The organism is Microbispora sp. KK1-11, from assembly GCF_006874435.1.
Taxonomy (GTDB): Bacteria; Actinomycetota; Actinomycetes; order Streptosporangiales; family Streptosporangiaceae; genus Microbispora; species Microbispora catharanthi.
This window is the reverse complement of sequence record NZ_VIRJ01000021.1, coordinates 1-57,671: the sequence shown is the minus strand read 5'-3', so window position 1 is coordinate 57,671 and position 57,671 is coordinate 1. Positions and strand designations below refer to the sequence as shown.

Here is a 57,671-nt window from a genome sequence, read left to right as displayed (position 1 = left end):
GAGACGAACACCACGTCGCCCTCCCCGACCGCGGCGACGTCGGCCATCCCGTAGTAGGCCGTCACGCCCTGACCGAGGTGATAGGAGGGGTCGGGGAACAACCCACGGTCGAGCTTGACGTACTGCGCGGCCGGGCCCGCGGAGTATTCGCTCCAGCCGGTCATCGACTGCACCAGGTCGCCCACGGCCAGCTCCGGGCTGCCGGACCGGATCACGGTGCCCACGACGGCGGCGCCCACCCGATCGCCGGGCTGCCAGGCGGGCACCGGGATCCGGCAGTCGGCCCGCATGAGCTCCAGGTAGGTCGCGGCCAGGCCCACGTAGTCGGTCCTGACGACGACCTCGCCGTCCACCTCGGTCTCGGCGAGGGTGAAGTTGCCGGGGCCGGGCTCACCGGTGACGGACGCGGCCAAACGGATCTCACGACTGATCATTACTGGTTCCTTCCGGGTGGGGCTTCGAGATCCACGCTAGGGAGGCTTCCGGCCACTTCCTGACCGGAAGTGCCGACAGACTGGAACCATGGCGAACACGAGCTCGCGCACCCTCCGGCTGCTGTCCCTCCTGCAGACCCACCGCCGCTGGGCGGGCGGGGAACTGGCCGACCGGCTCGGCGTCTCCGAACGGACACTGCGCCGTGACGTCGATCGGCTGCGCGAGCTGGGATATCCGGTGCACACCTCGCGCGGGACCGACGGCGGCTATCAGCTCGCGCCCGGCGCCGTACTGCCGCCGCTGCTGCTCGACGAGGAGGAGGCGGTCGCGCTCGCCGTCGGCATGGGCGAGGCCGCGCGGAGCGCGATCACGGGAATGGAGGCGTCCGCGATCCGCGCCCTCACCAAGGTCGTCCAGGTCATGCCACCCCGGCTGCGCCGTCGCGTGGACGTCCTGAGCGAGGCGATGGTCGCCGCGACCTCGGCGGAACCGGTCGTCGCCGTGGACGTGCTGACCGTCGTCGCCCAGGCCTGCCGTGACGAGGAGCGGCTGCGCTTCTCCTACGCCGCGCGGGGCCGCGAGCCCTCCTCACGCGAGGTCGAGCCGCACCGGCTGGTCACCCTCGGCCGCCGCTGGTATCTGGTCGCCTACGACCTGACCAGGCACGACTGGCGCAGCTTCCGGCTCGACCGCCTGACAGAGGCGCGGCCGACGGGAGCCCGCTTCCGCCCGCGCGACCTGCCCGCCCGGGACGCGGCGGCGCTCGTCAGGGCGGCCGCCGGCGTGCCCGAGCCGTACACGGTCGAGGCCCTCGTGCGCGCCCCCGCCGCACGGGTGCGTACGGCGGTCGGGCAGTGGGGGACGGTCCAAGAGGTCGACGACGATAGTTGCCTGCTCACGATGACCTCGACCTCGCTGGACTGGCCGACCCAGGCGCTGGGCAACGTGGGCGCGGAGTTCGACGTGCTGGGTCCGCCGGAGTTCGTCGCGTACGTCCGCGAATGGGGCGAGCGCTTCGTCCGGGCCACAGCACCAAGACCGGCCTCACGCTCCAGCCTTCCGTAGCCGCCACCCCGAACGTCGGGCTCAGTCGTAGAGCATGGGCAGGTCGACCAGGAGGACCCGGGGGTCGCGGGCGGCGGCGTCGGTGAGTGCGCCGTCGAAACCGGCGCCGCTGTAGAGGGCGAGCACGGTGTCGCGAGTGTCGAGCCCGCGCGTGTGCAGTTGGTCTCTGGCCTGCTCCAGGCGCTTCAGGTGGCCTACGTTCATGATTTCCGACCACTTCGCCTCGCCGACGGACAAGAGCCTGCGCGTGTGGTTGTCCTGAGGCGCGAGGGCGATCACGTCGACCTCGATGTTCTGCCCCCTGCCGCCGCCGGGTGCGATCCCCGCAGCGACCTCGGCGGCGAACTCGCCACCCCAGTCATGGGCGAGCGCGAACTCCCGGCACACATGCTCGAAGTGCGGGCCCACCACCTGAGACGTGAATCTCGGCCTGGCCGCCTGCCACACCCGGTCGGCCCATCCCCTTTCCAGCAGGCTCCAGGACGGCCGCATGATCGCCTCGTAGAACGTCACGAGCGGCTCCGCGATCTCGATCGAAGACGTGAGCAGGCTTCATGGAACCCTCATATAAGTACACTTCTAAGAAGCCGACTTCATAGAAGCGTACTTATAAACGTCGGCGTCCTACTGCTGCGGCGCGAAATGGGTGAGGACGTCGGGGTTGGCCATGGCGTCGGGGTTGGCCGCCTTCTCGACCGGGGTGCCGAGCAGGATCTTCCGCACGGGGACCTCCAGCTTCTTGCCCGACAGCGTCCGCGGGATGCCGGGGACCACGTGGATCTCATCGGGCACGTGCCGGGGCGACAGCTCGGTGCGCAGGGCCGTACGCAGGCGAGACGTCAGCTCGTCGGAGAGAGACGCGCCGTCGGCCAGGGTGACGAACAGCAGCAGCCTGCCCTCCTGGCCGAGCTGCCCGGTGTCGATGACGAGGCTGTCGGCGATCTCCTCGAAGCGCTCCACGACACGGTAGAACTCACTGGTGCCCATCCGTACGCCGCCGCGGTTCAGGGTGGAGTCCGAACGGCCGTAGATGACGCAGCCGCCGTCGGGAAGGATCTTGATCCAGTCGCCGTGCCGCCAGACGCCCGGGTAGTCGGCGAAGTACGACTCCCGGTAGCGGTCGCCCGAGGGGTCGTTCCAGAACATGACCGGCATCGACGGCATGGGCCGGGTGATGACGAGCTCCCCCACCTCGCCCACGACCGAGGCGCCCGCGGGGTCGAAGGACTCGACGGACGCGCCGAGGCAGCGGCACGGGATGACGCCGGCCCGGATCGGCAGCAGCGGCACCGCCCCCACGAACCCGGTGCACACGTCGGTGCCGCCGGAGAACGAGCCGAGCTGCACGTCGGGCTTCACGTCGGCGTATACCCAGGCGAACCCCTCGGGCGGCAGCGGCGAGCCGGTCGAGCCGATTCCCCGCAGCCGGTCGAGCCCCTGCGGCTTCACCCCCGCCTTCATCGACGCCATGATGTACGGCGCGCCGGTGCCGAAGTAGGTCACGCCCTCCTCGGCGGCGAGCCGCCACAGGGCCCCGGTGTCGGGGTGGGCCGCGCTGCCGTCGTACAGCAGGACGGTGGACCCCACCAGCAGGCCGCCGATGAGGTAGTTCCACATCATCCAGCCGGTGGTGGTGTACCAGAAGAACACATCGCCCTCGCCGAGGTCCTGGTGGAAGGACAACGACTTGAGGTGCTCCAGCACGATCCCGCCGTGACCGTGGACGATGGGCTTGGGCAGGCCGGTGGTGCCGGACGAGTACAGCACCCACAGGGGATGGTCGAACGGCACCCGCTCGAACTCCAGCGGTGCGGACTCGGCGCGCAGGTCGTCCCAGCTCAGCGCAGTATCGGGGACGTCGGCTCCGAGCACCGGGATCCAGACGGTGGCCTGCAGCGTCGGCAGCTTCCCGGCGATCTCACGCACCACCTCCGACCGGTCGTACGCCTTGCCGCCGTAGCGGTAGCCGTCCACCGCGACCAGCACCTTCGGCTCGATCTGGGCGAACCGGTCGGTCACGCTGGGCGCGCCGAAGTCGGGCGAGCAGGAGGACCAGATCGCCCCGAGCGAGGCGGTGGCCAGGAAGGCGATGAGGGCCTCGGGGATGTTCGGGACGTAGGCGGCGACCCGGTCACCGCGCCCGACGCCCAGCCGCGCGAGGCCCGCCCGGACCCGGGCGACCTCCTCGCGGAGCTCGCCGAGCGAGTACTGCCAGCGGCTGCCCGATTCGTTGCGGAAAATCACCGCCGTCCGGCCGGGGTGGCCGCGCAGCGCGTTCTCGGCGTAATTCAGGGCCGATCCCGCGAACCATTCGGCGTCCGGCATCGTTCCCTGGATGACGGGCCCGTCGCCACGCGTACCGACCACGCCGAAGTAGTCCCATATAGACGTCCAGAAGTCGGCCGGAGACTCGACCGACCACTTCCAGACGTCCTCGTAATCCCCCGTACGGCCCAGTCGTTCCATGTAACGGGTGATCCGGGCCGCACGTACGACGTCGGGCGTGGGTTCCCAGAGCAGAGCGCCTTCCTCGACCATGCCCCCATCTTTGCCACGCTTGAGCCGCATGTCACCCTCCCCGCCCACATAGAACGGGTCTGTCATATGTGGGTTCTGAGCTGGTCGATCGCCATCCGGGCGGCGGCCCCGACCGCCGCGTCGGCCCGCGGCTGGTTCTGCGCCGTGCTGAACGACCGGGTGAACACGGCCACGGCGTAGCGCCCGCCGTCGGGATACTCGACCACCCCGACCTCGTTGCGGAGCGTGGGCAGCGTGCCCGTCTTGCCGCTCACCGCGACGTCGTCGAACGGGAACCCCGAGGCCAGCCGGTGCGGCCACACCTGCAGGGCCATGAGGCGGCGGATCGCCGCGCAGGAGGCCGCTCCGGCCGCCTCGTCACGCCAGATCATGGCCAGCAGCCGGGTCATCTCGCGCGGTGTGCTCCGGTTGCCCAGCGCCGGGTCGAGCGCGCGCAGTCGCGCCACCACCTCGGGGTCGGTGCACGCCTGGTTCACCTCCGACTGCTCCGCCACGCCCGCGTCCGCCCACAGGCTGGCGAGCATGTCGCGGCAGTTCTGCACCACCCGCGTCGCCGTCAGCCCGAGGCCGTCGAGCAGCGCGTTGACCGCCTCCCGGCCCACCCGGGCGAGCAGCACGTCGGCCGCGGTGTTGTCGCTCACCGCCATCATCAGGTACGCCAGGTCGCGCAGCGACAGCGTGGCGTCGTCCAGCATCGCCGCCAGCCCGGTGCCCCCGGCCGTACGGTCCGCCGCGGGCACGCCGACACGTTCGGTGAGGTCGAGCAGCCCGCGCTCGGCCTGGCGGTGCAGTTCCAGCAGCAGGGGCACCTTGAAGACCGACGCGAGCACCACCGGCTGGTCGGCCCCCAGGCCCACCTCGCGCCCGCGGTCGATGTCGACCGCGTGCAACCACCCGGTGACGCCGGCGCTGCGGAAGACGCGCTCCACGGGGTTCATGCCGGGGTTCATGCGAGGAATCCGGTCGCCGGGCGCGGCGTCACCCGCGGCGCGGGCGGCACGCCTTCGTCCACCATGCCGGCGCTCTCTTTCAGCACCTGTACGGCCACGGTCGTGAAGTCTCGCACGTACGGCCCCGGCTCGGCCCGCCAGGCCGGAGAGCAGCGCCAGGCCAGGGGCGTTCCCGCGAGGGGCCGCCACACCACGCCCGGCACCTCGGCGGGGGCGCCGAACGCGACGGCCGTGCCGGACAGCACCAGGCCGAGGGCGAACTCCACACGATCGGTGCAGATGATGTCGGTCGGGACGAAGCCGCCCCGGCGGCACGAGGCGAGCGTGTCGTCGTACAGGCCGGGCTCGGCGTCCCGGGGAAACAGCACCAGGTCCCGCCCGGCCAGGTCGCCGAGGTGCACGGTCGCCCAGGCGGTCAGCTCGTCGTCCTCCGCCAGCAGGACGCCCGGATGCCGGACGAGCACCGGCCCATACGCGAGCCCGTTCGCGGCGACCGGATGGCGCAGCAGCCCGACGTCGAGCCTGCCCTCCAGCAACGCGGCGACCTGCGCGGCCGTGCCCATCTCGGTCAGCGACAGCCGTACGTCGGGGCGGCGCTCGCGAAACCCCGCGATGAGCGCGGCGAGCACGGCGGCGCCGAGGTCGGCGGGGACGCCCGCCCGCACGACCGCCGCGTCGCCGCGCGCCAGGTCGGACATGAGGTCGCGCATCCGCTCGACCCTGGCGACGATCTCCCGGGCCTCGGGCACCAGCAGCCGTCCCGCCTCGGTGAGCGCCACCCGTCGGCTCGATCGCTCGAACAGGCGCACGCCCAGCTCCTCTTCCAGGCGCCTGATGCGCTGGCTCAGCGGCGGCTGGGCCATCCCCAGCCGCGCGGCCGCGTTCCCGAAATGCAGCTCTTCCGTCACAACCAGGAAGTAGCCGAGGTGCCGGACAAGGTCCACGAGCTGGGAGCATATCCGAATCGCACATGAAGCGCGTTGATATCCATATTGGACATACTCCCGGGTGGTCTGCTGCCCTTGGCGTGCACTCGACTCGAAGGGGGACGCATGCGAGAGCGAAGGCGCTGGCCGTACGTCACGGCGGCGGTGCTCGTGCCGGTGGTGGCCGCGGGGGTCACGGTGTGGGCGCTGCGGACGAAGGGATCGCCCGAGGAGACCGCGCGGGACTTCCTCGCTGCCTGGTCACGCTCGGACTACGCGGCGATGCGCACGCTCGCCGCCGACCCGCCGACCGGCTTCGAAAGCGCGTACCGCCGCTTCCACGACGACCTGAAGCTCACCGGGCAGCGATTCCAGGTGACGAGCGTCCAGGACGACACCGTGCGGTTCCGGGCCCGGCTGACCGGCCCGCTGCCCATCGCGTACGACGGGAGACTCCGCCTGGTCGAGCACGACCACGCCTGGAAGGTGGCATGGACGCCGTCGGCCATCCACCCCCGGATGACCGACGGCATTCGGGTCAAGCTCACCACCGTGCCCGCGGAGCGCGCCCCGATCACCGCCGCCGACGGCACCCGCATCGACACTCCCGACGCGCCCGGCTCCGTGCAGCAGATCGCCGAGGGGCTGCGCGAGCAGTACGCCTCACGCCTGACCGGCACCTCGTCCGCCCGGGCCGACCTGGTCGACAGCCGTACGGGCTCCAAGGTCGCCACGCTCGCCGAGGGCGGATCGAAGCCCGGCAAGCCGCTGCCGACCACCCTCGACCTGCGGGTGCACCGGGCGGGGGCGCAGGCCCTGGAGGGCGTGGACAAGCCCGCCTCACTCGTCGCGCTGCGCCCGTCCACGGGCGAGGTCCTCACGGTGGTCAACAAGCCGGGCGGCTACAACCGCGCCCTGCTCGGCACGTACCCACCCGGCTCGACTTTCAAGATCGTGACCGCCTCGGCCCTGGTCGCCGGTGGCGTCACGCCCGGCCAGACCGTCGAGTGCCCGGCCGAGAAGACGATCGGCGGCTTCCCGTTCCACAACGCCGAATTCCACGACTACGGCACGCTGCGCTTCGTCGACGCCTTCGCCCACTCGTGCAACACGACGTTCGGCGACATGGCGGTGCGGCGCCTCGGCGCCGACCGCCTGTCCAAGGTGGCCTCCGACTTCGGTTTCGGCGCCAGCATCAAGATCGGGGTGCCGGCCGTGGACGCGGCCTTCCCCGCGCCGCACGACGACACCGACCTCGCGTCCGCCGCCATCGGCCAGGGGCGTGTCCTGGCCAGCCCGCTGAACATGGCGGCCGTCGCCGGCGCCATCGCCGCGGGCACCTGGCGGCAGCCCCGGCTGGTCCCGGCCTCGCTCGTCCCGGACGGCGGCACGCCCCCGCGTCCGCTGGAGCCCGCGGTGGTGTCCGCGCTGCGCCGTCTCATGCCCGCCGTCGTCAGCGAGGGCACCGCGAGCGGCGTCTCCTTCCCCGCCGGCACGGCCGGCAAGACCGGCACAGCCGAGTACGGCTCAGCCGAGGATGGCAAGAACCCCCCTACGCACTCGTGGTTCATCGGCTACAAGGGCGACCTGGCCTTCGCCGTCGTGGTCGAGGGCGGCGGCACCGGTGCGCAGGTCGCCGCCCCGGCCGCCGCCCGCTTCCTCAACGCCCTGTGACGCCAACACCCAGTGACGCCAACACCCTGTGACGCTCAGTACGGCCAGCCGGGGACGTTCAGCCGGACCCGGTAAAGGCCGAAGTTGCCGCTGTTCCCGCCACGGGAAGGAGTGCCCGAGGTGATGTACAGCGTCTGACCGTCGGGGCCGCCGAAGGCGACGTTGGTGGTGTTCAGTCCGGCGGTGATGGTGCCGAGCTGTACACCGGACGGCGCGTACACGTGGACCTTGCCGTCGTTGAAGGAGGCCTGGTAGAGGTTGCCGGCGCAGTCGATGGTCACACCGTCCGAACCGTTCAGGGACGCGAAGTCGGCGCGGGTGCCGACGCTGCCGTCGGAGTTGACCGGCCACTTGTAGATCCGGCCCGTGCCGTTGCCGCCGACGTAGAGCGTCCTGCCGTCGGGGGACAGCGCGACGCCGTTCGGCTCCCGGATGGTGTCGTCGATCAGCGAGACGACGCCGTTCTTGACCCGGAACACCCCCGTGCGGCCGGACATCTGGTCGGGCCGGTTGGCGCGCTGGAAGTCGGGGTCGGTGAAGTAGACGGTGCCGTCGGCGCCGACGGTGAGGTCGTTGGGTGAGTTGAAGACGCGGCCCTGGTAGGAGGAGGCGACCACGCCGCGCGTCCGGTCGGACAGGCGGAAGGAGGAGACGCTGCGCTGGTCGTGTGTCGCGGCCAGCAGGGTGCCGCCGTCCCGGCTGAGGGCCAGGCCGTTGCTGCCGGCATTGGGGATGAAGGTCTCGAAGGTGTTCGGCTCGGTGAACCGCAGTACGTCCGAGGGCTGGACGCCTTCCGACCCGGTGCCGTCGCGCATGAGCGACAGCAGCAGGGTCTGGGAGGTGGCGTCCCAGACCGGGCCTTCCACGAAGTTGAACCCGTCCCGGATCTTGGTGGCGGTCACCGACGATGACGGCAGCGGGTTGGGGTAGGTCGCGCCCGGCGTGCACGGTCCGACGCCGGGGCGCGGCGTGCCCGGCGTGGGGGTGACGCTCGGGCTCGGCGAGGCGCTCGGTGACACACTCGGTGACACGCTCGGGCTCGGCGAGGCGCTCGGTGACACGCTCGGGCTCGGGCTCGGCGACGGAGTGGGAGTGGGGCTGGGGCTGGGGCTGAGGGGCACGGGTCCGCTGCACATGGCGCCGTTGAGCCAGAAGGTGGTGGGCACCGGGTTGGCGCCGGTGAGGCTCGCGGTGAATCCCATGCCACTGGCCGTGGCGTTGGTCGCGAGTGAGCCGTTGTAGGGCAAGCTGGTGGCGGTCACGTGCGCGCCGGACTGCGTCCAGGTGGCGTTCCAGCCAGACGCGATCTTCTGACCGGAGTCGGGGAAGTCGAACTCCAGCTTCCAGTCGCCGATCGGGTCGCCGAGGTTGGTGATGGCCACGTCGCCCTGGAAGCCGCCGCCCCACTGGCTGACGATTTTGTAGGTCACCTTGCATCCGGCGGCGGCCGCGGCCGGCATCGTCACCGTTGCGACTCCGGCGGCGGCGGCCAGCGCGGCGGCCAGGCCGGTGGCCGCGACGGAGGCGAGACTTCGTCTCATCAGGAAGTCCTTTCGGGCGGCGACGACGGGCGGCTGCCGCCCGCGTCAGGGTGCCGGCCGGGGGCGTGAGGCCACCGGCACGCCACGCGGCGCACTGCCGGCCGCGCGTCCCGAAATTAAGCGACCGAGTGGGCGGTAGCGATCGGTCTCCGGTTACGACGTGCGCCGGGTGAGACGCGGCCAATGGTGCGGTTACCGGTCGTGCGCCGCACCGGTGGCCGCTCCAGCCTGGGCGAACGCGGCCGCCCGCCCATCCGGCGAGCCGGTCGGCGGCCGAAAGGAACCACGCCACGGCGCTGAAACGTTCAGGCCGCGTCGGGCGGGGGTCAGGGGGTCGTACTGTCGGCCGGGGTGGTGAGGCGGGCGACGGCCGCGACGACTTCGGAGGGGTTGGACAGGTCGGACAGCACGATGTCGGCGCCCGCCTCGCGCAGCTCGGCGGCCGTGGACCGGCCCGACGCCACGCCGATCATGGCAGCGCCGCCGATCTTCGCCGCCTGGACGTCACGCGTGGAGTCGCCGATCAGGACGGTGTTGCCCGCCGTGAAGACGGCGCCATACCTGGCCTTGGCCCGTCCCTGTGCGACCTGCAGCAGGGTCGCCTTCGGATAGACCTCCTCGCCGTAACCGCCCACCTCGACGTCGACCCACTTGTCCAGCCCGAACGCCTTGAGCTTGTGCACGGCGTTGCTCTTGATGGTGCCGGTGAGCACCGACTGCACGACGCCGTCGAGGCGCGAGACTGCCTTGAGCGCGTCCTTGGCGCCGGGCAGCGCGCGGCCGTCCTTGGCCAGTCGGTCGCGCCGCTCCGCGAAGCAGACGGCCAGCGCGTCGAGGAACCTCGGCAGGTGGTGGTCCTCGACGGCGATGCCGTTCACGGCCAGGGTCTCGAAGACGATCTCCGAGTCGGGGCGGCCCAGCGCCGGTGCGAGCTTCACCAGCGGCCGCCCTGTCACCATCCGGAACGCGTCCGCGTAGGCGTCGCGGGTGACGATGGCGACGTCGACGAGCGTCAGGTCGATGTTCCAGAGAACGAGGCGGTTGATCGCGGCCTCCGTGGGGGTGCGGTGTTGATCGTGCTCAGCGTACGGCCCACGCGGAGTGCCCGCTGTATCCACAACCGCCTTGATAACCCTCCTCACAGGCGGGACGAGGAGCGAGTTACCGGCCGAAATCCGCCCTGGCGCTCTCCCCGGCGCCCGTTTCCCCCGCAGCCGCCGTGACCGGAACCCGGTCTGTCCGGCATGTGGAGAGTCCGCAATTTCGCCGCGGAGTCGGCCCGAACCCACCTTCTTCCCGCTTGACGCGCGGAGATCGTAACCGTCCACCACCCCGCAAACAAGATATTGACAAGACATGTCACCGGCGGTTCTCTTAATGATCAGTAAACGTTTTTTGTACTTTCCGCGCGGTTCTTAGCTCTCGTCCCACCCTGTCCAGAATGAGGCGGACGTCGTGCATCGAAAGCTGGGTTCTACAGTGCTGGCCGCGGTCCTCGCGATCGGCCTGACCGTAACCGCCGAGGGCGGCAGCGCGGCGTACGCCGCTCCCCGCGCCGCGCAGGCCGATCCCCAGGCGCCGGGAGAAGGAGCGCCGGAGGAAGGATCGCCGACCGACGAGGCCGCCGGGCGGGCGGCCCGCGAGACCGGCCGCCCGGTCGAGGTGCTGGCCAAGCGCGGCGAGGACCGGGAGACCTACGCCAACCCCGACGGCACCTTCACCACGGTCGAGCATCTGCGCCCTGTACGGGTGCGGCAGGGCGACTCCTGGGTCGCGCCCGACACCACACTGGTCCGGCGGCCGGACGGGTCGATCGGGCCACGCGCGAGCACTGTCGGCCTGTCGCTGTCCGGCGGCGGCGACGCACCGCTGGCCCGCGTCGCCAGGGCCGGCCGCGAGATGTCGCTGAAGTGGCCCGGAGGCCTGCCAGAACCCGAACTGCAGGGCGACTCGGCCGTCTACCACGACGTCATGAAGGATGTGGACCTCGTCGTACGGGCCGACGTGGACGGCTTCTCCCACACGCTCGTCGTCAAGACCAGGGAGGCCGCGGCGAACAACGCGCTGGCCCGGCTCACGCTCGGGCTGGGCGGCGCCGGTGTCGGCGTGCGGGCGAAGGAGGGCGGCGCCGTCGAGGCGGTGGACGCCGCGGGCGGCGGAGCGCTGTTCGAGGCGCCCGCGGCGGTCATGTGGGACTCCGGCACCCCGGCCCCCGCGCTGAAGGCGGCGACCTCGGCCCCGCTGGAGCGTGGCCCCTCCGACACCTCGAAGGTCGCCGGCCTGAACGCGGCCGTGGAGGGCGGGAACCTCACCCTCACCCCCGACCGGGCGCTGCTCGACGCGCCCGACACCCGCTATCCCGTCTACATCGACCCGGTGTGGAAGACGGTCAAGGCGTCGGCCTGGGCCTACGTGTCGCGCACCTACCCCAGCACGTCGTACTACAAGTTCGGCGGCAAGGCCGACTCCGGCCTGGGTCTGTGCTCGGGCGACTCCAAGTGCGCGCCGTCCGACGTCAAGCGCATCTTCTACCGCATGCCGACCAGCGCGTACGCCGGTAAATACATCATCTCGGCCGACTTCGTCGCCAAGGAGACCTGGTCGTACTCCTGCGACGGCCGCACCGTGCAGTTGTGGCGGACCAAGGGGTTCATCGAGAGCTCGACGTGGAACTCCACCTCGGACAACTGGCTGGAGCACCTCGACACCCGTGACGTGGCCAAGGGCTGGTCGTCCAGCTGCCCGGCGGGCGACGTCGAGTTCGACGCGACCAAGGCCGTCAAGGACGCCTCGGCCGGCAAGTGGTCGACCACGACGTTCGGCCTGCGCGCGGGCTACGAGACCGACGCCTACGGCTGGAAGCGCTTCGCCGACGACGCCTACCTGCGGGTCAACTACAACACCCCGCCGCCCCAGCCGAAGATGTCGGACCTGTCGATGAACCCCGGCGGCACCTGCGTCTACTCCCCCGCCCCCGCCGTACGCGTGCCTCCCACCATCTCGGCGGTCCTGTACGACGCCGACTCCGCCGACGCCAAGAAGGTGTACGCCGAGTTCGGCGCTACCTGGGACGGCGCGCAGAAGTGGTCGTCGGGCAAGATCGGCCCGAAGACCACCGGCTCGACCTTCCAGGTCACGCTGCCGGCGTCGATTCCCGAGAAGAAGACCATCAACTGGTACGTCCGCACCTGGGACGGTTACCAGTACAGCCCGTGGAGCTACGCGGGCGACGCCACCGCGTGCTACTTCAGCTACGACAAGAGCGTGCCGGCGGCTCCCACGCTGTCGTCGACGGCGTACCCGCAGTCGGACCCGGAGAACGAGGCCGATCCCTGGTATGACGGCGTGGGCCGCTACGGCCGGTTCACCGCGGCCTCGTCCTCGACCGACGTGGTCAAGTACTGGTTCGGCGTCAACTCCAACCCGACCTCCGCGAACGAGCGCAAGCCGTCCAGCGCGGGCGGAGCGGTGACCATCGACATCGCACCCGACCACGCCGGACCGAACTACCTCACGGTCAAGGCGTTCGACGCGGCCGGCAACTCCAGCGAGATCGGGCGCTACGTGTTCCGCGTGAAGGCGGGCTCCCCGGCCAAGGCCCAGTGGGCCCTGGACGAGCCGATCGACTCCACCCAGGTGGCCGACGTCTCGGGCGCCTACCCGGCGACCGTGTACGGCGGGGTGACGCTCGGGGTGGACGGCATGTCGAAGACCGCCATTCAGACCAACGGCACCAACGGCTACGCCAAGACCGCCGGTCCTGTGCTAGACACGCGCAACGGCTTCGCGGTGTCGGCCTGGGCGCGGCTGCCCGCGACCAAGCCCACGCACGCCGGGATCATCGCGACCCAGATCGGGAGCCTGCGCAGCGGTTTCGAGCTGTACTACTCCTCCGGCTACGACCGGTGGATCTTCAACCGCTACAACAACGACACGACCGACGGCACGATCACCCGGGCGATCGGCACCGCCTCGCCGCAGGGCAGCGAATGGACCCATCTCGTCGGCGTGTACGACGCGGTGGCCAAGAACATCAAGCTGTACGTCAACGGGCAACTCCAGGCCACGACGGCCTACACGACCCCGTGGAACGCCACCGGCCCTGTGCAGATCGGCGCGGGCTGGTACGGCACGCTCGACGCCTTCTTCCCCGGAGAGATCGACGACGTGCGGCTGTTCGACCGCATCGTCACGCCCGAGGAGGTCGGCAACCTGTTCACCCAGCACCCCGTGGTGGCGGCGCGCTGGAAGCTGAACGACTCCGCCTCCGCCGTACGGGCCGCCACCTCCTACTGGAAGCTCGACGAGGCCGCCGGGGCCCCGCGCGCGGAGGAGGCGGGCGGCGCCTACCCGGCCGGCCCGCAGGGCGGCGTCACGTTCGGCTCGGCCGGGCGGTTCGGCAAGGCCGTGCACCTCGACGGCACGACCGGCTACCTCAAGACCGGCGGCCCGGTCCTGCCCGACACCACCAAGAGTTTCTCGGTGTCGGCCTGGGCGAAGCTCCCTGCGACCAAACCGACCCACGCCGCGATCATCGCGACGCAGGCCGGCGCCCGGCGCAGCGGGTTCGAGCTGTACTACTCCTCCAGCTACGACCGGTGGATCTTCAACCGCTACAACAACGACAACGACGACGACGTGATCACCCGGGCCCAGTCCACGGCCGTGCCCGAGGGCGGCGTCTGGACTCACCTCGCCGGCGTGTACGACGCCGCGAACAAACAGATCAGGCTCTACGTCAACGGCAAGCTCAACTCCACGACGGCCTTCACCACGCCGTGGAAGGCCACCGGCCCGGTGCAGATCGGGGCCGGCTGGTACGGCACGCTGAAGTCCTTCTTCCCCGGCGAGATCGACGACGTGCGGCTGTACGACCAGATCATCAGCGATTCGGAGATCGCGACGCTGGCGTCCGGCGCCTCGCTGACCATCGCCGCCGACGACGGCCCGTCCGGGCGCCACGTCACGCTGAACGGCAACGCCAGGATCGACCAGGGAGCCGGCTGGGTGGGCACCCCGCCGGGCGGCCTGGTGCTGGACGGCGACGGCGACTACGCCGCCACCTCCGTCCCGGTCGTCCGCACCGACGAGAGCTTCACGATCGCGGGCTGGGTGACCACCGCGGGACGGCCGTCCAGAGCCGCGGCGGTCTTCAGCCAGGAGGGCTCGGTCAACAGCGCGTTCACCCTGCGCTACCGGCCCGACCCGGCCGACCCCGCCAACGCTGGCGGCTACCAGATCGAGATGCCGGACAAGGACGCGACCGGCGCGGCCCGGCCGACCGCCGAGCATTCGGCCTTCCAGTCCGGCTTCGACTGGGACCACGTGGCGATCGTGTACGACGCCTTCCAGGACGAGATGCGGCTCTACGTGAACGGCGAGCTGGAACAGGTCGAGGACACGGTGTCCTGGCGCCACAACGTGATCGGCTTCAACGCGGGCAAGGGGCTCCAGCTCGGCCGCACCAAGGCGGACGGCGCATGGAGCGAGTACTGGCCCGGCGTGATCGACGACGTGTGGGCCTTCCAGGGGATCGCGACCGAGGAACAGATCCAGATGCTGGCCGGCGGCGCCGAGCTGCCCACGGATACCGGCCTGTAAGAACACCGGCCTGTAGAGAACCGGCGACTCGAAATCGAAACCAGGCCCGGCCGCCGCGCGGCGGCCGGGCGGGAGGTTGCGCATGAACGGGTTCCCCCACCCGACAAGACGTGCCCGCCGCCTGTTCAGCCGGCGGTTCAGGCAGCGGTTCAGACGCAGGGTCGCCGCGGTCACGGCGCTGGCCACCGTCGCCGCGTCCCTGGTCGCCCAGCCCGCGCAGGCGGCGGCCCCCGACGCGGGACGCCCCGAGGTGAAGAGCGCCGAGCGCGTGGTCCGCGGCGAGACGCTGAGCGTCAAGCCCCGCCGCCCCGACCCGGCGGGCGCCCCCGCCAAACGGCGGCCCGCGTCCGGCGAGGTGAAGGTCACCTCCCCCGGCGCCGTGCGGATGATGGACCGCGCCGCCGCCGAGCGCGTGGGCGCCGACGCCGCCCTGTTCACGGTCGACGCCGCCGGAGACAGGGCGTCGAGTGTCACCGTCGACTACTCGGGCCTCGCCGACGACTTCGGCGGCGCGTACGGCAGCCGGCTGCGCCTGGTCCGGTTGCCCGCCTGTGCGCTGACCACCCCCGACCGGCCCGCCTGCCGTACGGAGACGCCGGTCCGCGCGCGCAACGACGCGGCGAGCCGCACGCTCACCGCCGCGGTCCCGGCAGAGGCGACGGTGCTGGCCGCCGTGTCCGGCGACTCCAGCGACAAGGGCGACTACAAGGCCACCAAGCTGTCGCCGTCGGCCACCTGGACCGTGGCCGAGCAGTCGGGCGACTTCTCCTGGTCCTATCCCCTGCGGGTGCCGCCCGTCCCCGGCGAGCTGACGCCCAAGGTGGAGATCGGCTACTCCTCCGGCGCGGTGGACGGCCGCACGTCCAACACCAACAACCAGCCGTCCTGGGTGGGCGAGGGCTTCGACTACTGGCCCGGTTACATCAAGCGCGCCTACAAGCCCTGCGCCGACGACGGGGCGCCGAAGGACCAGTGGGGCACGCCGCCCGGCGACCAGTGCTGGGCGTACGACAACGCCGTGATCAGCTGGAACGGGCGCGGCGGCGAGCTGATCCAGGCGTCCGACGGCACGTGGCGGATGAAGAACGACGACGGCACCCGGGTCGAGCGGCTGAAGGACACGGCGAAGGCCAACGGCGACGACGACGGGGAGTACTGGAAGCTCACCACCCCCGACGGCGTGCAGTTCTTCTTCGGGCTCAACCGGCTGCCCGGCTGGAGCAGCGGCAAGCCGGAGACGAAGTCGGCCTGGACGCACCCGGTGTTCGGCAACGACGCGGACGAGCCGTGCCACGGCTCCACCTTCGCCTCCTCGTGGTGCCAGCAGGCCTACCAGTGGAACCTCGACTACGTCGTGGACCCGCGCGGCAACGCCATCTCGTACTACTACCAGCAGGAGGGCAACCACTACGGCCGCGACCTCAAGCCCGAGGACGAGACGCCGTACGTGCGCGGCGGCTGGCTCGACCGCATCGAGTACGGCCAGCGCTCCGACACCCTCTTCACCGCCAAGGCCCCGGCACGCGTGGTGTTCGGCGTCTCCGAGCGGTGCCTGAAGACCGACGCCTTCGACTGCGACCCGAGCAAGATCGGTTCGAATCCCACCAAGTGGCCGGACGTGCCGTACGACCTGAACTGCAACGCCGGCACGGAGTGCAAGGCGACGCACGGCACGCTCGCGCCCACGTTCTGGTCGCGCAAGCGGCTCACCGGCGTGACCACGCAGGTGATCAAGGCCGACGGCACCTACCGTGACGTGGACGACTGGACCCTCGACCACCTGTGGGGCGACGCGGACATCGACCAGGCCCTGCTGGTGAAGTCGATCACGCACACCGGTCGCGCGGCCGGCAGCCCGGTGGCGCTGCCCTCGGTGACCTTCAACCACGTGCAGCTGCCCAACCGGGTCGACAAGCAGGGCGACGACATCCCGCCGTTTATCAAGTACCGCCTCGGGGCGATCTACGACGAGTCGGGCGGGCAGATCGACGTCAACTACTCCGACGCCGACTGCGCGCTCGGCTCGCTGCCCACCCCGGAGACCAACACCCGGCGCTGCTTCCCCGTCAAGTGGACGCCCGCCGGATACGACGACCCGATCACCGACTGGTTCCACAAGTACGTCGTCACCCAGGTCGTGCAGACCGACCGCACCGGCGGCTCCCCCGACGCGCTGACGACGTACGAGTACCTCGACGGCGCCGCCTGGCACTATGACGACGACGACGGCATGACCAAGGAGAAGTACAAGACCTGGTCGCAGTGGCGCGGCTACGGCCGCGTACGGGTGCGGACCGGCGGCTGGAACGACCTGCGCTCCCTGGTCGAGACGCGCTACCTGCGCGGCATGAACGGCGACAGGGCCGGGCCGAGCGGCGGGACGAAGAAGGTCACGGTCTCCGACGGCGAGGGCGGCAGCGTGACCGACGAGGACCCTCTGCAGGGGTTCGAGCTCAAGCGGACCGAATACGAGGACGTGGACGGCGCGGTCGCGGTCAAGACCGTCAACACGCCCTGGTACAAGGAGACGGCCAAGCGCACCCGGAGCTGGGGCACCGTCACCGCGAACATCGTCAACGTCGCCACGTCGCACACGTGGACCGCGATGGACGGCGGCGGCTGGCGGGAGACCGAGACCGGGACGAAGTACGAGCCCGTCGCCGGCCTCACCACCGAGGTGGACGACAAGGGCGACCTGTCCACCACCGCCGACGACCGGTGCACCCGCACCACCTACGCCCAGGACACCAAGTCCTGGATGCTGAAGTATCCGTCCAGGGTGGAGACCGTCGCGGTGGCGTGCTCGGCGACCCCCGACCGGTCCAAGCAGGTCGTCGAGGACGACCGCACGTTCTACGACAACGGCGCCTTCGGGGCCGCGCCCACCAGGGGCGACATCACCCGCGTCGAGACGATCGCCGCGCACGACGGCACCACCGCGACGTACGTCGCCAAGGAGGTCTCGACGTACGACTCCTACGGCCGCGAGCTGACCACCAAGAACGCGGCCGGCCACGTCACGACCACGGCCTACACCGACACCGGCGGGCTGAACACGGGCGTGAAGGTCACCGGCCCGCCCGTGGTCCCCGGCGACGCATCCACGGCCCACGTGACCAGCCAGGAGAAGGACCCGGCGTACGGGTTCGAGACCGTCAAGATCGACGCGAACGGCAAGCGCACCGACCTGGAGTACGACGCGCTCGGCCGCCTCATGAAGGTGTGGATGCCCGACCGGTCGAAGGCGGCGGAGCAGACGCCGAACCTGGAGTTCAGCTACCGCATCGTGGACGGCCAGATCGTCGCCATCGGCACGAAGAAGCTCGACGCCGAGGGCGGCCAGACCCCGCCGACCTACGAGCTGTACGACGGACGCCTGCGGCTGCGCCAGACCCAGGAGCCCGGGCCGGACGGCGGCCGCCTGGTCAGCGACAAGTTCTACGACTCCCGCGGCAACGTGGCCCGCGAGTACGGCCAGTACTACTCGACCGAGGCCCCCGCCACGAAGCTGTTCGGCGCGTACGAGGGCGACGTCGAGTCGCAGAAGGTGTTCGACTACGACGGCCGCAACCGGGTGACGGTCGAACGGTTCCTCGTCGGCAACGGCGAGACCAAGGAGAAGTGGCGCACGGTCACCAGCTATGGCGGCGGCAGGGTCACCGTGGACCCGCCGACGGGTGACACGCCGGTGACCACGCTGACCGACGCGCGCAACCAGATCGTCGAGCTGCGCCAGTACAAGGGCGACTCCCCCACCGGCGACTACGACAAGACGACCTACACCTACACGCCCGCCGGCAAGCTCTCGACCGTCAAGGACCCCGCGGGCAACGTCTGGACGCACTTCTACGACCTGCGCGGGCGGGAGACCGAGGTGCGCGACCCCGACAAGGGGACGACGAAGACGACGTACGACGACCTCGACCACGTGCTGACCACCACCGACGCACGCGGCAAGACGATCTTCAACGTCTACGACTCCATGGGCCGCAAGACGGAGACCCGTGAGGGCTCCGCGACCGGCCCGCTGATGGCGTCGTGGGCCTACGACACCGTGCGCAAGGGACAGGCGTCCAGCGCCACGAGGTACGTGAACGGCCAGGCGTACACGACCACGTTCAACGCCTACGACAACCTCTACCGGGCCATCCGGACGACCGTGACGATCCCGTCCGCCGAGGGCGCGCTCGCGGGCAGCTACGTGTTCGACACGCGCTACAAGCTGGACGGCACCGTCCAGTCGGCCACCTATCCCGACGCGGGCGGCCTGCCGGCCGAGACGGTCGTCTACTCCTATGACGACCTGCGCCGGCCCACCACCATGTCGGGCCTGTCGCCGTACGTCACCGACTCGATCCACAGCCTCACGGGCAAGCCCGAGCAGTACGAGCTGTCCACCGGCGGCAAGAAGACCTGGTTCACCTACTCCTACGAGTACGGCACCCAGCGCCTCCAGTCGTCGCGGGTGGACCGCGAGGACGTGGCGGGCGTGGACCGCAACGCCACCTACACCTACGACGCCGTGGGCAACGTCGTCTCGATCTCCGACGTGTCCCGCAGTGGCACCGACACCCAGTGCTTCGCCTACGACTACCTGCGCCGCCTCACCGAGGCCTGGACGCAGGGCACCCAGTCGTGCGCGGGCGCGCCGAGCGCGAGCGTCATCGGCGGCGTCGCGCCCTACTGGCAGTCGTTCGGGTACGACGTGACCGGCAACCGCACGAAGGAGGTCGAGCACGGCGTCGGCGGCGCGGCCGACACGACCAGGGCCTACGGCTATCCGGCCCCCGGCTCGCCGCACCCGCACGCCCTGTCCGGCGTGACCCAGACCGGCGGCGCCGGCGCCCGCACGGAGTCCTACGCCTACGACGAGACCGGCAACACCACCGGCCGCACGATCGGCGCCACGGCCCAGACACTGGAGTGGGACGTCGAGGGCCACCTGGCCAAGGTGACCGAGGGCACGAAGGTCACCTCCTACGTGTACGACGCCGACGGCAACCGGCTCATCCGGCGCGACCCCGGCGGCACCACGCTCTACCTCCCCGGGTTGGAGCTCCGCCTGGACAAGACCACGGCCAAGGTCCAGGGGACCAGGTACTACACCCACGACACCGTGACGGTCGCGGTGCGCACCACCGCGGGCGTGAAGTTCCTGGCCGCCGACCAGAACGGCACGTCGGAGCTGGCGATCGACGCGGCGAACCAGTCGCTGACGCAGCGCCGGTTCAAGCCCTTCGGCCAGTTGCGGGGATCACCCCCGGGCTCCTGGCCGGGTGAGAAGGGCTTCGTCGGCGGCACCGTGGACGAGTCGACCGGTCTCACCCACCTCGGGGCGCGTGAGTACGACCCCGCCACCGGCAGGTTCATCAGCGTCGACCCGATCATCGACCCGCACGACCCGCAGCAGATGAACGGCTACGCCTACGCCGGCAACAACCCCGTCACCTTCACCGACCCCGACGGCAAGTTCTGGGGCAGCTGGCTGGCGATCCTCCTGGCGCTCCTGCGGGCCCTGCTCGCCGTCCTCAACCACGGAGGCGGCGGAGGGGGGAACCACGGCGGCGGCGGCGGAGGCCACGGCGGTGGCGGCGGCTACACCGGCGGTGGTGGCGGCGCTCCGCACCGCTCAGGCCCGAGCTTCGGCTCCACGGTCAAGAGCAACACCCTGGCCAGCGTCGATCCGCGCAAGTTCACCGCGCTGGGCTGGCTGGCGTACGGACTGGGCGGCCCCGCGGACATGCTCAACACCTGGGGGGAGAACTTCAAGGAGAGCCGCCGGGTCATGGCCGGCCTCTACAAGCTCAAGTCGGTCAGCTATCCGGAGGGCAACTGGCTGACCAAGTGGCTGTGGCAGGGGCTCAGCAAGTGGTACGACGCCAAGGCCACCCGGATCGAGGCGCGCGGCATCAAGTGGGGCGGCCGGCTCGGCAAGGCGGGCAAGTTCGTCGGCAGGTTCGGGGTCGTCGCCACCTTCGCCGACGGCGCGCTCACCCAGTGGAACAGTGACTCCGGCAAGGACATCAACACCGGTGAGAAGGTCGCGCGGGCGACCATCCGCGGGGCGGCGGTCGCGGGCGGCTCCTACGCGGGCGCCACGATCGGCGCGGCGGCGTGCAGCCCGGGCGTCGTGCTCGCCGCGGTCTGCGGCGCCGCCGGGGCGTACGTCGGCGGTATGGTCGGCGGCGTCGTCGGCGACACCGCGATCGCCGCGTACGACCACATGCGCAAGCCGGTGGTGAACACCGTCAAGTCGGTCGGGTCGGGTATCAAGAAGGGATGGAAGAGTCTCTTTGGTTAGCATGACGGGCGCTCTGGCCGACACGGCCGAGGTCGTGGGCTATCCGCACGCGCCGGTGTGGGCGGTGCTCGCCGCCGCCCTGCTCGCGATCCTCGGCTTCGTCAACCACGTCAGGTTCGTCCGCGGCGGGCCCGGCGGCACCTGGGCGGCGCGCTACTTCGACACCGACAACCCCAAGGAGCTGCGCAACCTGCCGTTCGCGCAGCTCCCCGGGGCCGTCATGCTCGCGATGTGGGCCGTGATGCTCGCCTACACGCGGGTCTCCGGCCAGGAGACCTGGGACGCGATCATGGGGCTGTTCCTGTTCGCGTCGTTCGTCGCCGGAGGCGTGGCGGTCAAGCGGCTCTACCGGCCGCCACGCAGGGCCAAGCCCCGGTGGCTGCTGGAGGAGGAGGAACGCCAGGCCCGCTGACGCGTCAGACGAGGTCGAGGGCGTCGGCCAGCGAGTCCACCACCGGGACCCCGACGCCCTCCAGCTCCGACCGCCTGGTCATGCCGCCGGTGTAGAGGATGGCGCGGGCGCCCACGTGCTGGGCCGCGTGGGCGTCGTCCACGCTGTCGCCGATGACGACGACCTTCGCCGAGTCGAGGCCGAGCGCGCGCAGGTGCTCCACCATGTGCTCGGCCTTGTGGCCGCCGGTCGCCGAGCGCGAGCCGTCGATCCGGGTGAAGTGGCCGTCGATGCCGAACTCGCCGGTCTTGCGGACCAGCCGTTCGTGGCCCCACATGGACAGCAGCGACTGCGTGCGGCCCGACTCCTCCCAGGCGCGCAGGCTCGACAGCGCCCCTTCGGCGAGGCTGCACGCCTCCATCAGCCGGTGGTAGTGCTCGTGGAAGCCCGCGTCGAGCAGTTCCCACTCGCCCTCTCCGAGCGGCCGGCCGAGCATCCGCTCGTACGCCACCCAGATGGGGCGGGTGTACACCTCGCGGAAGCCCTCCGCGTCGTACGGCCCCAGGCCGTACGGCAGGAAGAGCTCGTTGGTCGCGCCGACGACGGCGTCGATGTCGTGGAAGAGCGTCCCGTTCCAGTCCCAAACAATGTGTGTCATCTCGCCTCCAGCTTAGACGCCGGGCGTGACAACTCCATGAACTCCGCGGGTCAGGCGAGCAGATCCGGGATCTCCTGCGTGGCGTACCACAGCAGTTCGTGGTCCTCCACACCGTCCACGACGAACTGCGCGTCGTCGTCCCCGCCGTCGGCCGCGAACAGCGCCGCGATCGCCGCCTCGACGTCGGGCAGGGCGTCGGCGTCGTCCAGGTGGACCGAGGCGACCAGCCGCATCGGGATCGGCTCCAGCACCCGCACGCGGGCGCGCTCCTCCAGATCGGCTCCGGCCTTCACGGTCTCGTCGGGCACCTCGGCCGCGATCACCACCCGCCGGGCGGCCACCTCGACGCCGTCCTTGCGGTCGGCGGCCAGCATGCGCAGGGAGGCCCGGGCGGCCTCGGTCAGCGCGACGTACTCCAGCTCCTCGGTGTCACCCGACGCGTACCACTCGATCAACGCGGGGGTGACCGCGAAGCCGGTCAGCGGGGCCGGGCCCAGCTCCCCCGCGGCGACGACGCGCGCCAGGGCGGGGATCGTGGACGGCAGATAGACGCGCATGCGTTCCTCGACTCGGTCTCTGATTGAAGCTACGGACGGGCGGCGACGCCGGGCCCGTGGAAAGGCAGGCCGAACAGGCGCTCCATCTCGGCGATGGTCTCCGAGGGATCGCTGTGATGGACCCCGACCAGGCCGATCGCGCGGGCCGCCACGATGTTCGCCTCGATGTCGTCGACGAACACGCACTGCCCCGGCTCGAGCCCCAGCAGGCCGAGCGCATGCCGGAAGATCCGCTCCTCGGGCTTGCGCATGCCGACCTCTCCCGAAATGACGACCGCGTCGAAGAGGACCTCCCAGTCCTCACGCGAGTAGTGGTCGCCCCAGGAGTTGGACACCAGGCAGGTGCCGAGCCCGGCCGTCCGGGCCTGGCGGAGCATCTCGTTCATCTCCTCGACCGGCCGGAACCCGGCGAACATCCGGGCCAGCAGGCCGTCGGCCTCCGGCGGGCCGCCGTCGAGGGTCACCAGCCGGGCCGCCAGGGCGCGCTCGAACTCCAGGACCGGAATCTCGCCCCGTTCGAGCGCGTGGATCGGGTTCTCGCCGTCCGGCTCGACACCGGCCCGGTACGCCTGCGTGACCAGCGCGCGCATGACCTCCCGGTAGTGCCGGGGGTCGATCCGGTCCGCCTCGATCCACTCCGCGACGGACTCGGCCAGGCTCGTGGTCAGAACCCCGCCCCAGTCGATCAGCACACCCTTGAGCACAACGCCTCCCACCCGACGTGCCTACAAATATAGGGAGTGGTCAGTCGGGCCGCTCGAAGGGCTTGAGCACGCCGCCGAACCACTCGTCGACGGCGTCCGGCCCGAACGACTCGCCGGGCGCCAGCTCCCGCAGCGCGTCACTCACCATCTGACGGCTCTGCCGTTCCGCGTCCTGCTGCGCCCGGTGCAGGGCCAGCAGGAGTTCCTCGGCCAGCGTCCGGCTGGGCAGGCGCATGGCACGAGGCTCGATGACGACCTCCCGCACCTGGCCGTACACCGTCGTGACGACCTTGATCCGGCCGTCCGCCGCCCGGCCGTGGCCGGTGACGGCCTCGATCTCGCGCTGCCCGTCCTCCAGCCATGCCTCGATCCGTGCGGCACGCTCCGCGTCCTGCTCCAGGTCGTCGGCATACCGGTCGTACTCGTCCGCTCCCGCGTCCAGCTCCTGGGCGAGCTGGTCGAACCGATATCGCACGAACGTCTCGTCGAGCGGGGCGGCCAGCCCGGTCACCCGGGCCTGGGCGGCGGCGACGAGCTCGTCCGTCCTCTCCTTCGCGGCGTCCTGGGCGGCCCTGATCGCCCTCGTGACCTCCGCGCTCAAAACGGCCGCGTCGAGCCGCATGGCCCGCGGATCCAGTGTGATCGCGGTGACCTGTCCCCGGCCGTCGGCCCTGGCCCTCACCAGGCCGTCGGCGCCCTCCCCTTCGCCGGTGACCTGCCGGATCCCGGCCTGGACGTCCGCGAGGCCGCGCATGACGTCCTCGGCCTGGCGAATCATCTGCTCAAGCAGCTCCAGGTCGCTGCCCCCCGGAAACGACAGGGACAAGTGTTCCTCCACAAAAAGGACAAAAGGCTTTTACTGTGCAATTCACCCGTCCGTAATTCGCGGGTCATGCTAACGTGCCGCGCATGTACGGGGAACTTGGCATCGAACACAGCGAAGTGGACAGGGCCTCCTCTCGTCTGGCGGAGCACGGCGACGAGTTCGTGACCGCCCTCCAGTATCTGCGCGAGCGGGCCGGCGCCTCCTCGTGGGGTGACGACGGCCTGTTCGGCGCTTTCGTGGCCGCGTACAACCGCTCCGCTCTGACGGCCGTCGAGGCGTACGCGCGGCTCGGAGGGACGGTGGGCGGCACGGGAGACGCGCTCGCGGTCGTGCGCCGGCGGGTGTCGGACGCCGAGGGCGACGCGGGGCGCCAGATCGCGGGGGCGCACGGCGAAACGGGCCCGGCATGGGCTTGATGCCGCCGGACTGGGCACAGCCGATCGCGAGCCTGGTGAACTTCCCGAAGATCGACGAGGCCGACATCCGCGCGGAGATCCGCCCGTGGCAGGTCGTGCAGGCCGGCGCCGCCTCCGGGGGAAGCGGCGCGGAGGGCGAGGTCAGGCGGCTGCCGGGGGTGTACCAGGGCGTGTCCGCCGACGCGATGCGCACCAACTGGAACACGACCGGCACCACAGAACACCTCCGCACGGCCGTCGGGGCCGCCGCGTACGCGCCGGCGGTGCTCGAAGGCACCGCCACCGCGGTGACCGCCACGAAGGTGGCCATCATCACGCAGGCCATGGCGGGCGCGACCAAGCTGGCCGCGACCCTCGTCGCGGGCGGCCCGTTCGCCGCGGCCTCGGCGACGGCGGGGCTCCTCGCCACCCGGTACGCCATGCGGAAGATCCTCAGGGAGGCCGAGGAGGGCGGCGCCCGGGTTCTGGCCCCGGCCGTCACGCGGCACATCACCGAACCGCTGGAACGCATCCTGAAGAACACCCGCGGCCCCTTCGGAGGCGGCCCGTCCCTGGCGGGGGCGGGCGGCCCCCACGTTCCCCTGAGGGGCACGCCCGTGCGGACGGCGGGTGAGACGGGGCCCCGCGGCGGCATCAAGCTCGACATGGGCAGGAGCCGCAAGCCCTATTCGAGGCAGACCGGCCCCCAGCTGTCCTCGGCGGAGCAGGCGGCGCTGGACGCGAAGAAGGCCGGTCAGCCGTACGACAGGAAGGCCGCCAAGGCGGCCGAGCAGAAGGTGAAGACCGGCGAGAAGCTCGACGGTGACCGCAACGCGCAGAAGCGCGGCACCCAGTCCAACCAGGGCAACGCGAATCAGCAGCAGGGCCAGCAGCAAGGCCAGCAGAATCAGAACACCCAGGGCAAGAAGAAAAGGCGTTTCCTGTAGGGACTGTCATGACCAAGCCAATTTCAAGCCAGATGTACCATTTCACCCAGAACAATCCGGAAGGGATTGGACAGGACAGCGTGCCTGCGCTGCTCCGCCGGGTCGCGACCACGATCGAGGAGCTGGGCCAGGTCGAGGTGTACGACCTGGTCATGCACAACGAGGTCACCGACGACGGCACCGACTGGCCGTCGATCACGGTGTACTTCGACTACAGCCAGGTCGACGAGCCGGAAGAGGACGAGCCAGAAGGAGACGCGCCCGCCGTCACCTGACGGCGGCGAAGACGCGCTCCGCGACCTTGCGGTGCGCGGCGGACTTCAGCGCGCCGGGGTCGGTGCTGATCGGGCCGAAGACGCCGCGCTTCTCCTTCAGCCGCAGGATCCGCAGCGCCGACTCGTCGATCCTGCGTTCGGAGATCCGGCCCGACTTCACCGCGTCGAGGACGGCGTCGTACGCCTTGGGCAGGTTCGGCGGCATGAGGAGCATGTCGGCCCCGGCGAGCACGGCCCGCACGGCGACCTCCGCGTCGCCGTACTTCTTCCGCACCCCGGCCATGTCGAGCGCGTCGGTGCTGATCACACCGTCGAAGCCGAGTTCCTGGCGAAGCAGGCCGGTGAGGATGCGGTGGGACAGCGTCGCGGGGTCGCCCGAGGGGTCGAGCTTCGGCATCACCACGTGTGCCGACATGATCGCGTCCACGTCGTGCGCGATCGCCGCGCGGAACGGCGGCGCGTCGAGCTTCCGCCACTGCGTCTTCGAGTGCGTGATGACCGGCAGGCCCGTGTGGCTGTCGACCGAGGTGTCCCCGTGGCCGGGGAAGTGCTTGGCGACGGAGGCCACGCCCGCCGCGTGGAAGCCGTCGACGGCCGCCCCGACCATCGCGGCCACCTTCCCCGGGTCGGAGCCGTAGGCGCGGGGCCCGATCACGGGGTTGCGGGGGTTGATGTTGACGTCGGCGACCGGCGCGAAGTCGAGCGAGATACCGAGGTCGCGCAGTTCCTCGCCGGTCGCCCTGGCGACGTCGCGCGCGTTCCCCGTCTTGCCGGTCTCGCCGATCTCCGACGCGCCGGGGAACTTGGTGACGAGAGACTTGAGCCGGGAGACGAGGCCGTTCTCCTGGTCCACGCCGATCATGAGCGGCGCCTCGCCGGACCTGGCCGCCGCCTCGCGCAGGCCGGTGGTGAGCGCGGCCACCTGGCCCGCGCCGGAGACGTTGCCCGCCCAGTCGAACAGGATCACCCCGCCGGGGCGGAACTTCTCCACCACCTGCGCCGGCGTCGCCACGCCGTAGCGCGCCTCGTTCTCCTTGCTCGCCGCCCCGGCCTTCTGGCCCCACACCACGATGGTGAAGAGCTGCGCGACCTTGTCCCGCAGGCTCATCGCCGCGAGCGTCCGCTCGGCCAGGCTTCCCGATGGGCGGGCCGAGGGCGCCGAGGAGGGCGACAGGGACGGGGATGCCACCGGAGACACCGGCGCGGACGCGCGCGGCGAGGGCGCCGGACTCGCGGCGCCGATGCCGGACGAGCATCCGGTCACGAGGAGGGCGGCGAGCATGACGACACCGTGTCTGATTCGTGGCACGTTCTTTACCGTAGCCGTGCCCGGCCGTGACCGGGCCAGGAACCCGGTCACGGCCCCGCTGTGGGCGGTCAGAACGCGAGTGCCTCCAGGCCCGGCAGTTCCGCGCGTGCGGCGGCCTTGGCGGCCTGCGCCGAGGTGGCCGACCGCGCCGCGGCGGCGGCGTCGCGGCACTGCGCGAGCGTGTGCCGCGACAGGGAGGCGCGCACCCAGGGCAGCGCGGGGGCGCCCATGGACAGCGAGGTGACCCCCATGCCGACGAGCACGCAGGCGAGCACCGGATCGGCCGCGGCCTCGCCGCAGACCCCGCAGCCCTTGCCCGCCGCGGAGGCCGCGGAGGCCGCCATCGCGATCAGGTCGAGCACTGCCGGATGCCACGGGTCCTGCAGCCCGGCGACGGCACTGACCTGGCGGTCGGCCGCGAGCGCGTACTGCGTGAGGTCGTTGGTCCCGATCGAGAAGAAGTCGACGGCCCGGATGAGGTCCGCCGCCCGCAGCGCCGCCGACGGCACCTCGATCATGATGCCCGCGCCGTCGAGCCCCGCCGTACGGCAGGCCTCGGCGAACCACTCGGCCTCCTCGACGGTGGCCACCATCGGCGCCATGACCTGGACCTTGGCCGAGACGCCCGCCGCGGCCCGCGCCAGCGCGCCGAGCTGGGCGGTCATGATCTCCGGATACCGGCGGAACATGCGCAGGCCGCGCTCCCCGAGCGCCGGGTTCGGCTCCTCCTCCGGCGGCGGCAGGAACGCCAGCGGCTTGTCGGCGCCGGAGTCGAGCGTGCGTACCACCACGCGGCCCTCCGGGAACGCCTCGAACACCGTCCGGTAGGCCTCCTCCTGCTCGCTTCCCGACGGCGCGGTCTCGCGATCGAGGAAGAGGAACTCGGTGCGGTAGAGGCCGACGCCCTCGGCGCCGTTGGCCAGCGCGCTCTCCAGGTCGCGGGGGCCGCCGATGTTGGCGAGCAGGGGAACGGGGTGCCCGTCGGCGGTCGCGCCTGGGCCTGTGGCCGCCGACAGCACCGCCCGCCGTGCCTCCTCGGCGGCACGCGCCTCGGCCACGCGGGCCGGGTCAGGCGCGAGCAGCACCTGCCCGGACGCGCCGTCGACCAGCACGGGGGTGCCGGGGGCGATCGCCGTCGCGCCGGCGCAGCCGACGACGGCGGGCACGCCCATCGAGCGGGCGAGGATCGCCGTGTGGCTGGTCGGCCCGCCCTGCTCGGTGACGAACGCGGCGACCACGTCCTTCGACAGCAGCGCGGTGTCGGCCGGGGCGAGGTCCTTGGCGACGAGCACGAACGGCTCGGCGGCGCTGGCCGGCACGCCGGGCATGGGCAGGCCGGTGAGCACGGCGATCACCCGGTCGCGGATGTCGTCGAGGTCCGCCACGCGCTCGGCCAGGTAGCCGCCGGCCGCCGCGAGCAGGTCCCGATACTTGCCGAACGCGTCGAAGACGGCGCGCGGGGCGGCCACGCCACGCTCGATGAGCTCGCCGACCTCCACGGCCAGGCTCGGGTCGCGGGCCATCAACGCCTGCGCGCCGAGCACCTCCTGGGCCTCGCCGCCCGCCCTGGCGCCCCGCGCCTCCAGGTCGGCGGCCACCTCCTCGACCGCCCGCTCGGCGCGGGCCCGCTCGGCGGCGGCGTCGCCGTCGTGGCGCGCCTCCTTGTCGGGCTCGGGTATCTCACCCGCCAGCACATGGGCCGGGCCGTACCCGGCGCCGGGGCTGACCCCGGTACCGGCAAGCACAGTGTCGGCAAGCCCAGTGCCGGCCGGCGACCGCGCGCCGTTCTCGTCCCCCGCCGTCGTCCCCGTCTTCCGCTGTCCGTCCACCGGCGTCAGGAGGCCGAGGCGATCTGGGCGAGCTCGTCGAGCAGCTCTTCCGCGCCCTCGCCGTCCGCGCTGATGACGATCGACTCCCCCTGCCGTACGTCGAGCGCCAGAACCGACAGGATGCTCTTCGCGCTCACCGGCGATCCGCCCGCCTTGGCGATGGTGACGTCATAAGGCGCCTTCGCCGCGGTCTGCACGAACGTCGCCGCCGGGCGGGCGTGGAGCCCGACCTCGGACGCGACGCTGACTGTGCGTTCGGCCACGTTTCCTCCTCCTGCGACGGTGGTCTAGACCGCCGGTAGTTCCGTCAAAGGCCAGTCAATACCCGACATATCGGGTATTACCAGATCCGCGTGTGACAGTTCATCCGGATGATGGGTGGTGGCCACCGCAACGCACGTCATACCCGCGGCCCGAGCCGCCGCTATCCCGGCGAGCGAGTCCTCGAACACCACACACGTGGCCGGATCCACGGCGAGCAGGTCGGCCGCCATGAGGTAGCCGGACGGATCCGGCTTCCCGACGGTCACGTCCTCGGCGGAGACGATGGTCCGTACCATCTCCACGACGCCGATGTCGGTGAGCCGCTCCACCGCCCACCACCGCTGGGCCGAGGTGACCAGGGCCAGCGGAGCCCCCTGCTCCGCGACCCGGGACACCAGCTCCGCCGCCCCCGGCACCGGCACGATGTCGGGCAGGTCCGGATGGTCGTAGTAGGAGCGGATCTCCTCCATCACGACCTCCGGGTCCATGCCGGGCAGCACCTCGGGGACGACGTCCACCCCGCGGCGGCCCATGACGCGCCGCAACAGCGTCTCGTCGTACGTGATGCCGCGGTCGTCCAGGAACATCCGCCACAGGGCGCGGCTGCGGACCTCGGTGTTGACCAGGGTGCCGTCGAGGTCGAAGAGCGCGGCCTCCATCACCTGAGCATCACGACCACTCGAAGAGCGGGTCGCCCGCGTTGACGCCGCCCTCGGCGACCTCGCCGACCGAGCCCGCCACGGCGTCGAGCGCCACCACCGGGCACACCGGCGAGCGGCCGCCGGCCTCGACCGCCGCGGGGTCCCAGGCCACGACGGGCTGCCCGGCGCCGACGCGGTCCCCCTCCGCTGCGAGCAGGCGGAAGCCCTCGCCCTTGAGTTGCACGGTGTCGATGCCGAGATGCACCAGCACGCCCCTGCCGTCGTCCCCCACCACGACGTACGCGTGCGGGTGCAGCTTCACGATCGTGCCGCTGATCGGGGCCAGTGCCTCGACGGGCCGCCGGAGGGGGTCGATCGCGGTTCCCGGGCCGACCATCGCCTGCGAGAACACCGGGTCCGGCACGGCGGCCAGGCCGATGGCCGCCCCCGCGATCGGGGCGAGAACAGTCGTCAATGAAGAGCCCTTCCCTGAGATCCGGGCAGGCGTCGCCACAGGTCCGCCCGAGACCGGCGGACCCGCGACGATCTCCCGGGTTCAGCCGATGATGTCCTCGATGTCGCTGGCGATGGTGTCGGCCTCGGGGCCCACCACGACCTGGACGACATTGCCCGCCGCCATCACTCCGTGGGCGCCGGCCGCCTTGAGCGCGGCCTGGTCCACCTTCGAGGCGTCGTGCACCTCGGTGCGCAGCCGCGTGATGCACGGCTCCACTTCGATGATGTTGTCGGCGCCACCGAGCCCGGCGATGATCGCCTCGGCGTCTGCAGCCATGGGGGTCCTCCTGTTGTTTCGGCCGGTCTGTCGTCAGTCGGTCTGCGTGACCTTCTTCAGACCGCGGGGGGAATCGGGGTCGATACCGAGCCTGCGCGCGAGCGCCTCGGTGAGCAACTGCCCGGGGACGATGAGTCCCAGCGGAGCCACCCACTCGGGCAGGTCCGGACCGTTCAGGGCGGCGGTCGAGGCGGCGGCGAGCCGTTCGCCGCCCCCGACGCCGAAGGCGGCGGCGCCGGCGCCGGTGACCCGCTCGGCCAGCGCGACCGTGCCCGCCAGTGTCGGGCCCTGCCCGGCCGCCACCAGGATCGCCGGGGTCTCGGCGTCCACGACCGCGATCGGACCGTGCAGCAGGTCGGCGTACGACAGGCCCATGGCGTGCAGGTAGCACGCCTCCTTGAGCTTGAGCGCCAGCTCCAGCGCGGTCGAGAACGCCAGGCCGCGGCCGGACACGACGACGCCGGGCTTGTCGGCCAGGCCCTCGACCACGGCGTCCAGGTCGCCGGGGTCGGAGATCAGCTTCTCCACCGCGTCCGGCACCCGGCGCAGGTCGTCGGGGTTCACGTCGGCGCCGAGGCCGATCGCGAGCACGGCCAGCGCGGCGAGCTGGGTCGTGTAGGTCTTCGTGGCCGGGACGGCCTTCTCCTCGCCGGCGAGCGTGCACAGCGCGAGGTCGGCGGCCTGGGCCAGCGGCGACTCCTCGCCCCCGTTGGTGATCGCGACGGTCTTCGCGCCGCAGTCCTTCGCCCACTGGAGGGTTTCGACGATCTCCTCCGTACGGCCCGACTGGGACAGGCCCACGGCCAGCACCCCGTCGAGGTCGAGCCTGCGGCGATAGGTGGTGGCGACGGAGGGGGCGCCCATCGCGGCCATCCGGCCCGCCCGCGCCTCGATCAGGTAGCGGCCGTAGACCGCCGCGTTGTCCGAGGTCCCGCGGGCGACGAACAGCAGGTGGCGGGTGTCCCGCGCGACCGCCTCGACGTCGCCGGTCCTCGGAAGGAGGGCGTCCAGCGTCGCCCGAATCGCCGCGGGCTGCTCGGCGATCTCACCGCGCATCCTGGTCGTCATCGATGATCATCCTCTGCTTGGCGAGATTTGTCCGTTATCGATCCGTCGCCGGCCCATACATTGACACACATTTCCCGGCTGTGGTCTAGTCCGGACTAGACCAGTAAGAACCTTAACTTATTCGGACGATCCTGAGCGAGAGGGGAGGGATCAGTGGCCCAGATCGATCCGGACAGCCCGGTGCCCAAGTACTTCCAGCTGCGGGAGATCCTGCTCGACCTCATCGAGAGCAACGAGCTGCCGATCGGCGCGGCGATCCCCTCCGAACGTGACCTGAGCCAGCGCTTCGACCTGTCTCGTATGACGGTACGGCAGGCCGTCGACCACCTGGTGTCCGAGGGCCGGTTGCACCGGGTCCCGGGCAAGGGAACGTTCGTGGCCCGCCCGAAGATCGAGCTGGCACTCCAACTCACCTCCTTCACCGACGACATGCGGGCGCGCGGCATGGAGCCGGGCTCCCGCGACCTGGACCGGCGGGTGGTCCGGGCCAGCGCCCACCTCGCACGGCAGCTCGGCATCCAGCCGGGAGACGCCGTCCACTTCATCGAGCGGCTACGCACGGCGGACGGGGAACCGCTGAGCATCGAGCGCGCCCACATCCCGGTCGCGCTCGCACCCGACCTCGATGCCTACGACCTGACCGGCCGATCCCTGTACGCCCTGCTCGAGTCCCGCTACGGACTCGTGATGGACGCCGGGGAGCTCACCATCGACGGCGGCCTCGCCGATCCGAGCGACGCCGATCTGCTCAAACTGCCCCGGGGCGGGGCCGTGCTGCTGCTGCAGCGCCGGTCCTTCGCCGGCGGGGTATGCGCCGAACTCGGCGTCTCCACCTATCGCGCCGACCGCTACCAGCTCCGGACGCTCCTCGGAGCCCCGGCCAGACGCCTCTAGTAGTCCCCCCATCCTGGAGGAACACCCGATGAGTTCCACCTCCGCCGACGCGGGCCTGCCCGCAGCACCTGCCAGTCAGAACGCGGTGATGACCGCGCTGTCCCGCATCGGCCGCTCGCTGATGCTTCCGATCGCGGCGCTGCCCGCCGCGGCGCTTCTTCTCCGGATCGGCCAGGACGACCTCCTCGGCCGCACGGACAACGCGACGCTCGACAAGATCGCACAGGTCATCGGCGGCGCGGGCGGCGCCCTGTTCGACGCGCTGCCGCTGCTGTTCGCGGTCGGCGTCGCGGTCGGTTTCGCCCGCCGCGCCGACGGCTCGACCGCCCTGGCGGCCGTGGTCGGCTACCTCGTCTGGGACCGGGTCACCCACCTGATGTTCTTCGACGCCTCCGCGGACGCGGCGGTGCACAAGAAGGTGGCGCAGACCCTCGTGGGGGCGGACGGCAAGCCGGCGGAGGCGCTCAACCTCGCGGCGGCCAACCCTACCGGAGTGCTCGGCGGCATCCTCATGGGCCTCGTCGCGGCGATCCTGTGGCAGCGGTACTACCGGACCAAGCTTCCCGCCTGGCTGGCCTTCTTCGGCGGCCGTCGCTTCGTCCCGATCCTCACCGCGCTGGCCGGGCTCGTCCTCGGCGTGATCTTCGGCCTGGTCTGGCAGCCGATCGGACAGGGCCTGAGCAGCTTCGGCGACTGGCTCGCCGGCAACTCCACGATCGGCGCGGGCATCTACGGGATCGTGAACCGGGGCCTCATCCCCTTCGGCCTGCACCACTTCGTCAACTCGATCGTCTGGTTCACCGTGCCGGAGTGCACCGTCGGCGCCACGCACGCCACGGGCGACCTGAACTGCTACTTCGCCGGGCAGGACGGCGCCGGCGCGTTCATGGCGGGCTTCTTCCCGGTCATGATGTTCGGCCTGCCGGCCGCCGCGATCGCCATGTGGCGGGCAGCGCCGCCGCACCGCCGCGCCACGGTCGGCGGCATCATGATCTCCACGGCCCTGATCTCGTTCGTCACCGGCATCACCGAGCCGATCGAGTTCGCGTTCATCTTCGTGGCCCCGATCCTGTTCGCGGCGCACGCCCTGCTCACCGGCATCTCGATGGCCGTGGTCGCGGCCCTCGACGGACGGCTCGGCTTCGGGTTCTCCGCCGGCGCGATCGACGCCGCCCTGAACGCGACGAAGGACAACACGCACAACTTCTGGCTGATCATGTTGATCGGCGTCGTCTACTTCGTCCTCTACTACGTGATCTTCAGCTTCCTCATCAAGAAGCTGAACATCATGACGCCCGGTCGCGAACCCGAGCCCGACGTGGACTCCGGGGAGAGCGCCGACACGGCGCGTGCCCGCGCCTGACGCGTCAGGTCCCCCTCTCAGGGAGAGCAGGGGCGCCCGTTGATCCCGGGCGCCCCTGTTGCGTTTCCGGCCATTGCGGGTGCCGCTAATTGCCGATCAACCCGTGCTCAAATCCGAGACGGCCCCGCCAACCTGGAGGAATCTTCCCGGACGAACGGCGGCACAAAGGCTCGCGACTCGGCAAAGTTGGCGTTTCCCCGTATCAGGGCGGATGACCGCAACCTCTATTAGGCGTCAGGTTCACGGCGTACGAGAGCGGAGTCCCCCGATGCCCAAGCCCGTCCCCCTGCCACGGCTCGCGTCCGTCCCCCCGGCCGATCCTCCCTACGACGAGCGTGACGGCGGCGGCCACGTCACCCGTCCCGGCACGTACGGCACGCTCGCCCTGGCTCCCACTCCGCGCCGTGCGGCCACGCCCATGGACGAGCGCCGCCTGCGGGGGCTCGGCCAGGCGCTCGCGGAGATCCTGGCGGGCCGCAGGCCGCCGGAGACGGTCCAGGACCGGCTGACGGAACGCGCCTACCGCGAACTGGTCCGCGCCGGAAAGATGATCGACACCGAGCGGCCGCCCCTGACGGGCCTCCCCCACGTGCAACGGCCCCGCGACGGGGTGATCGAGATGTGCCTGCTCGTCCACTGCGGGCCGCGCAGTCGCGTGCTCGCCGTACGGCTGGAGCGGCAGGGCGTGCAGTGGCTGGTCACCGACTTCGAGACCGCGTGACCGGGCCCCGCATGACGCGAAGGACCCCGCCGGGCACGGCCCGGCGGGGTCCCTCTCAGGTCACGTCACGCCTGCTGGTTGCGCGGGTCGCCGTGGCAGCGCTTGTACTTCTTGCCCGAGCCGCAGGGGCAGGGCGCGTTGCGCTCGGTGTCGCCGTACGCGGCGCGCTGCTCGGGGGTCGACCGCACCCGGCTGACCTCCACGTCGCCGCTCTCGCCCGGCGCGGTGTAGACCATCTCGGTCGGCCGCGACGGCTGCCGCAGCGCCCGGGCGATGATCGAGCCGGTCTCGGAGAGCGCCGTGTCCTCCTCGGCGTTCTCCTCGACGATCGGGTTGGCCTGCACCTCGACCTCGAGGTTGAACAGGTAGCCGACCGACTCCTCCTTGATGCCGTCGAGCATCGCGGAGAACATCTCGTAGCCCTCGCGCTGGTACTCGATCAGCGGGTCCTTCTGGGCATAGGCACGCATGCCGATGCCCTCCTGGAGGTAGTCCATCTCGTACAGGTGCTCGCGCCACTTGCGGTCGAGCACCGAGAGGATGACCCGGCGCTCCAGCTCGCGCATCGCCTCGGAGCCGAGCTGCTCCTCGCGGCGGTCGTAGGCCGCGAGCGCGTCCTGCTTGACCTTCTCGGCGAGGACGTCCGCCGTCAGCTCCTCCCGGTCGCCGCCGACCTGCTCGATGAGCTCGTCGACGGTGAAGGAGATCGGGTAGAGCTGGCCGAACGCCTTCCACAGCTTCTCGAGGTCCCACTCCTCGGCGAAGCCCTCGGCGGTGGCGCCCTTGACGTAGTCGTCGACGACGTCGGTGACGAAGCCGCGGACCTGCTCATGCAGGTCGGCGCCTTCCAGCACCCGCCTCCGCTCGGCGTAGATCACCGTGCGCTGGCGGTTCATCACCTCGTCGTACTTCAGGACGTTCTTGCGGATCTCGAAGTTCTGCTGCTCGACCTGGTGCTGCGCGGAGGCGATGGCCTTGGAGACCATGCCCGACTCGATCGGCACGTCGTCCGGGATGTTGAGCCGCGTCATGATCATCTCGACCCTGGCCGAGTTGAACAGCCGCATGAGGTCGTCCTCGAGCGAGAGGTAGAAGCGCGACTCGCCGGGGTCGCCCTGACGGCCGGAACGACCGCGGAGCTGGTTGTCGATGCGCCGCGACTCGTGCCGCTCGGTGCCCAGCACGTAGAGGCCGCCGAGCGCGGTGACCTCCTCATGCTCGGCCTTGACGGCCTCCTTGGCCTTCTCCAGCGCCTCGGGCCACGCCTTCTCGTACTCCTCCGGAGTCTCGGACGGCGACAGGCCGCGCTGCTGAAGCTCCAGGTCGGCGCGGAACTCGGGGTTGCCGCCGAGCATGATGTCGGTGCCTCGACCGGCCATGTTGGTCGCCACGGTGACCGCGCCCTTGCGGCCCGCCTCGGCGACGATCGCGGCCTCACGGGCGTGGTTCTTGGCGTTCAGCACCTCGTGCTGCACGCCCTGGCGCTTGAGCATCCGCGACAGCTTCTCGGACTTCTCGACGCTGGTGGTGCCGACGAGGACCGGCTGGCCCTTCTCGTAGCGCTCCTTGATGTCCTCGACGCACGCCTGGAACTTGGCGTCCTCGGACTTGTAGACGACGTCGGCCTGGTCCTTGCGGACCATCGGCCGGTTGGTCGGGATCGGGACGACGCCCAGCTTGTACGTCTGGTGGAACTCGTTGGCCTCGGTGGCGGCCGTACCGGTCATGCCGGCGAGCTTCTCGTAGAGGCGGAAGTAGTTCTGCAGCGTGATCGTGGCGAGAGTCTGGTTCTCGTCCTTGATCTTCACGCCTTCCTTGGCCTCGATGGCCTGGTGCATGCCCTCGTTGTAACGACGGCCGTGCAGGACGCGCCCGGTGAACTCGTCGACGATCAGGACCTCGCCGTCGACGACGATGTAGTCCTTGTCCTTCTTGAACAGTTCCTTGGCCTTGAGGGCGTTGTTGAGGAACTGCACGAGGTGGGTGTGCTCGGGCTTGTAGAGATTGTCGATGCCGAGCCAGTCCTCGACCTTCTCCACGCCCGCCTCGAGGATGCCGACGGTGCGCTTCTTCTCGTCGACGACGTAGTCGCCGGTGCTCTCCTCGCCGTCCTTGCCCTCGGTGCCCCGCCGCAGCCGCGGCACGATCTTGGCGAACTCCTGGTACCACTTACCCGACTGCTCACCCGGGCCGGAGATGATGAGCGGGGTCCTGGCCTCGTCGATCAGGATCGAGTCGACCTCGTCCACGATCGCGAAGTTGTGGCCGCGCTGGACGCACTCCTCGATCGACCACGCCATGTTGTCGCGGAGGTAGTCGAAGCCGAACTCGTTGTTCGTGCCGTACGTGATGTCGGCGTTGTACTGCTTGCGGCGCTCCTCCGGCGGCATGTTCGCCAGGATGACCCCGACCTCCAGGCCGAGGAAGCGGTGGACGCGGCCCATGGTCTCGGCGTCGCGCTTGGCCAGGTAGTCGTTGACCGTGACGACGTGGACGCCCTTGCCCGAGATCGCGTTGAGGTAGGCGGGAAGCGTACAGGTGAGCGTCTTGCCCTCACCGGTGCGCATCTCGGAGATGTTGCCCATGTGCAGGTTGGCGCCACCCATGAGCTGCACGTCGAAGTGACGCTGGCCGAGGACCCTGCGGGCGGCTTCGCGGACGGTCGCGAACGCCTCCGGCAGTAGGTCGTCGAGGGACTCGCCCTCGGCGTGACGCTGCCTGTACTCGGCGGTCAGCGCGCGGAGCTCGGCGTCGGACAGGCTCTTGAAGTCCTCTTCGATGGAGTTGACCTGCTCGGCGATGCGCTTGAGCTTCCGCAGAGTCTTGCCTTCGCCGGCGCGAAGGATCTTGTCGAGAATGGCTGGCACTTTTAGTAAAGCTCCTCGCAGGTCTACCCCGGTTGATCACCGAGGTGTGAGGACGAGACATACTTCCCCGCTAGCCATCGTAGGCGGTTCCCGTACCAGACACACCCACCTGCAATCGACGGAGCGCCGCGGCACAATCGCATAACTCATAAGGGAAAACCGGCCCCAAGGTTCCCCCGATGTTGGGACCACCTCCGTCATCAGGTAGAAAACGGGGTATGGCACAGAGCGGACACCAGGGCAGCCACGCGGGAAGCGCCAAATCTTGGCTTGCCGTCATCGTCATCCTCATCGGCTTCACGTTCGGGGGTGTGGCGCTGACCCTCGGCCCGAACTGGCTCTTCGTCTGGATCGGCGTGGGCATCTGCGCGGTCGGCGGGCTGCTCGCGCTCGCGTTCGACATCTTCTCGGACGTGATCGTGGACGCGCCCCGGCAGATCCCGGTCCAGGAGCACCACTCGCCCTTCGAGCACCGGTCCATCACCTCCTGAGGCATTCCCGGCCCGCGCCCGAACCGCCGTAAGCGTTTTGTCGGTCACGGCGTCTAGCATCTCTGGCTGTGACCGACCTGACCGCCGACGAGGCCCGCAGGATCATCCTCCGGGCCCAGGGTTTCCTCGGCGCCACCGCCCGCGGCGGCGGCGTCCCCGCCATGCTGCGGCGCGTCGGCGCCGTCCAGCTCGACACCATCTCCGTCCTCGCCCGCTCCCACGAGCTCGTCGCGTACGCGCGCCTCGGGCCGGTCGGCCGCTCCGTGGTCGAGCGGGCCTACTGGGACGCCCCCGCCCGTGCCTTCGAGTACTGGTGCCACGCCGCCTGCGTCCTGCCCATCGAGCAGTGGCCGCTGTACGCCTTCCGCCGCCGCGCGTACCGGGAGCGGCGCTACCGCTGGCACGAGGTGCCGCCCGTGGTCGACAAGGTCCTGGAGCAGGTGCGCTCGGACGGCCCGCTCACCACGGCCGACATCGGCGGCGCCAAGAACGGGGGCCCGTGGTGGGACTGGTCGGACACCAAGATCGCCATCGAGTTCCTGCTCGACATCGGTGAGGTCGTCTGCACCCGCCGCGTCGGCTGGCGGCGCGTCTACGAGCTCGCCGAGCGCGCGGTCCCGGCGGACCTGCTCGCCCAGGACCTGTCCGACGGCGAGTGCGTGACCCGGCTGACCACGATCGCCGGCCGGTCGCTCGGCGTGGCGACCAGGGCGGACCTGGTCGACTTCACCCGCGTCAAGGGCAGGCACGCCGCCATGCTCGACGAGGCGCTGCTGAGCGGCGCCGCCGGCCTCGTGCCCGTACGCGTGTCGGGCTGGCCCGCTCGGCGCGGCGCCGACCCGGACGGTCCGAACGCCTGGGCGGACCCCGACGCGCTGGAGAGCGAGCCGCGCGGGCGGCATCGCACCACACCGCTGTCGCCGTTCGACTCGCTCATCTGGGAGCGGGCGCGGGCCGAGCGCGTGTTCGGCCTCAACCACCGCCTGGAGGCGTACGTCCCGAAGGACAAGCGGGTGCACGGCTACTTCGCGATGCCGGTGCTCGCGGGCGGGCGGATCATCGGCAGGGTCGACCCGGCCCGCGAGGGCGCCACGCTGGTCGCCCGGCAGGTCGGTTTCGAACCGGGAAGCGGCCGCGCCAGGGCCGTGGAGGCGATGAACGACGCCCTGTGGGAGGCCGCGAGCTGGGTCGGCTGCACCGACGTGCGGGTGGAGCGGGTCGGCGCACCGGACCTGGAGGCCCCGCTGCGCGCCGCGGTGGCCCGCGGCCCGAGCCGGCCGATCAGGTGATCTCCAGCAGCCGCTCGCGCACGGCGTAGACCACGGCCTCCATGCGCGAGTGGAGCTGGAGCTTCTCCAGGATGTTGCGGACGTGGTTCTTCACCGTGTTCTCGGAGATGAACAGGTCCTTGGCGATCTCGCGGTTGTTCATGCCCTTCGCGACGAGGCGCAGGACCTCCATCTCCCGTTCGGTCAGGCGGGGGACCGGGAGCTGGGGGGGCCGCTCGGCCTCCTTGCGGCTCATGTTCGCGAACTCGCTGATGAGCTTGGCCGCCATGGCGGGGTTGATGAGCGACTGGCCCTCGTGGACGCCGCGCACCGCGTCGGGCACCTCGTCGATCTGGACGTCCTTGAGCAGATAACCGGTCGCACCCGCCTTGATCGCCTCGAAGAGGTCCTCCTCCTCGTCGCTGACGGTGAGCATGATGATCCGGGTGCTCGGCACCGACTCCTTGATCTTGCGAGTCGCCCCGATGCCGTCCAGCTTCGGCATGCGGACGTCCATCAGGACCACGTCCGGCATCAGCCGGTCCGCGAGCTCGACGGCCTCCCGGCCGTCGCTCGCCTCGCCTACCACCTCGATGTCCGCCTCCGCGGCCAGCGCGAGCTCCAGGCTGCGGCGGATCAGCGCGTGATCGTCGACGATCAGCACACGGATCGGCTCGCTTCGACCGGCTGCTCGGGCCGCCTCGTCGGGTCGGGTCACGGAACCTCCTTGCGGGGGCCAAGGACGCTGGATCGCCATCATTACACGGGTTCCAGGGTGGTTAGGGATCTTCGTCGCGCCGGCCCGCCCCTCTCCTCCCGGTTCCTACCGGATCGTGCGGCGCCCCGGCCCGGGATGTCCGGACCGGGGCGCCGGGAGAGCCGGCTAGCTCTCCACGAGCCTGAGGACTCCGTAGTCGTAGCCGCGGCGGCGGTAGACGACGCTCGGCTGGCCCCCTTCCTTGTCGCGGAAGAGGTAGAAGTCGTGACCCACGAGCTCCATTTCCAAGAGCGCCTGGTCGATCGTCATGGGGTCGGCCTTGTGGAACTTCTCGCGTACGATCAGCGGTCCTTCGCCGTCCATCTCGATGGGGACGATGGGCTCGGAACTCTCGGTCCGCCCTCCGGCGGCGTGCGCCGGGATCTCGGCGACCGGCTCCGGCTCTTCCCGAACGGTCTCGACCACCCCCTGGGCGCTTTCCGTCACCGCGGTGAGCTCCGCCATCGAGGGAGGGCAGTTCTTCCCGTGATGGATCTTGCGGCGGTCGGCGAGCCGCCTCAGCCGCTCCTCCAGCTTGCCGATGGCGATGTCAAGCGCCGAGAACCGGTCGTCCGCGCAGGCCTCCGCGCGGATGGCGGGGCCCCGCGAGTGGATCGTCAGCTCCACCCGTTCACGCTGCCCGCTCTGCCGATGGTTGGGTTCCTTTGAGACCTCTACGTCGACCTGGATGAGCTTGTTGTTGAGCTTTTGGATCCTGGCCAGCTTGGACGTCACTTGATCGCGGAACCGGTCACCCACAGTGGTGTGCCGTCCCTTGACGATGATTTCCACGCAAAGCCCCCCTTCGCACATCGACGGTGGTGCACGCGATCCTGGACACCCGTCCGGCCGACCTGGTCTTCGTCCCCACATCCGCCTGCTGAGGGGTTCGCAGCTCACTCGCCACTACTGCCCTTCTCCTCTTACGGGGGACATCTGGACCCCCGGGAGGGCAGGACTTACCTCTAAGCCGCACCGTGATCGGTCGACCAAGAGTCGCCTTACGTGGGCCGTTTCGCCTGCGGCTGGCATCGGCTAGCCAGGCCGGACCCCGCGAGGGGGTCGGCCCGGCGCAACCACGGACCCGAACGGGTGCCATGTCTGAACGCTAGTCGCTACCGCCTCGAATGTCAGCCAGGAGATCGGCTAAACGATCACTTTGCGTGATACCGGTTGCCGTCTCGCCGTCGGAAAATTCGTGGTCATATTCTGGGAATCCCCGCAACCGCGGCGTCCACACCTACATTGAGCAGGCAAGTCGCCGCGAATCCGGCAGGCGGCCGTTCCCCGGCGGCAAGCCCCGCGCTTACCCAAGTCTTTACTGTCCGTGATAATCACCAATCCGGCGTCTCCGGCGTGTCGCGGCGATGGTCACCGCCGCGGACGGCTCCGCGCCCGCGGCGCGCAGCGCCCTCGCCGCCTCCGCCAGCGTCGTCCCCGTCGTGACGACGTCGTCCACCAGGACGACGGCGACGGCCCCCGGACCGCGGCCAGAGGGCCGTGGCCGCGCCGCCGGCCCCGGCACGACCTCGAACGCCCCGGACAGGTTGACGGCCCGCTCCGCCGATCCCAGCCCCGCCTGGTCGGCCACGCGCCGGCCCTGCCGCAGCAGGGGCGCGAGGGCGGCGGGCCGGCCTCGCCGGCACAGCTCGCGGGCCGCCGCCGCGGCGACGGCGCGGACGGGGTCGTGCCCCCGGCGGCGGGAGGCGGCCCGGGCGCTCGGAACCGGCACCAGCCACACCTCGGGCCGGACTCCCCCGCCCGCCGGTCGCCCGGCCGCCCACGCGGCCACACAGGCGCTCACGGCGGCCGCCAGGACCGGCACCAGGGCCGTTCGGCCGCGTTCCTTGCAGGCGAGGATCATCCGGCGGGCCGCGCCGTCGTAGGCGGTGGCCGACCAGCAGTCGGGCAGGCCCCGAGGCGGCGGGTCCGGCGGCCGGGGAGCCGGCTCCCGCAGCAACTCGGCCCTACAGGACGAGCAGGCCAGGGCGCCCGGCGCGCCGCATCCGGCGCAGCGGGGCGGGAGGATCAGATCGAGCAGGGCGGACGGCACGCCCTCAGCATGCCGTGCGCCACCGACAGTTCACCGTCGGTCACCGGCGTCGCTCCGGGCCCTGCGGCCGGCTCAGCCGAGGGGATAGACGGGGTTGGTGGAGCCGTTGTCGGCGCGCGGGGTCCAGGCGTGCTTGTCCACGCTGTAGGTGAGCACCTGGCCCTCGTCGGCCGCGGCGAGGATGTGGTCGGGGACGGCGGCGATCGACTTGATCTTCGAATCGAGTTTGATGGGGCCGTCGTTGGGGACGACGCCCTCCATCACCGACCAGGTGGCGAGCTCCTGTCCGCTGCTGCCCTCGGACAGCACGAGCAGGTCGGCGGCGTCCTGCCAGGCGATGTCCTTGATCTTGCGCGCGTCGCGCGGCTCGATGAGCGTCCGTACGGACTCGATCCGCGTCTGCTGGCCGTTGCGGACGATCGTGCCGATCTTCACGGAGGTGCCGAGGCCGTCGTCGACGATCGCGGCGATCCTGGCCCCGTCGCGGGAGACCCGCAGCTCCAGGATCCGCCCGTACGACAGCTCGTCGTCGATGTCCACACGGCGGGCCCGGCCGTTCTCGGCCGTCCAGACCCGGCTCTCGTGCGGGTTCACCCTCTCGGCCGACCAGAGGGCCCCGTAGCGGTCCCAGGAGGGCGGGCTCATGTCCCCGCCCGCGATCCACCGCTGCCACTGGCTGCCGGGGGTCATCGGGGCGACGTAGACGCCGTCACTGTTGACCAGGGCGGCCACGAGGGGCGGGAAGTCGTCGGTGTTGGAGACGGCCGGCTGGGAGAACTTCCCGGCCTGCTCGCCGGCCGCGCCCGGCACCGGGGTGCCGTCGCCCTTCTCCTTGAACTGCAGCAGCCTGCCGCCCTGCATGTAGTACGCCTGCAGGGAGCCGGTCAGCACGTTCGGGTCGTAGCGGGCGTAGTCGGCGGGCCGGAACCGCATCCCGGACTCGCCGTTCACGCGGATCTCGACGGTCCTGCCGGTGACCAGTTCGCCGAGCGTCCACACGAGCTGGGCCTTCAGCGCGTCGAGGCGGTCGGTGGGCACGGACTCCAGCTCCGAGGAGAAGTCGAGCACGACCGTGTCGCCCTCGACGCTGATCCGGTTGAGCTGGGTGCCTGGCGGGAACGCGCTGCTCACCGCGTTCTTGATGGACGAGGTCGGCCCGGCGAGCAGGCGGCGGACCAGCGTCTCGGGCACGCCCCTGCTGGGTTCGATCGGCACCCACACCCGGTCGGCCACGAGGCCGATCTCCCGGGTGGCGGGCGGGTAGTACAGATCCACCTTCCGGTACGCACGCCACAGGTCGTCGTACGACAGCAGGCGGGCGTCGGGCGGCACGTCGATCCGCCACTCGCCGTTCTGCTTGACCAGCGTGAACGGCTCGACGAGGTTGCCCGCGGCCGGGGTGGACCTGCCCTCCGCGTCGATCGTGGCGACCGCCGTGCCCTTCAGCGTCACCGTCGTGCGCGTGGCCTCCTGGAGGTCCTGCGCGCGGTCCGACTCGATCTTGCCCTCGTAGATGCGGGTCTGCCGCCACGGGTTCCAGTGCTCGGCCGCGCCCGGGGTGAGGTACTCCCGGGCGATGGTGAGCTCGGGGTCGTCGAAGGCGGCCATGGCGGCCTGGAAGCCCTTCACGATGTCCTCGGGCTGGGCGCCCTTCCTGGGCGGGGTCGCGATGAGCCGCACGTACGGCTGGCTGAGCGTGTCCTTGCCGTGGTCCTCCTGGGCGGCGCGGGGGCTGCCGCTCGTGGGCACGGTGGCGCACCCGGCCCCGCCGGAGACCAGGACGAGCGCCGCGCCCGCGGCGGCGGTGAGACGGCGGGCGCCGAGCCGCTCACTCCGCATCGAAGGCCCCCGCGTCCACGTTCTCCCGCACCCTTGGCGCCGTCTCCGCCGGCGCCGGGGTGAGAACCGGTGTGGCATGACCGCGCCACGTGCGCCGCATCTCGACCTCCGGCGGCACGAGCGGCAGCGGCGACCCGCGCAGCGGGGACCCCGCCACGCGCGGCAGCGACAGGCGGAACTGGCTGCCCTCCCCCGGCGCGCCCCACGCCTGGAGCCAGCCCCCGTGCAGCATGGCGTCCTCCCGCGAGATCGCCAGGCCCAGCCCGGTGCCGCCGATGGTCCGGGCGCGCGAGGGGTCGGCCCGCCAGAAGCGGTCGAACACCATCGTCTCCTCGCCCGGCTTGAGGCCGACCCCGTGGTCGCGTACGGCCACGGCCACCGCGTCGCGGTCGGCGCCGAGCGTGACGACGATGTCCTTGCCCTCGCCGTGCTCGATGGCGTTGAAGAGCAGGTTGCGCAGGATGCGCTCGACCCTGCGGCTGTCCACCTCGGCCATGCACGGCTCGTTGGGCAGGCGCAGCTCGAAGCGGGTGGCCTGCCGCTCGGCGAGCGTCTCTGAGTCGCCCACCGCGCGCAGGACCACGTCGCGCATGTCGACGGGGTCCAGGTCGAGGGTGGCCGCCCCCGCGTCGTAGCGGCTGATCTCCAGCAGGTCGGCGAGCATCGACTCGAAGCGTTCGAGCTGGTTCTGCATGAGCTCGGCGGCCCGCGCGGAGGCGGGGTCGAAGTCCTCGCGGCCCTCGTACAGCAGGTCGGCGGCCATGCGGACGGTCGTCAGCGGCGTGCGCAGCTCGTGGGAGACGTCGGAGACGAACTGCCGCTGCACCTGGGAGAGCTCCTCCAGCTGGTGGATCTTCACGGCGAGGTTGGACGCCATCTCGTTGAACGAGGTCGCCAGGCGGGCGAGGTCGTCCTCCCCGCGCACCTTGAGCCGCTCCTCCAGCCGGCCGGCGGCGAGCCGTTCCGCGGCCTGGCGCGCGAGCCGTACGGGGGTGACCACCTGCCGGGTGACCAGCGAGGCGACGCCGGCGAGCAGCAGCACGAGCGCGGCTCCCGCGCCGAAGACCATCTGCTGCACCGTGAGCAGCGTCTTCTCCTCGTCGCCGAGCGGGAAGACGTGGTAGATCTCGTAGGTTCCGTTCACCCGGGCGCCGACCACCCAGGCGCTCTCGGGCTGCTTCGCGCCGATGTACCGGATCTTCACGGTCTGGTCCCAGAGCGACTGCTCCTCGCTGCTCTGGACCTTCGCGCGCAGCAGGGCCGGGATGCTCGACCAGTCGACCTGCCCGGACGCCCGGCCCTCGCCGACCGAGCCCTCGTTGAAGATGACGACGTCGTAGCGGCCGCCGGAGCGGTCGGTCAGGGCCTTGGCCGCCGCGTCGACGGGGTTCATCGTCTGCCCCTGGGCGGTGGCGTCCTGCGTGATGTCGGTCGAGTCCGCGGGCTGGGTGAGGTAGCCGCTCGCGGTCGCGATGTTCGCCCGCGACTCCTCGACGGCGGACACCTCGGTGCTGGTCAGCACCGAGGCGACGATCGACTGCATCAGGAAGACGCCGAGGACGACCACCACGGCCATCGACAGCACCAGCGTGCTGGTGACGACGCGAAGCTGGAGCGAGCGCCGCCAGACGTGCCGCAGCCGGCCCGCGAGGCGGCGCGCGCGTCTGCGGACCCCGCGGGCGATCTGGCCCGGGGTCCGGCGACGGCGTTTCCTCGCGGGGACCGGCATGACGCTGACGTGCGGCTTACGCCGGGCCGGCCTTGTAGCCCACACCCCGGACCGTGACGACGATCTCCGGGTGCTCGGGGTCCTTCTCGATCTTCGCGCGCAGACGCTGGACGTGCACGTTCACCAGGCGGGTGTCGGCGGCGTGCCGGTAGCCCCAGACCTGCTCGAGCAGCACCTCGCGGGTGAAGACCTGGCGGGGCTTGCGGGCCAGCGCGACCAGCAGGTCGAACTCCAGCGGCGTGAGGTTGATGGTCTCCTCGCCGCGCTTGACCGAGTGACCGGCCACGTCGATGGTGATGTCGCCGATCTGCAGGATCTCGGGCGTGGGCTCGTCGGTGCGGCGCAGGCGGGCGCGCACGCGGGCGACGAGCTCCTTGGGCTTGAACGGCTTGACGATGTAGTCGTCCGCGCCGGACTCCAGGCCGAGCACCACGTCGATGGTGTCGCTCTTGGCCGTGAGCATCACGATCGGGACCCCGGACTCGGCGCGGATGCGGCGGCAGACGTCGATGCCGTCGGCGCCGGGGAGCATCAGGTCGAGCAGGACGAGGTCCGGCCGGGTGTCCCTGAAGGCGTCGAGCGCCTTGTCGCCATCGGACACGAACGACGGCTCAAAGCCCTCCCCGCGCAAGACGATGCCGAGCATCTCGGCGAGAGCGGCGTCGTCGTCGACGACCAGCACGCGTCCTTTCATGGCCCCTCATTCGTACGCGTTTGGGAGATTTGGGCGTTTGTCACAGTTTCCCCCGCAGGCTACCGTGGCCACCGCTTTGGTGTTACACGACCACGACAGAGGATGGAGTTTAGGCGCAGCAGACGAAGCGCGCGATTATCTGACCAGATGCGGTCACACCGGCGGGAATCCCGTGGTGCGGTCACGTTCCAAGTGTGCGCCCGCACCCCCCGTTTCGGCCATCCCCCCGAGCCCTCCTGTACGACCGCGCGGCGCGCGCGTACATCATGCCAGGATTGGGACATGACAGACGGCCCCGGCTCCACCCCCGACATGCCCTCCGGCTGGGCGGCCGAGCAACCTCCCCCGTACGGCGGGGCCGCCGGGGCACCCGGATCCTCCTGGGCCTCCCCCGGAGCCGGCGCGCCGCAGGGCGCGAACCCGTCCACTCCACCACCACCCCCTTCCGCCCCGCATCCGTACGCGCCTGCTCCGTACGCGCCCTATGCGGGCGGGCAGTACGGATACCGGGCGCCGGACGCGCCACGGCCGGGCATCATCCCGCTGCGCCCGCTGACGCTCGGCGACATCCTCGACGGCACGATCAAACTGATCCGCTCGAACCCCAAGGCCACGCTCGGCCTGTCGGCGATCGTGGCGGCGGTGACCGGAATCCCGGCCGCGATCGGGCAGGCCATCTCATTCGGCTCGCTCGGCGATCTCATGGCCGACCCGTACGCCGCCGACGCGGTGAACGTACCGGTCGCCGGCGTGGCCGCGCAGTACATCGGCGCGATCATCAGCTACGTCATGACGTTCCTCGGCACCACCATCCTCACGGGCGTCCTCACCCGGGTGCTGGGCCGCGCGGTGTTCGGCGGGCGCATCACGGTGGGCGAGGCGTGGCGGCTGGCGCGGTCGCGGGTGCCCGCGCTGTTCGGGCTGGTGCTGCTGCAGGCGCTCATCCTCCTGCTGCCGCTGCTGGCGCTCGTCGCGGTGCTCGTGAGCCTCGCGGCGGCCAACGCGTTCGACGGCACGGGGAGCACCGGCGTGGGGGTCGCGGTCCTCGTCGTCCTGCTGTTCTTCCTGGCCTACATCCCTTATCTGTTGTTCTTCTACACGCGCCTGTCGCTGTCGGCCCCCGCCGTCGTGCTGGAGGGCCGCGGGGTCACCGACGCCATGAGCCGGTCGTGGCGGCTGGTGAAGGGCGACAGCTGGCGGGTGCTCGGCATCCTGCTGCTCACCGCCATACTCGCGGCCATCATCAGCAGCGTGCTGGCGATCCCGTTCACGTTCGGCGGCTCGCTCATCGGGATGCTGAGCGGCGGCACCGCCGCCGGGACCGCGATCGCGGCGCTCCTCCTGGCGGTCGGCCAGGTCATCGCCTCCATGATCACCTACCCCTTCCAGGCGGGCGTGGCCGGGCTGCTGTACGCCGACCGGCGGATGCGGGCCGAGGCGTTCGACCTCGTGCTGCAGACGGCGGCGGCGCAGAACCAGTCGCAGGGGTGGATCCACGCCGGGGTCGACGACTTGTGGCACCCGAGCTACGCCGCCGGGACGGGGCCGGGCTCCGGGCCGCATCAGGGGACTCCGCCGTACGGGCCGTACGGTCCGTACGGGCCGCAGGCGTGACGACCGTGCGGGCGGCGGCGCTGCTCGCCTCGCCGGTCGACGTCGGCCGCGATCAGGCCGCCCGGGAGGCCGCGCGCGAGCTGTCCGGTGCGGGCTACCAGCACGAGCCGCTGTTCGACCGCCTGCAGCGGGAGATCTCCCAGTTCCTCGGCGACCTCATGAGCGGCGGCGGGACGGGCGGGGGCGGCGTGACGTCGCTCCTCGTGATCGCCGTCGTCCTCGCCGTCCTGGCCGTGCTGCTCTTGTGGGCCCTGCGCCGCTTCTCCGGCGGCCGGCGTACGGAGAGCGGTGCGGTGTTCGGGCAGCGTGAGCGGACGGCCGCCGAGCATCGCGCCGAGGCCGAGCGTCTGGCCGCCGAGGGCGGCTGGGCCGGGGCCATCCAGGAGCGGCTGCGCGCGATCGCCCGCGAACTGGAGGAGCGCGCGATCGTCACCCCGATGCCCGGCCGCACCGCCGTGGAACTCGCCGAGGTCGCCGGGCAGGCGCTGCCGCCCCACGCGGCGGACCTGCGCGCGGCGGCACGTCTGTTCGACGACGTGACCTACGGCGGGGCGGGCGGCACCCGGGAGGGCTACCTGACGCTCACCGCCCTGGACGAGCGCCTGCGGACGGCCCGCACGGGCGTGGCCGCATGACCGCCACGACGTCGGGGCGCGCGCGGCAGGCGGCGTGGATCACGTTGCTGGTGGTGCTCGTGCTGGTCACGGCGGTGCTGCCCCTGCTGCTGACGGGGGGACAGTCCGGCGGCCGCACCCTCGATCCCGCCGACACCTCGTTGAACGGCAGCGGCGCACTCGCCCGGCTGCTGGAGGCGCACGGGGTGGAGGTGGTCCGGGTGGAGACCCCCGGCGCGGCGGTGGCCGCCGCGGGGCCGCAGACCCTGCTACTGGTCACCGAGGCGAGCTTCCTGAACCGTGACGCCGCCCGCCGCATCGCCGAGGCCCCCGGCGACCGGCTCGTGGCGGGCGCCGTGCCCTACCTCGACGTGCTCGCCTCCGGTGTACGCAGGCAGGGCCCTGTGCGCGCCCGGTCGCGGGCCCCGGAGTGCGCGCTGCGGGAGGCGGTGCGGGCGGGCAACGCCTACACCGGCGGCACGTCCTTCACCGGGCCGCAGGGGGCCACGGGCTGCTACCCGGCCGGCGACGGGCACGCCCTGCTCCGCTACACCGCGGACGGGCACACGGTGACCGTGCTGGGTGACGCGTCGTTCATGACCAACCTCCGCCTCGCGGAGGACGGCAACGCTGCGCTCGCGCTGAACCTGGCCGGGGCGCGGCCGAAACTCGTCTGGCTCGCCGAGCCCGACGACCCCGACGAGGCGGGCGGCTCCGGCGAAGGAACGGACGGGCAGGCCCGCTCGCTCGGCGACCTGATCCCCCGCGGCGTGAAGTGGGCGGTCATCGAGCTCATCGTCGCGGTGGCCCTGGCCGCCCTGTGGCGGGGACGCAGGCTCGGGCCCGTCGTGGTCGAGCGCCTGCCCGTGGTCGTGCGGGCCGCGGAGACCGTGGAGGGACGCGGACGCCTGTACCGGTCCCGCCGGGCCAGGGACCGGGCCGCCCTTGCGTTGCGTGCCGCCGCTGCCGACCGGCTCGCCCCCCGCCTCGGGCTGCCGCGCACCGCGACCGCCGAGGAGGTCGCCATCGCCGCGGCCGCGCGCACCGGCCTCGACCCTGAGCCGGTGCTGGCCCTGCTGTGCGGCCCGCCGCCCGGGGACGACACCGCGCTGGTGGCCCTCGCCGCCCACCTGGACACACTCGAAAGGCAGGTACGAGATTCGTGACCACACCTGAATCGAACGCGGACGCCGCCCGCGAGGCGCTCGCGGCGCTGCGGGCGGAGGTGGCCAAGGCGGTCGTGGGCCAGGACCCGGTCGTCACCGGCCTGGTCATCGCGCTGCTGTGCCGGGGTCACGTGCTGCTCGAAGGCGTGCCCGGCGTGGCCAAGACCCTGCTCGCACGCACGCTGTCGGCCACGCTCACGCTGGACTTCAAGCGGGTGCAGTTCACCCCCGACCTGATGCCGGGCGACGTCACGGGGTCGCTGGTCTACGACGCGAGGACGGCGGAGTTCGAGTTCCGCGAGGGGCCGGTCTTCACCAACCTGCTGCTCGCCGACGAGATCAACCGCACGCCGCCGAAGACCCAGGCCGCCCTGCTCGAGGCCATGGAGGAACGGCAGGTCAGCGTCGAGGGCGCGGCCCGCGCGCTGCCGGATCCCTTCATCGTCGTGGCGACGCAGAACCCCGTCGAGTACGAGGGCACCTACCAGCTCCCCGAGGCGCAGCTCGACCGGTTCCTGCTCAAGCTGACCGTGCCGCTGCCGCCGCGCGAGCAGGAGATCGCCGTCCTCGAACGGCACGCGCTCGGCTTCGACCCGCGCGACCTGACCGAGATCAAGCCCGTGGCGTCCGCGGCCGACCTCGCGGCGGGACGCCGGGCGGTCGCGCAGGTCCACGCGAGTCCCGAGGTGCTCGGCTACATCGTGGACGTCGCACGGGCCACCCGGCAGTCGCCCTCGCTCCAGCTCGGCGTCTCGCCCCGCGGGGCCACCGCGCTGCTGGCCGCCGCGCGGGCGTGGGCGTGGCTGTCGGGACGGTCGTACGTGACGCCGGACGACGTGAAGGCCCTGGCGCGGCCCGCCCTGCGCCACCGCGTGGGGCTGCGCCCGGAGGCCGAGCTGGAGGGCGCCACCCCGGACGGCATCCTGGAGGGCATCCTGGCCGCCGTCCCCGTTCCCCGGTGAGGGCCGCGTGGCGCTGACCGGACGCGCGGGACTGCTCGCGGCCCTCGCCGCGATCGTCGTGCTCCTCGCCCCCGAGCCCGGCCTGGTCGTGCTGGCCGCCGTGCTCGTGCTCGCCGCGCTCGTGGCGGCCGACCTGCTGCTCGCGGGCGCCGTGCGCGGGCTGCGGTTCCAGCGCGACGGCGAACGGCGGGTGCGGCTCGGGCAGTCGGCGGCGATCGGCCTCGTCGTGGACAACCCGGGCCCGCGCCGGGTCCGGGGCGTGCTGCGCGACGCCTGGCAGCCCTCGGCCGGGGCCGCTCCGCGCCGGGCGCCGCTCGACGTGCCGGCCCGCGAGCGGCGACGCCTGGTCACGACGCTGACGCCCACCCGCAGGGGCGACCGGGAGGCCGTCGCCGTGACGGTCCGTTCGGTCGGGCCGTTGGGCCTGGCGGCGCGGCAGCGGACGTTCCACGTGCCGTGGACCGTCAGGGTGCTGCCGCCGTTCCTCAGCCGCAGGCATCTGCCTGCGCGGCTGGCCCGGCTGCGCGAACTCGACGGACGGCATCCGGCGCTGGTGCGCGGCCAGGGCACCGAGTTCGACTCGCTGCGTGAGTACGTCGTGGGCGACGACGTCCGCTCGATCGACTGGCGGGCGAGCGCCCGGCGCAGCGACGTCGTCGTGCGCACCTGGCGGCCCGAGCGCGACCGCCGGGTGCTGATCGTGCTCGACACGGGCCGCACCTCGGCGGGCCGGGTCGGCGTGGCCCCGGTCGGTGTGGCATCGGCCGGCGGTGACCGATCCTCCGGCTGGCCTCGCCTGGACTGGTCGATGGACGCCGCGCTGCTGCTGGCCGCGCTCGCCGCGCGGGCCGGCGACCGCGTCGACTTCCTCGCCTACGACCGGGCCGTACGGGCCCAGGTGTCCGGCGCGTCGCGCACGGAACTGCTGTCGTCGCTGGTGGACGCGATGGCGCCGATCGAGGCGGAGCTGGTCGAGGCCGACGCCGCCGGGATGGTGGCGGCCGTGCTGTCCAGGGCCAGGCGGCGCTGCCTGGTGGTGCTGCTGACCGACCTGAACGCCACGGCCATGGAGGAGGGGCTGCTGCCCGTGCTGCCCGGCCTGTCGTCCCGGCACATGGTCGTGGTGGCCTCGGTCGCCGATCCACGCGTGGCCGGCATGGCGGCCGGGCGCGGCACCGCCGAGGCCGTCTACGACGCCGCGGCGGCCGAGCGGCTGCGCGGCGAGCGGCGTGAGATCACCGCGGTGCTGCGCCGCCACGGCGTGGAGGTCGTGGACGCGCTGCCCGAGGACGTCGCCCCGGCGCTCGCGGACGCGTACCTCGCGTTGAAGGCCACGGGCCGGCTCTGATCAGGCTGTCGGGGCGAGGTCGGGAGCGTGCTCGATGTCTCCCGTCTCGTTCGCGCGTTCCGCCCGGCGGCCGAAGACGATCACGTACGCGAGGAAGAGCGCCTCCGCGAGCGCGCCGATCGAGATGCGCGCCCAGGTCGGCAGGCCGGACGGGGTTACTCCCGCCTCGATGAGCCCGGAGACGAGCAGCACCACGACCAGGCCGAGCGCGACGCTCATCACGGCCCTGCCCTGCTCGGCCAGCGCCTCCGCGCGCCGCCTCGGGCCGGGGTCGACGGCGGTCCAGCCCAGCCGCAACCCCGCGGCCGACGCCAGGAAGACCGCGGTCAGCTCCAGCATGCCGTGGGGCAGGATCAGGCCCCAGAACACGTCCGCCTTGCCGTGCGCGTGCATCAGGCCGCCCATGACCCCCACGTTGGCCGCGTTCTGGAACAGGATCCAGGGGATGGGCAGGCCGAGCAGGATCGCCGAGACCACGACCTGCATGGACAGCCAGGCGTTGTTCAGCCACACGTGGCCGGCGAACGACGCCGCCGGGCTCTCCGAGTAGTAGTCGGCGAAATCGTGCTCGACGATCTGCCGGATCTCCTCGGGTGTGCCGATGAGGCTCTGCGCGGCGGGATCGCGCGCCACCCACACGCCCACGACGTACGCGACCACGAGCGAGGCCACCGTGACGCCGATCCACCACCGGCGCGCCCGGTAGGCCACCACGGGGAACGACACCGTGAAGAACCGGGCGACCTCCCTCCAGGCCGGGCTGTGGGCGCCCGTGACGGCCGAGCGCGCCCTCGCCACCAGCGACGACAGGCGCCCGACGAGAAGGGCGTCGGACGACCCCGACCTCACGATGGACAGGTGGGTCGCCGCCCGCTGGTAGAGCTCGACCAGCTCGTCGACCTCCGCGCCGCGCAGCCTGCGCTGGCGCCGCACAAGGTCGTCCAGCCGGTCCCAGGACGGCTTGCTCGCGGCGACGAACGCATCGATGTCCACGGATCGGACCTTATCGGCGTGAGCCGCGAGGTGCGCGGCCGTGTCTGGACTGAGGAGCGTGCGAAGGCGCGGCGATCAAACACAGTAGGGTGCGCAGTGTGTCCGAAGTCGTGACCGGCGAGGCGGTCGTCGTAGAGGTTCGCGTCGCCCAGCTTCCCAGCCGCGCCCTGGCCTTCCTCATCGACTGGGCCGTCCAGTGGACCGTGATCATCCTGGCCGTCGTGCTGGTCGCGCAGGCATCCCTGGTGACCGACGAGTCGATGGCCGCCGGCCTGCTCATCCTGTTGGTCGTGCTGGTCACGGTGGGCTATCCGGTCGCGTTCGAGACGATCACCAGGGGCCGCTCGCTGGGCAAGCTCGCCCTCGGCCTGCGCGTGGTGAGCGACGACGGCGGGCCGGAGCGCTTCCGGCAGGCGCTGTTCCGCGGGCTCGCCGGGTTCCTGGAGTTCTGGACGTTCGTCGGCGCTCCCGCGCTCATCACGTCGCTGCTCAACCAGCGCGGCAAGCGCCTCGGGGACATCTTCGCGGGGACGACCGTCATCGGGGAGCGTTCGCCGCGCCAGGCTCCGCCGCCGGAGATGCCTCCGTCGCTCGCGTCGTGGGCCGCGACGCTGGAGCTGTCCGGGTTGTCCGACGACCTGGCCAACACCGCCCGGCAGTACCTGTCCCGGTGGCACGATCTCAGCCCGCGGACGCGGGACGAGATGGGGCTGCGCGTGGCCGGGCAGATCAGCGCGCGGGTGGCGCCGCCGCCCCCACCCGGCGTTCCGCCGTACGCCTATCTGGCCGCCGTGCTGGCCGAACGCAGGCGCCGTGAGGAGATGCGGCTCGCCCGGGCTCGTTCCACGCCCCCGCCGTACGGCCCGCAGGGGCATGGCCCGCAGGCGTACGGCCCTCAGGGATACGGCCCGCAGGGGTACGGCGTGCCGGCGGCGGCCCCGCCGCGGGAGGCGGGACCGCCGCGCGGAGAGGCTCCGACGACATCGGGAGGATTTGTTCCACCCGTTTAGGTGTAGACCCCGATTTGCGGGGCACCTGTGGTCATTGCAGGTCATGGGGCATACCTGCAGTGGGGTTGAGGCGGGCATCGCCGGTGCGTTGAGGGAGAGGCCGCACCGGAGATGCCCGCCTCCGTGTCTGCGCGGCTAATGCCTGCCGTGCTCGCGGTACGAGCCCTGGCTCTGCACGTTGAGGATGTCCATCTTCACGCTCTTGGCCTGGTTCGTACGCGGGTCGTTGATCCTCAGGACGTCGAGTCCCTTGTTGAAGTCGCTGCCGTAGATGTAGCCGTTGTAGTAGTAGGCCGACCAGAAGCCGCCGCTCAGCGGCTGCGACCACGGGCCGCGCTCGAAGTAGCCGATCTCCTGCGGGTGCGCCGAGTCGGTGAAGTCCCAGATCGAGACGCCGCCCTGGTACCACGCCTGCACCATGATGTCGCGGCCCTTGACCGGGATCAGCGAGCCGTTGTGCGCCACGCAGTTCTCGGTGTCGGCCTGGTAGCGGCCGATCTTGAAGTAGCTCTTGAAGGTGAGCTTGTTGCCCGGAGCGATGTCGTAGATGGCGTCGGCGCCGCGGTTCGGGCCGATCGCCTCGTTGCAGGTCGCCGCGCCGCCGCCGCCGAGTTCGTCGGTGAAGACCACCTTGGTGCCGTCGTTGTTGAACGTCGCCGAGTGCCAGAAGGCGAAGTTCTCGTCGTCGCGGACGACGTCGAGGACCTTCGGGTGTTCGGGGTCGCGGATGTCCATCAGGATGCCGTCGCCCATGCAGGCGCCCGCGGCCAGGCCCTTCTCGGGATAGGCGGTGATGTCGTGGCAGCCGGTCGTCGCGGACGTGCCGTAGGGGTAGGGCTGCTTGTCACCCGGGTTGCCGCCGTCCGGGAACAGCACCGGCGCCGCCACGACGGACGCGGCGGTGGGGTTCTTGAGCGGGACCTTGATGATGGAGATCAGGTCGTGCGGCGGCTGGCAGTCGGGGAAGGCCGCCGACGGGCTGTAGGAGGAGACGTAGATGTAGACGTTCTCGCCCGTCTTGTCCGGCACGAGAGTGTGGGTGTGGGACCCGCAGTTCGTCTCCACCGACTTGATGTACTTCGGGTTCGACTTGTCGCTGACGTCGAAGATGCGGACGCCCTCCCACGACTCCTTGACCGATGCCGGCTGGGCCGTGCTGGCGCACGAGTCGTTGTTGCGGGAGGAGTCGACGGACCCGAACAGCAGGTCGCCGTACACGGACATGTCCATCTGGGAGCCGGGGCAGACCACCGAGCTCACCACCGCCGGCTGCTTCGGGTTCCCGATGTCGAAGATCGTGAACCCGCCGTAGTTGCCGACGTAGGCGTAGTCCCCTTGGAAGGCGATGTCGGTGTTGATGGTGCCGGCCAGGGCGGCCGGGGTCGGCACGTTCGCGACGTGAGTGACGTTCGGGCTCATCGCGATCTCGTCCGGAGCCAGCACGTCGGCGGCCTGTACGGGACTCGCGGACAGGGCCAGGACGACCGCCGCTCCCGCCACGGCAAGCGCACGACCGCTGCGGCGCAAGGTGAACAACTCGCTGTCCTCCTATAAAGGGGGCATAAATGATCAGATCGTCACCTCTGACTGAAGTGTCCCGCCAGTAGTCAACTTGTCAATAAAACTGGCACATGTAGCCCTTTGACCTTCCATGCCTACCGGGTTAGCGTCGTGATCTCGACACGCTCTGTGACAGGGAGGCAGGGTGCTGGTGCGGATAGCACGGGAGGGCAGGGCGCGAATCGGGCTTGTTGTCGTGGCCTGCGCCGCGTTCTTCCTGAGCGCCTGCGCGGAGGACGTACGCGAGAGCGCCCCCGCCTCGACCGCACCCGTGATCGCACCCGGCCGGCCCGGCGAGGAGGCCAGGACCCTGAGCCCCGCCGAGGCCGCCACCGCGGTCCCCTCCCCCACGATCAACGCGGCCGACGTACGGTACGTCCAGGACATGATCGTCCACCACCGGCAGGCGCTGGACATGGCCGCCCTGGCGCCATCCCGTGCCTCCTCCGCCAAGCTCAAGGCGCTCGCGGCCCGCATCCATGACGTGCAGGAGCCGGAGATCCGCGTCATGACGTCCTGGCTCGACCGGGAACGCCTCCCCCGGCCCGGCCACCACGCGGACCACCACGACATGCCGGGCATGGCCACCCCGGAGCAGATGAACAAACTCAGGGCGGCGTCCGGCGCCGCGTTCGACGGTCTGTTCCTCCAGATGATGGTCGCCCACCACGAGGGCGCCATCACGATGGCCACTCGCGCGCTCACCGAGGGCTCGCACCTCACCGTCGAGCAGTGGGCCACGGATGTGATCGCCGAGCAGACCGCCGAGATCCGGCGGATGCGCGAGATGCAGGGGACCTGACCTTCCCCGCGCTTCACCCCGCAGGTTGCGTTACTTCACTGGTAATCGACGCACCGCGCCCGGGTCCACGAGAGTTGCGGCATGAGTAGTGACACTTATGACGTCGTGGAAGAGTTGCTGCGCCGGATGGCGGCAGGCGATCACGACCGTACGGCGGAGCTGTTCGCCGAGCCCGTCGACTGGCGGCTCTCCTGGCCCGCCGAGGGACATCCGGCGGTTCCCTGGATCCGGCCCCGCTCCAGCCGGGCCGAGGTGGCAGACCATTTCCGGTCGCTGGAGGCCCACCACGTGCCCGAACTCAACGGCACATCGGTGACGCGGATCCTGGTCGACGGCACGCACGCCGTCGTGCTCGGTGAGATCGCACAGACGGTCCGGGCCGGAGGCACCGCCTACACCTCACCTTTCGCGCTGCATCTCACCGTCGAAGACGGGCTCATCACCCGCTATCACATCTACGAGGACAGCCTTACTGTCGCGCGAGCTCTCAGCACCCGAACCGGGGCTCAACACCCGTAGTTGGCGAAAATCCCCGCCTTTCCTGTGACCCCAGGAAATCGTCTGGCGAGCTTGCCTCCCGCTCTCAGAACGTGACACGATTCATACAAGTTTTCGAATTCAATGGGCGGAGGTGCGATGGATATGTTCCCACTCGATCCTGACCACCGCCGCCGTTCGAACAGCAGCGACGGCAACTGGTGGGATCGGCTGACAGCCCGTTCGCCATTGTGGTCGTCCGACGGTTCGCTCGCCCGCGAGCATTTTCCGATCACCGATCCTTCGCTGCGGCAGGACGCGAGCCGGGACACGGTTGGCGGCGCGCCCGGTGGCGGGAGCACAAGCACGGACAGGCCGGGTGCGGATGCCGCTGGCGCGGATGATCGCCGAGCCCGGTCGTCGTGGGTGTTGGTGGCGTCGTTGCGTGAGTCGGCGCAGGCGTTGGCGTTGGCGCCGTTGCCGGACGATGCGGGCATCTGTCTTGCTGAGGCTGAGGAGTTGCTGTTCGCGCGGGATCGGATCACGTGTGCGTTGGCGGATCGGGTGGGGCGGGTGCATGGTGCGGGGCAGGCCAAGGAGCATGGGCATGCCTCCACCCGTAGTTGGTTGCGCGCCGCCGCGGGGATGAGCGTCGCGGGGGCTGGGCGTCTGCTGACCTTGGCGGTGGAGTTGGCGCGTCTGCCCCGGGTGCGGGAGAAGTTCGCTGAGGGTGGGTTGGCGGCGGGGGTGGTGGAGGCGAT

The 57,671-nt window shown here is 71.2% G+C and carries 49 protein-coding genes (1 of these 49 running past the window's edge); 22 read left to right on the top strand and 27 right to left on the bottom strand.

Annotated features, from left to right (window positions below; translation table 11 throughout):
* Positions 1 to 434, bottom strand: partial view of an NADP-dependent oxidoreductase gene (locus tag FLW16_RS26805; RefSeq protein WP_142562913.1) — the 5' portion only. The gene continues 556 nt to the left of window position 1, outside the view; 434 of the gene's 990 nt are visible here — the first part of the coding sequence; the start codon lies at positions 432 to 434; the stop codon falls past the left edge of the window.
* Between the two features lie 88 nt (positions 435 to 522).
* Here FLW16_RS26805 and FLW16_RS26800 point away from each other — a divergent pair, with 88 nt between their 5' ends.
* Positions 523 to 1,500: a YafY family protein gene (locus FLW16_RS26800; RefSeq protein WP_142562912.1), complete on the top strand. Its 978-nt coding sequence runs from the start codon at positions 523 to 525 to the stop codon at positions 1,498 to 1,500.
* A gap of 21 nt (positions 1,501 to 1,521) precedes the next feature.
* Here the strand turns inward: FLW16_RS26800 and FLW16_RS26795 are convergent, their stop codons facing one another.
* From FLW16_RS26795 to FLW16_RS26780, 4 genes are all read right to left on the bottom strand, one after another.
* Positions 1,522 to 2,013, bottom strand: coding sequence for a hypothetical protein (locus tag FLW16_RS26795; protein ID WP_142562911.1), 492 nt, complete (start codon positions 2,011 to 2,013; stop codon positions 1,522 to 1,524).
* A 111-nt stretch (positions 2,014 to 2,124) separates the two neighbouring features.
* Positions 2,125 to 4,038 carry an acetoacetate--CoA ligase gene (locus tag FLW16_RS26790; protein WP_142562910.1) on the bottom strand — a complete coding sequence of 638 codons (1,914 nt, stop codon included), beginning with the start codon at positions 4,036 to 4,038 and terminating at the stop codon, positions 2,125 to 2,127.
* 62 nt (positions 4,039 to 4,100) lie between these two features.
* Positions 4,101 to 4,976, bottom strand: a complete 876-nt coding sequence (locus FLW16_RS26785; protein WP_142562909.1) for a serine hydrolase — start codon at positions 4,974 to 4,976, stop codon at positions 4,101 to 4,103.
* An 8-nt stretch (positions 4,977 to 4,984) separates the two neighbouring features.
* Positions 4,985 to 5,932 (bottom strand): LysR substrate-binding domain-containing protein, encoded by a 948-nt coding sequence (locus tag FLW16_RS26780; protein ID WP_142562908.1) that lies wholly within the window; start codon positions 5,930 to 5,932, stop codon positions 4,985 to 4,987.
* 108 nt (positions 5,933 to 6,040) lie between these two features.
* Here FLW16_RS26780 and FLW16_RS26775 point away from each other — a divergent pair, with 108 nt between their 5' ends.
* A complete protein-coding gene (locus FLW16_RS26775; protein WP_142562907.1) occupies positions 6,041 to 7,588 on the top strand; it encodes a penicillin-binding transpeptidase domain-containing protein in 1,548 nt (515 codons plus the stop codon).
* A 35-nt stretch (positions 7,589 to 7,623) separates the two neighbouring features.
* Here FLW16_RS26775 and FLW16_RS26770 read toward each other — a convergent pair whose 3' ends face one another.
* Complete coding sequence (locus tag FLW16_RS26770; protein ID WP_221891311.1) at positions 7,624 to 9,129, bottom strand: SMP-30/gluconolactonase/LRE family protein; 1,506 nt, start codon at positions 9,127 to 9,129, stop codon at positions 7,624 to 7,626.
* 326 nt (positions 9,130 to 9,455) lie between these two features.
* Positions 9,456 to 10,175 carry an HAD family hydrolase gene (locus tag FLW16_RS26765; protein WP_142562999.1) on the bottom strand — a complete coding sequence of 240 codons (720 nt, stop codon included), beginning with the start codon at positions 10,173 to 10,175 and terminating at the stop codon, positions 9,456 to 9,458.
* Between the two features lie 409 nt (positions 10,176 to 10,584).
* On the opposite strand from FLW16_RS26765, the gene FLW16_RS26760 reads away from it, so the two are divergent.
* From FLW16_RS26760 to FLW16_RS26745, 3 genes are all read left to right on the top strand, one after another.
* On the top strand, positions 10,585 to 14,730 hold the full coding sequence (locus tag FLW16_RS26760) for a LamG-like jellyroll fold domain-containing protein (RefSeq protein ID WP_142562906.1): 4,146 nt from the start codon (positions 10,585 to 10,587) through the stop codon (positions 14,728 to 14,730).
* Between the two features lie 82 nt (positions 14,731 to 14,812).
* Positions 14,813 to 21,031, top strand: a complete 6,219-nt coding sequence (locus FLW16_RS43935; RefSeq protein WP_185949609.1) for an RHS repeat-associated core domain-containing protein — start codon at positions 14,813 to 14,815, stop codon at positions 21,029 to 21,031.
* A gap of 1 nt (position 21,032) precedes the next feature.
* Positions 21,033 to 21,443 (top strand): hypothetical protein, encoded by a 411-nt coding sequence (locus FLW16_RS26745; protein WP_142562905.1) that lies wholly within the window; start codon positions 21,033 to 21,035, stop codon positions 21,441 to 21,443.
* A 4-nt stretch (positions 21,444 to 21,447) separates the two neighbouring features.
* Here FLW16_RS26745 and FLW16_RS26740 read toward each other — a convergent pair whose 3' ends face one another.
* Genes FLW16_RS26740 through FLW16_RS26725 form a run of 4 tightly spaced genes read right to left on the bottom strand, consistent with a single transcriptional unit; the run spans position 21,448 to position 24,167 of the window.
* Positions 21,448 to 22,080 (bottom strand): HAD family hydrolase, encoded by a 633-nt coding sequence (locus tag FLW16_RS26740; RefSeq protein ID WP_142562904.1) that lies wholly within the window; start codon positions 22,078 to 22,080, stop codon positions 21,448 to 21,450.
* A 50-nt stretch (positions 22,081 to 22,130) separates the two neighbouring features.
* Positions 22,131 to 22,637 carry a DUF6912 family protein gene (locus FLW16_RS26735; protein ID WP_142562903.1) on the bottom strand — a complete coding sequence of 169 codons (507 nt, stop codon included), beginning with the start codon at positions 22,635 to 22,637 and terminating at the stop codon, positions 22,131 to 22,133.
* Between the two features lie 29 nt (positions 22,638 to 22,666).
* A complete protein-coding gene (locus FLW16_RS26730) occupies positions 22,667 to 23,341 on the bottom strand; it encodes an HAD family phosphatase (protein ID WP_142562902.1) in 675 nt (224 codons plus the stop codon).
* A gap of 40 nt (positions 23,342 to 23,381) precedes the next feature.
* Positions 23,382 to 24,167, bottom strand: coding sequence for a YbaB/EbfC family nucleoid-associated protein (locus FLW16_RS26725; RefSeq protein WP_142562901.1), 786 nt, complete (start codon positions 24,165 to 24,167; stop codon positions 23,382 to 23,384).
* Positions 24,168 to 24,250: 83 nt separating this feature from the next.
* Between FLW16_RS26725 and FLW16_RS26720 the strand changes: the two genes are divergently transcribed.
* The 3 genes from FLW16_RS26720 (at position 24,251) to FLW16_RS44635 (ending at position 25,784) form a co-directional block, all read left to right on the top strand.
* The gene (locus tag FLW16_RS26720; protein WP_142562900.1) at positions 24,251 to 24,583 is read left to right on the top strand and encodes a hypothetical protein; all 333 of its coding nucleotides are present in this window, start codon (positions 24,251 to 24,253) and stop codon (positions 24,581 to 24,583) included.
* Positions 24,574 to 25,509, top strand: coding sequence for a hypothetical protein (locus FLW16_RS26715; RefSeq protein WP_142562899.1), 936 nt, complete (start codon positions 24,574 to 24,576; stop codon positions 25,507 to 25,509). Before FLW16_RS26720 ends, FLW16_RS26715 begins: the two co-directional genes overlap by 10 nt.
* An 80-nt stretch (positions 25,510 to 25,589) precedes the next feature.
* A complete protein-coding gene (locus FLW16_RS44635) occupies positions 25,590 to 25,784 on the top strand; it encodes a hypothetical protein (protein ID WP_221891310.1) in 195 nt (64 codons plus the stop codon).
* Here the strand turns inward: FLW16_RS44635 and FLW16_RS26705 are convergent.
* The 7 genes from FLW16_RS26705 to FLW16_RS26675 all read right to left on the bottom strand — a co-directional run bounded on the left by FLW16_RS26705 (position 25,777) and on the right by FLW16_RS26675 (position 31,688).
* Positions 25,777 to 27,093 carry a glycoside hydrolase family 3 protein gene (locus tag FLW16_RS26705; RefSeq protein WP_260615613.1) on the bottom strand — a complete coding sequence of 439 codons (1,317 nt, stop codon included), beginning with the start codon at positions 27,091 to 27,093 and terminating at the stop codon, positions 25,777 to 25,779. The genes FLW16_RS44635 and FLW16_RS26705 overlap by 8 nt on opposite strands.
* Before the next feature lie 68 nt (positions 27,094 to 27,161).
* Positions 27,162 to 28,838, bottom strand: coding sequence for a phosphoenolpyruvate--protein phosphotransferase (gene ptsP, locus FLW16_RS26700; RefSeq protein WP_142562997.1), 1,677 nt, complete (start codon positions 28,836 to 28,838; stop codon positions 27,162 to 27,164).
* Positions 28,839 to 28,927: 89 nt separating this feature from the next.
* Entirely contained in the window at positions 28,928 to 29,185 is a 258-nt protein-coding gene (locus FLW16_RS26695; protein ID WP_142562898.1) for an HPr family phosphocarrier protein, read from the bottom strand.
* A gap of 24 nt (positions 29,186 to 29,209) precedes the next feature.
* Positions 29,210 to 29,845: an HAD family phosphatase gene (locus tag FLW16_RS26690; protein ID WP_142562897.1), complete on the bottom strand. Its 636-nt coding sequence runs from the start codon at positions 29,843 to 29,845 to the stop codon at positions 29,210 to 29,212.
* 10 nt (positions 29,846 to 29,855) lie between these two features.
* Positions 29,856 to 30,302 carry a PTS glucose transporter subunit IIA gene (locus FLW16_RS26685; RefSeq protein WP_142562896.1) on the bottom strand — a complete coding sequence of 149 codons (447 nt, stop codon included), beginning with the start codon at positions 30,300 to 30,302 and terminating at the stop codon, positions 29,856 to 29,858.
* Positions 30,303 to 30,383: 81 nt separating this feature from the next.
* Positions 30,384 to 30,620, bottom strand: coding sequence for a glucose PTS transporter subunit EIIB (locus tag FLW16_RS26680; protein ID WP_030509331.1), 237 nt, complete (start codon positions 30,618 to 30,620; stop codon positions 30,384 to 30,386).
* 33 nt (positions 30,621 to 30,653) lie between these two features.
* Entirely contained in the window at positions 30,654 to 31,688 is a 1,035-nt protein-coding gene (locus tag FLW16_RS26675; RefSeq protein ID WP_142562895.1) for an SIS domain-containing protein, read from the bottom strand.
* Between the two features lie 153 nt (positions 31,689 to 31,841).
* Here FLW16_RS26675 and FLW16_RS26670 point away from each other — a divergent pair, with 153 nt between their 5' ends.
* The 3 genes from FLW16_RS26670 (at position 31,842) to FLW16_RS26660 (ending at position 34,666) form a co-directional block, all read left to right on the top strand.
* Positions 31,842 to 32,582 (top strand): GntR family transcriptional regulator, encoded by a 741-nt coding sequence (locus FLW16_RS26670; protein WP_142562894.1) that lies wholly within the window; start codon positions 31,842 to 31,844, stop codon positions 32,580 to 32,582.
* 28 nt (positions 32,583 to 32,610) lie between these two features.
* Positions 32,611 to 33,945 carry a PTS transporter subunit EIIC gene (locus tag FLW16_RS26665; protein ID WP_142562893.1) on the top strand — a complete coding sequence of 445 codons (1,335 nt, stop codon included), beginning with the start codon at positions 32,611 to 32,613 and terminating at the stop codon, positions 33,943 to 33,945.
* A 268-nt stretch (positions 33,946 to 34,213) separates the two neighbouring features.
* Positions 34,214 to 34,666, top strand: coding sequence for an Rv3235 family protein (locus FLW16_RS26660; RefSeq protein ID WP_142562892.1), 453 nt, complete (start codon positions 34,214 to 34,216; stop codon positions 34,664 to 34,666).
* A gap of 65 nt (positions 34,667 to 34,731) precedes the next feature.
* Here FLW16_RS26660 and secA read toward each other — a convergent pair whose 3' ends face one another.
* Positions 34,732 to 37,533 (bottom strand): preprotein translocase subunit SecA, encoded by a 2,802-nt coding sequence (gene secA, locus FLW16_RS26655; protein WP_142562891.1) that lies wholly within the window; start codon positions 37,531 to 37,533, stop codon positions 34,732 to 34,734.
* Between the two features lie 218 nt (positions 37,534 to 37,751).
* Here secA and FLW16_RS26650 point away from each other — a divergent pair, with 218 nt between their 5' ends.
* Together FLW16_RS26650 and FLW16_RS26645 are read left to right on the top strand one after the other, a co-directional pair.
* Positions 37,752 to 38,024 carry an HGxxPAAW family protein gene (locus tag FLW16_RS26650; protein ID WP_142562890.1) on the top strand — a complete coding sequence of 91 codons (273 nt, stop codon included), beginning with the start codon at positions 37,752 to 37,754 and terminating at the stop codon, positions 38,022 to 38,024.
* 68 nt (positions 38,025 to 38,092) lie between these two features.
* Complete coding sequence (locus tag FLW16_RS26645; protein ID WP_260615610.1) at positions 38,093 to 39,313, top strand: winged helix-turn-helix domain-containing protein; 1,221 nt, start codon at positions 38,093 to 38,095, stop codon at positions 39,311 to 39,313.
* Here the strand turns inward: FLW16_RS26645 and FLW16_RS26640 are convergent.
* From FLW16_RS26640 to mtrA, 6 genes are all read right to left on the bottom strand, one after another.
* Entirely contained in the window at positions 39,306 to 40,010 is a 705-nt protein-coding gene (locus FLW16_RS26640) for a response regulator transcription factor (protein ID WP_229689545.1), read from the bottom strand. The two genes, FLW16_RS26645 and FLW16_RS26640, sit on opposite strands and share 8 nt — an antisense overlap.
* A gap of 165 nt (positions 40,011 to 40,175) precedes the next feature.
* Positions 40,176 to 40,841 carry a ribosome hibernation-promoting factor, HPF/YfiA family gene (hpf, locus tag FLW16_RS26635; RefSeq protein WP_142562889.1) on the bottom strand — a complete coding sequence of 222 codons (666 nt, stop codon included), beginning with the start codon at positions 40,839 to 40,841 and terminating at the stop codon, positions 40,176 to 40,178.
* Between the two features lie 526 nt (positions 40,842 to 41,367).
* The gene (locus FLW16_RS26630) at positions 41,368 to 42,102 is read right to left on the bottom strand and encodes a ComF family protein (RefSeq protein WP_142562888.1); all 735 of its coding nucleotides are present in this window, start codon (positions 42,100 to 42,102) and stop codon (positions 41,368 to 41,370) included.
* Positions 42,103 to 42,174: 72 nt separating this feature from the next.
* Entirely contained in the window at positions 42,175 to 43,941 is a 1,767-nt protein-coding gene (locus tag FLW16_RS26625; RefSeq protein ID WP_185949608.1) for an LpqB family beta-propeller domain-containing protein, read from the bottom strand.
* The gene (gene mtrB / locus FLW16_RS26620) at positions 43,931 to 45,670 is read right to left on the bottom strand and encodes an MtrAB system histidine kinase MtrB (RefSeq protein ID WP_142562886.1); all 1,740 of its coding nucleotides are present in this window, start codon (positions 45,668 to 45,670) and stop codon (positions 43,931 to 43,933) included. The genes FLW16_RS26625 and mtrB overlap by 11 nt, the downstream gene beginning before the upstream one ends.
* A gap of 16 nt (positions 45,671 to 45,686) precedes the next feature.
* The gene (gene mtrA, locus FLW16_RS26615; RefSeq protein ID WP_030509347.1) at positions 45,687 to 46,364 is read right to left on the bottom strand and encodes an MtrAB system response regulator MtrA; all 678 of its coding nucleotides are present in this window, start codon (positions 46,362 to 46,364) and stop codon (positions 45,687 to 45,689) included.
* Between the two features lie 282 nt (positions 46,365 to 46,646).
* On the opposite strand from mtrA, the gene FLW16_RS26610 reads away from it, so the two are divergent.
* Genes FLW16_RS26610 through FLW16_RS26590 form a run of 5 tightly spaced genes read left to right on the top strand, consistent with a single transcriptional unit; the run spans position 46,647 to position 52,068 of the window.
* A complete protein-coding gene (locus tag FLW16_RS26610; protein WP_142562885.1) occupies positions 46,647 to 47,978 on the top strand; it encodes a glycerophosphoryl diester phosphodiesterase membrane domain-containing protein in 1,332 nt (443 codons plus the stop codon).
* Complete coding sequence (locus tag FLW16_RS26605; protein WP_260615608.1) at positions 47,975 to 48,613, top strand: DUF4129 domain-containing protein; 639 nt, start codon at positions 47,975 to 47,977, stop codon at positions 48,611 to 48,613. The genes FLW16_RS26610 and FLW16_RS26605 overlap by 4 nt, the downstream gene beginning before the upstream one ends.
* Positions 48,610 to 49,758, top strand: coding sequence for a DUF4350 domain-containing protein (locus FLW16_RS26600; protein ID WP_142562884.1), 1,149 nt, complete (start codon positions 48,610 to 48,612; stop codon positions 49,756 to 49,758). The genes FLW16_RS26605 and FLW16_RS26600 overlap by 4 nt, the downstream gene beginning before the upstream one ends.
* Positions 49,755 to 50,720 (top strand): MoxR family ATPase, encoded by a 966-nt coding sequence (locus FLW16_RS26595; RefSeq protein ID WP_142562883.1) that lies wholly within the window; start codon positions 49,755 to 49,757, stop codon positions 50,718 to 50,720. The genes FLW16_RS26600 and FLW16_RS26595 overlap by 4 nt, the downstream gene beginning before the upstream one ends.
* Before the next feature lie 7 nt (positions 50,721 to 50,727).
* Positions 50,728 to 52,068, top strand: coding sequence for a DUF58 domain-containing protein (locus FLW16_RS26590; protein ID WP_142562882.1), 1,341 nt, complete (start codon positions 50,728 to 50,730; stop codon positions 52,066 to 52,068).
* On the opposite strand, the gene FLW16_RS26585 is transcribed toward FLW16_RS26590, so the two are convergent.
* Positions 52,069 to 53,061 carry a stage II sporulation protein M gene (locus FLW16_RS26585; protein WP_142562881.1) on the bottom strand — a complete coding sequence of 331 codons (993 nt, stop codon included), beginning with the start codon at positions 53,059 to 53,061 and terminating at the stop codon, positions 52,069 to 52,071.
* Positions 53,062 to 53,159: 98 nt separating this feature from the next.
* Between FLW16_RS26585 and FLW16_RS26580 the strand changes: the two genes are divergently transcribed.
* On the top strand, positions 53,160 to 54,071 hold the full coding sequence (locus tag FLW16_RS26580) for an RDD family protein (RefSeq protein ID WP_142562880.1): 912 nt from the start codon (positions 53,160 to 53,162) through the stop codon (positions 54,069 to 54,071).
* 135 nt (positions 54,072 to 54,206) lie between these two features.
* Here the strand turns inward: FLW16_RS26580 and FLW16_RS26575 are convergent, their stop codons facing one another.
* On the bottom strand, positions 54,207 to 55,607 hold the full coding sequence (locus tag FLW16_RS26575) for an LVIVD repeat-containing protein (RefSeq protein WP_260615607.1): 1,401 nt from the start codon (positions 55,605 to 55,607) through the stop codon (positions 54,207 to 54,209).
* A 169-nt stretch (positions 55,608 to 55,776) separates the two neighbouring features.
* Here FLW16_RS26575 and FLW16_RS26570 point away from each other — a divergent pair, with 169 nt between their 5' ends.
* The 3 genes from FLW16_RS26570 to FLW16_RS26560 form a co-directional block, all read left to right on the top strand.
* Positions 55,777 to 56,433 carry a DUF305 domain-containing protein gene (locus FLW16_RS26570; RefSeq protein WP_260615606.1) on the top strand — a complete coding sequence of 219 codons (657 nt, stop codon included), beginning with the start codon at positions 55,777 to 55,779 and terminating at the stop codon, positions 56,431 to 56,433.
* Positions 56,434 to 56,514: 81 nt separating this feature from the next.
* Positions 56,515 to 56,952: a nuclear transport factor 2 family protein gene (locus tag FLW16_RS26565; RefSeq protein ID WP_142562879.1), complete on the top strand. Its 438-nt coding sequence runs from the start codon at positions 56,515 to 56,517 to the stop codon at positions 56,950 to 56,952.
* 117 nt (positions 56,953 to 57,069) lie between these two features.
* Positions 57,070 to 57,671: hypothetical protein (locus FLW16_RS26560; protein WP_221891309.1), on the top strand; the 602-nt coding region annotated here is incomplete at its 3' end.

What these genes read in the sequence shown, in the direction of transcription:
- FLW16_RS26800 (WP_142562912.1), top strand. Translation starts at nt 523, where the DNA reads ATGGCGAACACGAGCTCGCGCACCCTCCGGCTGCTGTCCCTCCTGCAG.
- FLW16_RS26790 (WP_142562910.1), bottom strand. Translation starts at nt 4,038, where the DNA reads ATGGTCGAGGAAGGCGCTCTGCTCTGGGAACCCACGCCCGACGTCGTA.
- FLW16_RS26785 (WP_142562909.1), bottom strand. Translation starts at nt 4,976, where the DNA reads ATGAACCCCGTGGAGCGCGTCTTCCGCAGCGCCGGCGTCACCGGGTGG.
- FLW16_RS26775 (WP_142562907.1), top strand. Translation starts at nt 6,041, where the DNA reads ATGCGAGAGCGAAGGCGCTGGCCGTACGTCACGGCGGCGGTGCTCGTG.
- FLW16_RS26770 (WP_221891311.1), bottom strand. Translation starts at nt 9,129, where the DNA reads ATGAGACGAAGTCTCGCCTCCGTCGCGGCCACCGGCCTGGCCGCCGCG.
- FLW16_RS43935 (WP_185949609.1), top strand. Translation starts at nt 14,813, where the DNA reads ATGAACGGGTTCCCCCACCCGACAAGACGTGCCCGCCGCCTGTTCAGC.
- FLW16_RS26745 (WP_142562905.1), top strand. Translation starts at nt 21,033, where the DNA reads ATGACGGGCGCTCTGGCCGACACGGCCGAGGTCGTGGGCTATCCGCAC.
- FLW16_RS26740 (WP_142562904.1), bottom strand. Translation starts at nt 22,080, where the DNA reads ATGACACACATTGTTTGGGACTGGAACGGGACGCTCTTCCACGACATC.
- FLW16_RS26735 (WP_142562903.1), bottom strand. Translation starts at nt 22,637, where the DNA reads ATGCGCGTCTATCTGCCGTCCACGATCCCCGCCCTGGCGCGCGTCGTC.
- FLW16_RS26720 (WP_142562900.1), top strand. Translation starts at nt 24,251, where the DNA reads ATGTACGGGGAACTTGGCATCGAACACAGCGAAGTGGACAGGGCCTCC.
- FLW16_RS26715 (WP_142562899.1), top strand. Translation starts at nt 24,574, where the DNA reads ATGGGCTTGATGCCGCCGGACTGGGCACAGCCGATCGCGAGCCTGGTG.
- FLW16_RS26690 (WP_142562897.1), bottom strand. Translation starts at nt 29,845, where the DNA reads ATGGAGGCCGCGCTCTTCGACCTCGACGGCACCCTGGTCAACACCGAG.
- FLW16_RS26680 (WP_030509331.1), bottom strand. Translation starts at nt 30,620, where the DNA reads ATGGCTGCAGACGCCGAGGCGATCATCGCCGGGCTCGGTGGCGCCGAC.
- FLW16_RS26675 (WP_142562895.1), bottom strand. Translation starts at nt 31,688, where the DNA reads ATGACGACCAGGATGCGCGGTGAGATCGCCGAGCAGCCCGCGGCGATT.
- FLW16_RS26665 (WP_142562893.1), top strand. Translation starts at nt 32,611, where the DNA reads ATGAGTTCCACCTCCGCCGACGCGGGCCTGCCCGCAGCACCTGCCAGT.
- FLW16_RS26660 (WP_142562892.1), top strand. Translation starts at nt 34,214, where the DNA reads ATGCCCAAGCCCGTCCCCCTGCCACGGCTCGCGTCCGTCCCCCCGGCC.
- FLW16_RS26650 (WP_142562890.1), top strand. Translation starts at nt 37,752, where the DNA reads ATGGCACAGAGCGGACACCAGGGCAGCCACGCGGGAAGCGCCAAATCT.
- FLW16_RS26625 (WP_185949608.1), bottom strand. Translation starts at nt 43,941, where the DNA reads ATGCGGAGTGAGCGGCTCGGCGCCCGCCGTCTCACCGCCGCCGCGGGC.
- mtrB (WP_142562886.1), bottom strand. Translation starts at nt 45,670, where the DNA reads ATGCCGGTCCCCGCGAGGAAACGCCGTCGCCGGACCCCGGGCCAGATC.
- mtrA (WP_030509347.1), bottom strand. Translation starts at nt 46,364, where the DNA reads ATGAAAGGACGCGTGCTGGTCGTCGACGACGACGCCGCTCTCGCCGAG.
- FLW16_RS26610 (WP_142562885.1), top strand. Translation starts at nt 46,647, where the DNA reads ATGACAGACGGCCCCGGCTCCACCCCCGACATGCCCTCCGGCTGGGCG.
- FLW16_RS26600 (WP_142562884.1), top strand. Translation starts at nt 48,610, where the DNA reads ATGACCGCCACGACGTCGGGGCGCGCGCGGCAGGCGGCGTGGATCACG.
- FLW16_RS26565 (WP_142562879.1), top strand. Translation starts at nt 56,515, where the DNA reads ATGAGTAGTGACACTTATGACGTCGTGGAAGAGTTGCTGCGCCGGATG.